This window comes from Ruegeria sp. R14_0 (assembly GCF_017743975.1).
Taxonomy (GTDB): domain Bacteria; phylum Pseudomonadota; class Alphaproteobacteria; order Rhodobacterales; family Rhodobacteraceae; genus Ruegeria.
This window is the reverse complement of record NZ_JAGHRC010000001.1, coordinates 1,137,614-1,195,284: the sequence shown is the minus strand read 5'-3', so window position 1 is coordinate 1,195,284 and position 57,671 is coordinate 1,137,614. Positions and strand designations below refer to the sequence as shown.

The 57,671-nt window shown below is 58.3% G+C and carries 49 protein-coding genes and 1 tRNA gene (1 of these 50 cut by a window edge); 21 read left to right on the top strand and 29 right to left on the bottom strand.

What is annotated here, in order from left to right; all coding sequences use genetic code 11:
• From J7416_RS05850 to metG, 3 genes are all read right to left on the bottom strand, one after another.
• Positions 1-106, bottom strand: partial view of a multidrug efflux RND transporter permease subunit gene (locus tag J7416_RS05850; RefSeq protein ID WP_209223773.1) — the beginning only. It extends 3,032 nt beyond the left edge of the window; the window shows 106 of its 3,138 coding nt (coding positions 1-106); its start codon is at positions 104-106; its stop codon lies beyond the left edge, outside the window.
• 3 nt (positions 107-109) lie between these two features.
• Positions 110-1,276: an efflux RND transporter periplasmic adaptor subunit gene (locus J7416_RS05845; protein ID WP_209223772.1), complete on the bottom strand. Its 1,167-nt coding sequence runs from the start codon at positions 1,274-1,276 to the stop codon at positions 110-112.
• Between the two features lie 276 nt (positions 1,277-1,552).
• Complete coding sequence (gene metG, locus J7416_RS05840; RefSeq protein WP_209223771.1) at positions 1,553-3,271, bottom strand: methionine--tRNA ligase; 1,719 nt, start codon at positions 3,269-3,271, stop codon at positions 1,553-1,555.
• Positions 3,272-3,528: 257 nt separating this feature from the next.
• Here metG and J7416_RS05835 point away from each other — a divergent pair, with 257 nt between their 5' ends.
• Together J7416_RS05835 and J7416_RS05830 are read left to right on the top strand one after the other, a co-directional pair.
• A complete protein-coding gene (locus tag J7416_RS05835) occupies positions 3,529-4,245 on the top strand; it encodes an OB-fold-containig protein (protein WP_209223770.1) in 717 nt (238 codons plus the stop codon).
• Between the two features lie 34 nt (positions 4,246-4,279).
• The gene (locus J7416_RS05830; protein WP_209223769.1) at positions 4,280-5,962 is read left to right on the top strand and encodes a flotillin domain-containing protein; all 1,683 of its coding nucleotides are present in this window, start codon (positions 4,280-4,282) and stop codon (positions 5,960-5,962) included.
• A gap of 31 nt (positions 5,963-5,993) precedes the next feature.
• Here the strand turns inward: J7416_RS05830 and J7416_RS05825 are convergent, their stop codons facing one another.
• From J7416_RS05825 to J7416_RS05800, 6 genes are all read right to left on the bottom strand, one after another.
• A complete protein-coding gene (locus J7416_RS05825) occupies positions 5,994-7,217 on the bottom strand; it encodes an MFS transporter (RefSeq protein ID WP_209223768.1) in 1,224 nt (407 codons plus the stop codon).
• 80 nt (positions 7,218-7,297) lie between these two features.
• Positions 7,298-7,894, bottom strand: a complete 597-nt coding sequence (locus J7416_RS05820) for a YceI family protein (protein WP_209223767.1) — start codon at positions 7,892-7,894, stop codon at positions 7,298-7,300.
• 62 nt (positions 7,895-7,956) lie between these two features.
• Complete coding sequence (locus J7416_RS05815; protein WP_209223766.1) at positions 7,957-8,577, bottom strand: hypothetical protein; 621 nt, start codon at positions 8,575-8,577, stop codon at positions 7,957-7,959.
• 58 nt (positions 8,578-8,635) lie between these two features.
• Positions 8,636-9,217, bottom strand: coding sequence for a TIGR02281 family clan AA aspartic protease (locus tag J7416_RS05810; protein WP_209223765.1), 582 nt, complete (start codon positions 9,215-9,217; stop codon positions 8,636-8,638).
• A gap of 41 nt (positions 9,218-9,258) precedes the next feature.
• On the bottom strand, positions 9,259-9,879 hold the full coding sequence (locus J7416_RS05805) for a MarC family protein (protein WP_209223764.1): 621 nt from the start codon (positions 9,877-9,879) through the stop codon (positions 9,259-9,261).
• Positions 9,876-11,729 (bottom strand): ABC-F family ATP-binding cassette domain-containing protein, encoded by a 1,854-nt coding sequence (locus J7416_RS05800; RefSeq protein WP_209223763.1) that lies wholly within the window; start codon positions 11,727-11,729, stop codon positions 9,876-9,878. Before J7416_RS05800 ends, J7416_RS05805 begins: the two co-directional genes overlap by 4 nt.
• 108 nt (positions 11,730-11,837) lie before the next feature.
• Between J7416_RS05800 and J7416_RS05795 the strand changes: the two genes are divergently transcribed.
• Both J7416_RS05795 and ndk read left to right on the top strand, forming a co-directional pair.
• Positions 11,838-13,040, top strand: a complete 1,203-nt coding sequence (locus J7416_RS05795) for a multidrug effflux MFS transporter (protein WP_209223762.1) — start codon at positions 11,838-11,840, stop codon at positions 13,038-13,040.
• A gap of 114 nt (positions 13,041-13,154) precedes the next feature.
• Positions 13,155-13,577, top strand: coding sequence for a nucleoside-diphosphate kinase (ndk, locus tag J7416_RS05790; protein WP_068334875.1), 423 nt, complete (start codon positions 13,155-13,157; stop codon positions 13,575-13,577).
• Between the two features lie 56 nt (positions 13,578-13,633).
• On the opposite strand, the gene J7416_RS05785 is transcribed toward ndk, so the two are convergent.
• The gene (locus J7416_RS05785) at positions 13,634-13,981 is read right to left on the bottom strand and encodes a TfoX/Sxy family protein (RefSeq protein WP_209223761.1); all 348 of its coding nucleotides are present in this window, start codon (positions 13,979-13,981) and stop codon (positions 13,634-13,636) included.
• A 148-nt stretch (positions 13,982-14,129) separates the two neighbouring features.
• On the opposite strand from J7416_RS05785, the gene J7416_RS05780 reads away from it, so the two are divergent.
• From J7416_RS05780 to J7416_RS05765, 4 genes are read left to right on the top strand one after another with little or no spacing between them, the layout of a single operon-like run.
• A complete protein-coding gene (locus J7416_RS05780; RefSeq protein WP_209223760.1) occupies positions 14,130-14,315 on the top strand; it encodes a hypothetical protein in 186 nt (61 codons plus the stop codon).
• Positions 14,315-15,829: a CHAD domain-containing protein gene (locus J7416_RS05775; protein ID WP_209223759.1), complete on the top strand. Its 1,515-nt coding sequence runs from the start codon at positions 14,315-14,317 to the stop codon at positions 15,827-15,829. Before J7416_RS05780 ends, J7416_RS05775 begins: the two co-directional genes overlap by 1 nt.
• A gap of 3 nt (positions 15,830-15,832) precedes the next feature.
• Positions 15,833-16,588, top strand: coding sequence for an AAA family ATPase (locus J7416_RS05770; protein ID WP_209223758.1), 756 nt, complete (start codon positions 15,833-15,835; stop codon positions 16,586-16,588).
• The gene (locus J7416_RS05765; RefSeq protein ID WP_209223757.1) at positions 16,585-17,052 is read left to right on the top strand and encodes a CYTH domain-containing protein; all 468 of its coding nucleotides are present in this window, start codon (positions 16,585-16,587) and stop codon (positions 17,050-17,052) included. The genes J7416_RS05770 and J7416_RS05765 overlap by 4 nt, the downstream gene beginning before the upstream one ends.
• On the opposite strand, the gene J7416_RS05760 is transcribed toward J7416_RS05765, so the two are convergent.
• The 9 genes from J7416_RS05760 to J7416_RS05720 form a co-directional block, all read right to left on the bottom strand.
• Entirely contained in the window at positions 17,049-18,419 is a 1,371-nt protein-coding gene (locus J7416_RS05760; protein ID WP_209223756.1) for a HAMP domain-containing sensor histidine kinase, read from the bottom strand. The two genes, J7416_RS05765 and J7416_RS05760, sit on opposite strands and share 4 nt — an antisense overlap.
• Positions 18,412-19,092 carry a response regulator transcription factor gene (locus J7416_RS05755; protein ID WP_209223755.1) on the bottom strand — a complete coding sequence of 227 codons (681 nt, stop codon included), beginning with the start codon at positions 19,090-19,092 and terminating at the stop codon, positions 18,412-18,414. Before J7416_RS05755 ends, J7416_RS05760 begins: the two co-directional genes overlap by 8 nt.
• A gap of 181 nt (positions 19,093-19,273) precedes the next feature.
• The gene (locus J7416_RS05750; RefSeq protein ID WP_209223754.1) at positions 19,274-20,710 is read right to left on the bottom strand and encodes a Do family serine endopeptidase; all 1,437 of its coding nucleotides are present in this window, start codon (positions 20,708-20,710) and stop codon (positions 19,274-19,276) included.
• 755 nt (positions 20,711-21,465) lie between these two features.
• Positions 21,466-22,065, bottom strand: a complete 600-nt coding sequence (locus tag J7416_RS05745) for a nucleotidyltransferase family protein (protein ID WP_209223753.1) — start codon at positions 22,063-22,065, stop codon at positions 21,466-21,468.
• 31 nt (positions 22,066-22,096) lie between these two features.
• The gene (locus tag J7416_RS05740) at positions 22,097-24,514 is read right to left on the bottom strand and encodes an FAD-dependent oxidoreductase (protein ID WP_209223752.1); all 2,418 of its coding nucleotides are present in this window, start codon (positions 24,512-24,514) and stop codon (positions 22,097-22,099) included.
• 169 nt (positions 24,515-24,683) lie between these two features.
• The gene (locus J7416_RS05735; protein WP_209223751.1) at positions 24,684-25,994 is read right to left on the bottom strand and encodes an HlyC/CorC family transporter; all 1,311 of its coding nucleotides are present in this window, start codon (positions 25,992-25,994) and stop codon (positions 24,684-24,686) included.
• 63 nt (positions 25,995-26,057) lie between these two features.
• A complete protein-coding gene (locus tag J7416_RS05730) occupies positions 26,058-27,011 on the bottom strand; it encodes a tyrosine recombinase (protein WP_209223750.1) in 954 nt (317 codons plus the stop codon).
• A 2-nt stretch (positions 27,012-27,013) separates the two neighbouring features.
• Entirely contained in the window at positions 27,014-28,537 is a 1,524-nt protein-coding gene (locus J7416_RS05725) for a hypothetical protein (protein ID WP_209223749.1), read from the bottom strand.
• Positions 28,527-28,676, bottom strand: a complete 150-nt coding sequence (locus J7416_RS05720; RefSeq protein ID WP_209223748.1) for a hypothetical protein — start codon at positions 28,674-28,676, stop codon at positions 28,527-28,529. The genes J7416_RS05725 and J7416_RS05720 overlap by 11 nt, the downstream gene beginning before the upstream one ends.
• A gap of 79 nt (positions 28,677-28,755) precedes the next feature.
• Here J7416_RS05720 and J7416_RS05715 point away from each other — a divergent pair, with 79 nt between their 5' ends.
• Positions 28,756-29,343 (top strand): shikimate kinase, encoded by a 588-nt coding sequence (locus J7416_RS05715; RefSeq protein WP_209223747.1) that lies wholly within the window; start codon positions 28,756-28,758, stop codon positions 29,341-29,343.
• The gene (gene aroB / locus J7416_RS05710; RefSeq protein WP_209223746.1) at positions 29,344-30,456 is read left to right on the top strand and encodes a 3-dehydroquinate synthase; all 1,113 of its coding nucleotides are present in this window, start codon (positions 29,344-29,346) and stop codon (positions 30,454-30,456) included. It abuts the gene before it with no gap.
• Here the strand turns inward: aroB and J7416_RS05705 are convergent, their stop codons facing one another.
• Both J7416_RS05705 and ssb read right to left on the bottom strand, forming a co-directional pair.
• On the bottom strand, positions 30,457-31,527 hold the full coding sequence (locus J7416_RS05705; protein ID WP_209223745.1) for a site-2 protease family protein: 1,071 nt from the start codon (positions 31,525-31,527) through the stop codon (positions 30,457-30,459).
• An 18-nt stretch (positions 31,528-31,545) separates the two neighbouring features.
• Positions 31,546-32,049 (bottom strand): single-stranded DNA-binding protein, encoded by a 504-nt coding sequence (gene ssb, locus J7416_RS05700; protein ID WP_209223744.1) that lies wholly within the window; start codon positions 32,047-32,049, stop codon positions 31,546-31,548.
• A gap of 208 nt (positions 32,050-32,257) precedes the next feature.
• On the opposite strand from ssb, the gene J7416_RS05695 reads away from it, so the two are divergent.
• Positions 32,258-32,836 carry a lytic transglycosylase domain-containing protein gene (locus J7416_RS05695; protein WP_209223743.1) on the top strand — a complete coding sequence of 193 codons (579 nt, stop codon included), beginning with the start codon at positions 32,258-32,260 and terminating at the stop codon, positions 32,834-32,836.
• 52 nt (positions 32,837-32,888) lie between these two features.
• On the opposite strand, the gene J7416_RS05690 is transcribed toward J7416_RS05695, so the two are convergent.
• From J7416_RS05690 to miaA, 5 genes are all read right to left on the bottom strand, one after another.
• The gene (locus J7416_RS05690; protein ID WP_209223742.1) at positions 32,889-34,976 is read right to left on the bottom strand and encodes an ABC transporter ATP-binding protein; all 2,088 of its coding nucleotides are present in this window, start codon (positions 34,974-34,976) and stop codon (positions 32,889-32,891) included.
• A gap of 91 nt (positions 34,977-35,067) precedes the next feature.
• Complete coding sequence (locus J7416_RS05685; protein ID WP_209223741.1) at positions 35,068-36,531, bottom strand: ABC transporter permease; 1,464 nt, start codon at positions 36,529-36,531, stop codon at positions 35,068-35,070.
• Positions 36,532-36,543: 12 nt separating this feature from the next.
• Positions 36,544-37,590, bottom strand: a complete 1,047-nt coding sequence (locus tag J7416_RS05680; protein ID WP_209223740.1) for an ABC transporter permease — start codon at positions 37,588-37,590, stop codon at positions 36,544-36,546.
• 135 nt (positions 37,591-37,725) lie between these two features.
• The gene (locus J7416_RS05675) at positions 37,726-39,396 is read right to left on the bottom strand and encodes an ABC transporter substrate-binding protein (RefSeq protein ID WP_209223739.1); all 1,671 of its coding nucleotides are present in this window, start codon (positions 39,394-39,396) and stop codon (positions 37,726-37,728) included.
• 320 nt (positions 39,397-39,716) lie between these two features.
• The gene (gene miaA, locus J7416_RS05670; RefSeq protein ID WP_209223738.1) at positions 39,717-40,607 is read right to left on the bottom strand and encodes a tRNA (adenosine(37)-N6)-dimethylallyltransferase MiaA; all 891 of its coding nucleotides are present in this window, start codon (positions 40,605-40,607) and stop codon (positions 39,717-39,719) included.
• Positions 40,608-40,703: 96 nt separating this feature from the next.
• Between miaA and pyrH the strand changes: the two genes are divergently transcribed.
• The 10 genes from pyrH (at position 40,704) to aspT (ending at position 52,898) form a co-directional block, all read left to right on the top strand.
• Complete coding sequence (gene pyrH, locus J7416_RS05665) at positions 40,704-41,456, top strand: UMP kinase (RefSeq protein WP_209223737.1); 753 nt, start codon at positions 40,704-40,706, stop codon at positions 41,454-41,456.
• Between the two features lie 221 nt (positions 41,457-41,677).
• Positions 41,678-42,904 carry an aminotransferase class V-fold PLP-dependent enzyme gene (locus J7416_RS05660; RefSeq protein ID WP_209223736.1) on the top strand — a complete coding sequence of 409 codons (1,227 nt, stop codon included), beginning with the start codon at positions 41,678-41,680 and terminating at the stop codon, positions 42,902-42,904.
• Positions 42,905-42,951: 47 nt separating this feature from the next.
• The gene (locus tag J7416_RS05655; RefSeq protein ID WP_209223735.1) at positions 42,952-44,376 is read left to right on the top strand and encodes a deoxyribodipyrimidine photo-lyase; all 1,425 of its coding nucleotides are present in this window, start codon (positions 42,952-42,954) and stop codon (positions 44,374-44,376) included.
• Between the two features lie 69 nt (positions 44,377-44,445).
• Positions 44,446-45,654, top strand: a complete 1,209-nt coding sequence (locus tag J7416_RS05650) for a cyclopropane-fatty-acyl-phospholipid synthase family protein (RefSeq protein ID WP_209223734.1) — start codon at positions 44,446-44,448, stop codon at positions 45,652-45,654.
• A gap of 17 nt (positions 45,655-45,671) precedes the next feature.
• On the top strand, positions 45,672-46,112 hold the full coding sequence (locus J7416_RS05645) for a TrgA family protein (RefSeq protein ID WP_209223733.1): 441 nt from the start codon (positions 45,672-45,674) through the stop codon (positions 46,110-46,112).
• 31 nt (positions 46,113-46,143) lie between these two features.
• Positions 46,144-47,259: an NUDIX domain-containing protein gene (locus J7416_RS05640; protein WP_209223732.1), complete on the top strand. Its 1,116-nt coding sequence runs from the start codon at positions 46,144-46,146 to the stop codon at positions 47,257-47,259.
• A gap of 69 nt (positions 47,260-47,328) precedes the next feature.
• Entirely contained in the window at positions 47,329-48,363 is a 1,035-nt protein-coding gene (locus J7416_RS05635; RefSeq protein WP_209223731.1) for a cysteine synthase A, read from the top strand.
• Positions 48,363-50,792, top strand: coding sequence for a DUF3772 domain-containing protein (locus J7416_RS05630; protein ID WP_209223730.1), 2,430 nt, complete (start codon positions 48,363-48,365; stop codon positions 50,790-50,792). Before J7416_RS05635 ends, J7416_RS05630 begins: the two co-directional genes overlap by 1 nt.
• 90 nt (positions 50,793-50,882) lie before the next feature.
• A tRNA-Ser gene (locus J7416_RS05625) sits at positions 50,883-50,972 on the top strand.
• A 225-nt stretch (positions 50,973-51,197) separates the two neighbouring features.
• The gene (aspT, locus tag J7416_RS05620) at positions 51,198-52,898 is read left to right on the top strand and encodes an aspartate-alanine antiporter (protein ID WP_209223729.1); all 1,701 of its coding nucleotides are present in this window, start codon (positions 51,198-51,200) and stop codon (positions 52,896-52,898) included.
• Positions 52,899-52,901: 3 nt separating this feature from the next.
• Here the strand turns inward: aspT and J7416_RS05615 are convergent, their stop codons facing one another.
• The 3 genes from J7416_RS05615 to J7416_RS05605 all read right to left on the bottom strand — a co-directional run bounded on the left by J7416_RS05615 (position 52,902) and on the right by J7416_RS05605 (position 57,423).
• Complete coding sequence (locus tag J7416_RS05615; RefSeq protein ID WP_209223728.1) at positions 52,902-54,575, bottom strand: TrkA C-terminal domain-containing protein; 1,674 nt, start codon at positions 54,573-54,575, stop codon at positions 52,902-52,904.
• A gap of 29 nt (positions 54,576-54,604) precedes the next feature.
• A complete protein-coding gene (locus tag J7416_RS05610; RefSeq protein ID WP_209223727.1) occupies positions 54,605-56,236 on the bottom strand; it encodes a bifunctional aspartate transaminase/aspartate 4-decarboxylase in 1,632 nt (543 codons plus the stop codon).
• A 152-nt stretch (positions 56,237-56,388) separates the two neighbouring features.
• Complete coding sequence (locus J7416_RS05605) at positions 56,389-57,423, bottom strand: AbrB family transcriptional regulator (RefSeq protein WP_209223726.1); 1,035 nt, start codon at positions 57,421-57,423, stop codon at positions 56,389-56,391.
• Positions 57,424-57,671: the final 248 nt, after the last annotated feature.

The following is a 57,671-nucleotide window of genomic DNA, read 5'->3' as shown; positions in this document are numbered from 1 at the left end:
ACTGGGCGACAGGCAGGACCAGATAGCCAATGCCGCCCATGATCGTAAGGACAAGCGAAATAACAAGCGCCAGCTTTGGCCGGCTGATGAACAGGGCTGAGAACATCCGTTATTCTCCCGGCTGCTCGGATGCGACGACGGCATCCACCGCAACACCGGGGCGAACCCGCTGCAGGCCTTCGACGATCACGCTTTCACCTTCGCGCAGCCCGTCTGTGACGATGATCGCCGTGCCCTCGACGTCGCCCGTCGTGATGTAGCGCTGTTCAACCATCTGCTTGTCGTTGACCACCAGCACGAATTCACCGCGTTGATCACGCTGTAGCGCGGCTTGCGGGATCAACACCTGAAGCGTGGGTTCCAGGGCCTCGATCTGCACGCTCAGGAACTGACCGTCGATGATCAGGCGGTCTGCGTTGGGAAATTCAGCACGCACCGTGATCGCGCCTGTCAAAGGGTCAATACGGTTATCGACAAAAACGATCTCACCGGTTTCGTCCAATGCGGTACCATTGGGCAGAGTCAGATGGACATTCGGGCTCTTGTTGCTTTCGGCAAGCGACGCGGCGCTTTCGCCATATTGTTCAAGAACCGAGGTGAACTGCTTTTCATTCAACGAAAAATTTACATAGATCGGGGCTTCGCTGACCAGATTGACCAGAGGCGGATTTGTTGGCCCGACCACATCGCCGACACTCGTCTCAACCCTGCCAATGCGGCCAGCGAAGGGCGCGTGAATCTCGGTGTAGCTGAGGTCCAGTTCGGCTTGCTGGATCGCTGCGTGGGCAGCTTTTACTTCGGCCTCGGCAACCAGCTCATTCGCCCGCGCAATGTCACGTTCGGATTCCGGGGTTGCGTCACGTCTGTACAGCTCTTCTTTTCGGGCAAGATCGACTTTGGCCAATTCCAGATTGGCTTCGGCCCGATCCAGATCGGCCTTGCGGGATTCAAGCGTCGCTTCGTAAAGATCCGGCTCAATGGTAAACAGAAGATCGTCTTTTTCGACCAGCGCGCCGTCTTCTACATCCTGGGTCTCCAGAAACCCGTTAACACGCGCAACGATGTCAACTTTGTCGATCGCTTCGGCGCGCCCGATGAACACGGCCTCATCGGTGATCTCTTCGGTGTAGGCGGCTGCAATCGACACTTTGGGCGGTGGCGCGTCGCCTTGGTCCTGCGCAAGCGCAGCATAACTGACGCCAAGGCTGGCGAGCGCTGCAACGGCCAGTGCCGGACCTCTGTGTCGGAAAAAGGAGTTTTTGGTTGCAAGGGACATGGCAGGCGCCTCATTAAACTCAAGGATTTTGCGCCGAGGCCACCGTAATGGCCTGACGAGTCGTTTTAATTCTCATGCAGGATGGCCGTTTTGGCGGTATAGCTCAAGCTTCTTGAATGCGTCCTGTTGTGGCGGCAGGCGGAAATTTTCCGTCTTGCAGCATAACTTACACCAATATCTGTCGGCGTTTTTGGTGCGGTTCCGGGCATTTCCACAGTTGCACAAAAAAACGGAGGCCGCATAGCCTCCGTCCTTCATCCAGGTTGGATCGGTTGATCAGTCGCGGGTTCCGGCAAACCGGGTCTGCCAGTCTTCGCGCTGATCGTCGGTAATCTTCGCGAACAACACATCCGGCACCGAGAATTCGTGACCTGCGGGCAGAGCCTCGAGCGCGGCTGAGACATCCTCGGGCCAGCTCGTGTCCAGTGTGTTCATTGCGCTCAGCATCTTGGCTGTAGTCTCTGGGATGAATGGCGCGCTGAGCACAGCATAAAGACGGATCAGGTTCAGGCCCAACCGCACTTGCGCGGCGGCTTGCTCGGGGTCTTCTTTGAAGATCGACCAAGGTGCCGCAGCCTGAAGGTACTCGTTGCCCGCAACCCAAATCGCCCGCAATTCCTGCGCGGATTTGCGCACGTCCATCGCGTCCATATGACCTTCATAGGCGCGGACGCGTTTGGTCAGTTCCTGGATCAGCGCTTGCTCACGCTCACCATAGGTGCCGCCTTCAGGGACGGCCTCGCCGAATTTCGAGCGGCAGAACTTGGTGATCCGGCTGACAAAGTTGCCCAGAACGTCGGCGAGGTCTTTGTTCACCGATTGCTGGAAGTTTTCCCAGGTAAACTCACTGTCGCTGCTTTCGGGCGCGTGGCTCAGCAGCCACCAGCGCCAGTAATCGGCAGGCAGGATTTCCAGTGCCTGATCCATGAACACGCCGCGGCCCTGGCTGGTCGAGAACTGACCTCCGTCATAGTTCAGATAGTTGAACGATTTCAGGTGGTCGACCATCTTCCACGGCTCGCCCGAGCCCAGAATGGTGGCCGGGAAGCTGAGCGTGTGGAAGGGCACGTTGTCCTTGCCCATAAACTGAACATAGCGTACGTCATCCGCGCCTTTGTCGGTGCGCCACCAGCGCTCCCAATCGGCATCTGTCTTGCCGTTGGCATCCGCCCATTCCTTGGCGCAGGCGATGTATTCGATCGGCGCGTCGAACCAGACATAGAAGACCTTGCCCTCCATCCCCGGCCAGTCCTGATCGCCTTTCTTGACGGGAACGCCCCAATCCAGATCACGGGTGATGCCGCGATCCTGCAGACCGTCACCGTCATGCAGCCACTTCTTGGCGATCGAGGTCGTCAGGATGGGCCAGTCGGTCTTGCTGTCGATCCAGGCGTCCAGCTGGTCCTTCATTGCGGATTGCCGCAGATACAGGTGCTTGGTTTCGCGCACTTCCAGATCGGTTGAGCCGGAGATGGCTGAACGTGGGTTGATCAGATCGGTCGGGTCCAGCTGCTTGGTACAGTTTTCGCATTGGTCACCGCGTGCACGTTCATACCCGCAATTGGGGCAGGTGCCTTCGATATAGCGATCAGGCAGAAAACGGCCGTCAGCGTTGGAATAGACCTGCTTTTCACTTACCTCGCGGATCAGGCCCGCGTCATCCAACTTGCCCGCAAAATGCTGGGTCAGACGCTTGTTCTGCTCGCTGGACGAGCGGCCAAAGTGATCGAAGCTGAGGCCAAAGCGCTTGGCGATATCGGCCTGAACCGCGTACATATCAGCGCAGTATTCGGCCACAGGCTTGCCTGCCTTCGCCGCCGCCAGTTCTGCCGGGGTGCCGTGTTCATCCGTGGCGCACAGGAACATGACCTCATTCCCCCGGCCACGCTGATAACGTGCGTACAGGTCGGCAGGCAATTGCGAGCCGATCAGGTTGCCGAGGTGCTTGATCCCGTTGATGTAGGGGATCGCCGAGGTGATGAGAATCCGAGCCATGTTCCGTTTCCGCGTGTCTGTCTGCGCGCCCGTCTACCTTATGTGACCGGCCAGCAAAACCCCGGCTTTCGTCAGGACGGCATTTTAGGCGCGGCAAAAGGAAGAAATCGCGCTTCCCGCTGATTTGGAATTGCAGGGCCAGAGGGCAACCACGATGCCCTTAGGTTGTATATAGGAATCACAACTACTTGAATTTTCGAAATGACTACCCATCTATTTAGTATACCAAAGTATACAATAACAGGGGCAACTGATTGATGTTTGACTTTCTCCTCGAGGGTGCATTTGCACCCTTTACCTTGGCACTTGCGTTGCTGTTCGGCCTGCTTGGGCTGGAACTGATCGCGCTGGTCCTTGGTGGAAGCCTGATGGCGGGCGAGGGCGACGTCGATCTGGATGTTGTTGACGCCCCGGACCTGGACCTTGCCGATTTCGATCTGGATATCGACGCAGATGTCGACCTGAGCGACTTTGACCTGGCCCAGGTCGAGGCGGACGCCCCGGGTGCAGAACCTGCTGGCCCTCTAGCCTGGTTGGGTATCGGCAAGGTGCCGTTCATGATCTGGCTGGTTGTTCTGCTGGCAGGCTTTGGTCTGTCAGGTATGGGCCTGCAACTGGCACTGCGCGATCTGTTGGGCTTTGACCTGCCAAGTTGGATCGCTGCACTGCCGGCTGGCGCCTTTGGCCTTTGGTTTGCCCGCGGCTTTGGTGGCGTCTTTGCTCGCCTGTTGCCCAAGACCGAGACCGAGGCGATGTCGGAACGTTTGCTCGCCCGTCGCCGCGGCGTGATCACCCAAGGCACAGCCACGCGCGGACGCCCCGCCGAGGTGCGCGTCATGGATCGGTTCGGCAACACCCACTACCTGCGCGCTGAGCCGTTGCAGGACAAGGACTCGCTGGAACAGGGCACCGATGTGCTGGTGCTGCGCGACCGACGACGCGACCGGTTCGTTCTGGTCGGTATGTCTGAATAACCAAAATTTCTAACCCCATCACGGAGGATATTGCATGGAACTTCCATTCCTGGCCGTCACAGTTGTGACCATTTTAGCGGTACTTTTGTTCATAGGCCTTGTGCTTGGCCGTCTATATAAACGCGCGACCCGAGAGGTCAGCCTGGTGAAGACCGGTGCGGGCGGAAAGAAAGTCATCATGGATGGCGGCGTCATCATCGTGCCGCTGCTGCATGAGGTGAGCCCCGTCAACATGAAGACCCTGCGCCTTGAGGTGCAGCGCAGCGGTGAGGCTGCCCTCATCACGAAGGACCGGATGCGTGTCGATGTGGGCGTCGAATTCTACGTCTCGGTCATGGCGACTGAAGAGGGCATTGCCCGTGCCGCGCAAACGCTGGGTGACCGGACCTTCGACGTCGAGCAATTGCGCGAGATGATCGAAGGCAAGCTGATCGATGGTCTGCGGGCTGTGGCTGCTCAGATGACCATGGACGGTCTGCACGAAAACCGCGCCGACTTTGTGCAAGAGGTGCAGAATGCGGTGTCCGAGGACCTGCTGAAAAACGGTCTGTCACTGGAATCTGTCTCGCTGACGGCGCTGGACCAGACCCCGTTTGAAGCTCTGGACGAAAACAACGCCTTTAACGCCGTTGGTATGCGTAAACTGGCTGAGGTAATTGCAGTGTCCAAAAAGGAACGCGCGCAGATCGATGCCGAGGCAGAGGTAGAAGTGCGCCGTGCCGCGATGGAAGCTGAACGTCAGAAGCTGCTGATCGAACAGGACGAGGCCAAGGCGCGGATTGAGCAGGCCGAGAAGGTCGAAACGATGAAAGTTGCGCAAGAGGCCGAGATCGCTGCCCGGACCGAAGACTCGGTACGCGAGACGCAGCGCGCTCGGATCGCGCGTGAAGAGGCCATTCGCGCCGCCGAGATCGAACGCGAGCGCAAGATCCGCGACGCCGAAATCGCCAAAGAGCGTGAGATCGAAGTGGCCGAACAGGAGCGTCAGATCATCATCGCGCAGAAATCCGAAGAGGAAAGCCGCGCCCGTGCGTCCGCCGATCTGGCCCGAGCCGAGGCGACCAAGGCGACTGAGGCCGTCGCAACCGCGCAGAAAGTGGCCGAGGCTGAGCGTATCAAGCAGATCGCCCTGATCGAAGCCACCCGTGAAGCGGAACGTCAGGCCACTGCAATCCGTTTGGCCGCACAGGCCGATAAAGAGGCCGCCGCCGACCGTGCCGAGGCACGTCGTGAAGAGGCGCAGGCCGAGGCTGACGCGCTCAATATCCGGGCCGAGGCCAAGAAAAACGACATGTTGGCCGAAGCGGAAGGTAAGCGTGCGATTGTCGAGGCAGACAATGCTCTGTCGGTGGAACAGATCCGCATGAAGGTTGATCTGGCACGGATCGAGACCATGCCGTCGATCATCTCGGAAATGGTGAAACCTGCCGAAAAGATCGACTCGATCAAGATCCATCAGGTTGGCGGTATCGGCGGTGCCAATGGCAGCACTGCGACCAACAGCGACAAACCGGTGGTCAATCAGGCGCTGGACTCGATCATGGGGATGGCCGTGCAGATGCCTGCGCTCAAGAAGCTGGGCGAAGAGCTTGGCCTGTCGATGGAGAATGGTGTCGGCGGTGTCGTTAACGGCGCATTGGATTCCACTTTGGAACCGACTGTCGGGGCACTGGAAGAGGCGGAGCTTGTCGAGGACGAGACGCCAAGTCAGCAATAAAGACATGGGCCGGGAATTTCCCGGCCCTTTTCTATTGCTCCTCGCGCGACCGCTTTAGCAAACGACCGATGGTGAACGACGTGCGCGGGGCGTAGACATAGTTTGTCCTCTCTTCGGGCGTGGGGCGTGACCGCATCCGGGCAAGGCCAAAGACGATCAGGAACACATGGCCTATTGCGACAAAGGCAAATAGAGCACCAGGGCCGAACTGCTGAATCAGGGTCGATGAAATGTAGGGCGAGGCAATCGCCCCGAGCGCGAACCAGAACATCAGTGCGGCAGACAATTCGACCCGTTCTTCGGTCGTGGCAAAGTCATTCGCATGGGCCGATGATACCGAGAAAATGGGGAAGGTCGTCAGGCCAAAGATCACGGCGGCAAGCATCACACCCAGAGTCCCGGTGCCGCTGGCGGCCATCGTCACGCCACAGCTGATCACCGCGGCGCCGGATAGCCAGATCAACACCCAGCGTCGGTCATATTTGTCAGCCAGCCATCCGACCGGGTATTGCGCCAACGCGCCGCCCAAAACGAACGAGGCCAGGAAGAAAGCGATTTGGTCGACGTCCAACCCGACTTCCTGACCGTAAACTGGCCCCACCATCCGGAATGATGCGGAACTCAGTGCCGCTACGATCACGCCAGCAACGGCGAGGGGTGAGCTGCGCCAGGCCAGCTTGGGTTTCAGGCGCGGGGCATCTGGCGTCTTGGGCTGGCTTGCCGTCGTCAGCGTCAGCGGCAACAAAGACGCGCAGCACAAGATTGCCAGCAAGTTGTACGACACGTAGGACGCAGGCGGCAGAACCGCGATAATCAGCTGTGCGCACAGCGAGGCACCCATATCAGCGATGCGGTAAGTGCCCATTGCGCGTCCGCGCGTTTCATTAGTGACTTTGGCGTTCAGCCAGGCCTCGATCACCGTGTAAGCGCCTGCGACGCACGTTCCGGATGCGACACGAAGTACGGCCCAGATATAGGGGTTTTCGGTCAGGGTGTGCCCGATCAGGCCCATCGCCCCCAGAGCGGTGCAGACCGCAAAGGCGCGCGAGTGACCGACGCTGCCCATCAGCCGGGGTGCCCACCAGCATCCTACGAAAAAGCCCACGAAATGCGCCGAGCCCAGCAGACCGATCTGTTCCGTGGTAAATTCGAGCGTGATGCCCGAAATAGCATCCAATGGACCAACGCCGCCCGTTGAGAGCTGCAGCAGAATAACGGAAAGAAAGAGGGCGGCAAAAGAAATGATCGTGCGCATAGTGGGGCCAGCATTACCCTATCCGCCAGCGCTGCGCGTGCTTATTCGACCTTTGCGCGTCGTTTTTTGCCCTCGGGCAGTCAGGTGTTGCGCATCAGTTCCGCGCGGATGTTCAACGAGACCGTATCTGCGACCAGATCGGGATAGCCGGAAGCGCCATATTCGTGCCTGTCCAGTGCGCCGGACAGAAGGATCGACAGAGTGCTCAGGTCATCCGCCTCTGTGCCGGGTTTGCGGTACAAGTTGGCCTGCAGCGTGACCGGGCGTGTGACCCCGCGCAAGGTCAGGTCTCCGGTAATGGTCGCGCCTTCCGAGATACGGCCGGTCGGGCCCAGCTGTATTCGGGTGGATTGAAAGGTGATGGCGGGGAACTGCTGCGCGTTCAGGACGCTTTCGCTCAGCATAGGGCCGCGGGCAAAGGGCAGCCGTGTGCGTGCAGCGGCCACGTTCATCGCGACAGAGACCTGGCTGTCTTGCAACTGCTCGGTGTCGATCTGGATGTTTGCGGATTGGATTGGCATCGTCCCGGATTGTGGGATTCCAGACAGCACAAAGGAAAAGCCAACTGAGGTTCCGGCCAGTGACAGGGTGTACGGAACCAGTGCGGCCCGGGCTTTGGGGGCCAGGGGCAGGGCAGCAAGCCCAGCGATCAAAGAGCGTCTTGTCAACGTGCGCATACCGAAACGCTAGGGCGCACCCTGTGCTTTGGCCAGTCACAACTGGTGTGAAGAGCGTATGATCACAAGGGTGTGTCCTCTGTAGTGATCTGCTGCAGGTGCAGGCCGGCGCGCGGTTTGGTCTGGGTGGCGTGCCAGCTGACCGGGGGCAGGGCACGGGCGCGGCGGCGGGTCAGGGTCCAGCGGCGGGCCTCTTCCCGGTGATCGGCGGCCATGTGCCAGCGCGTCTCGACCCCTTGCGCACCGCCGTCGCCGGGTGTGAGCAGCAACCCCAGCGGAGCCCGCCCCATCGCGCCGCCCTGTTCAGCGGCCAGATGCATCCGTCGTATCGGCGTCAGCCCCGGCGCGCCCGGCAGATCACCGATGATCAGCGGGATGGCCCCGCTGCGCAACGCCTCTTCGATGCACCACAGCAGGTCCTCGGACCGGGTCGGGCGCACAAAGATAAAGCGAGCGGGATCGGCAAAGGCCATCATCCCATCGGGGTTCAGCTGGCCGGGTTCCCACGCGGGCGAAATCCATAGCACCGGTCCCTGCGCCTGACCTGCCAGCCACATGGCAAAGCTGCGCCGGGCTGGCCCGCAGGCCTCGTGCACGCGGGCCAGTTGCAGTCGGATCTGCGGATGAAGGTCAATCCCCGGCACCTCACGCGCGGGTTTGCGGCCAATAAGATGTGTAGACATGCTTTCAAGGTAGCATGTTCTTATTTTGTTCTCAATTGTGAAAAGCAGTGCTGGCGCCTTAACGCGACAGCAGCAGGCGGCCATTGGCGAACTGGATATTCGAAAAACGGTGCAGGTAATCCATACCCAGCAGGGACTTGTTCAACTCACCCTCGTTCACCCAGGCCGAGATATTGCGGTCCGTGATCGGCCCTAGGCTCAGCGTATCCAGGCTCACCGGCGCGGTTCGAACCTGACCATTGGCCGTGTTGGCCCGGCCGAAATAGTTCAGCTGATCGGGGTCGATGCCTATACGCTCGGCGTCTTGCGAGCTGAGGACAATCTGGCTTGCGCCGGTGTCGACCAGAAAGGTGATCGGTTGGCCGTTTACCTCTATCGGCAGATAGTAATGCCCGTCATGCGCGCGCGGCACTTCGATGGTCTGGCCGGTCACCGTCATTTGCGGGGCAGGGGAGACGGTTGTACGAATGTCTTCCCACAGGCCCACCACGGCAATCACGCCGATAAAGATAAAGACCCACGCCATGGCCTGCTGCATCGTTTTGCCCAGCGATTGTCGGTTCTGCGAGATGAACCACGCGACGACCGCCGCGCCCAGCAGTCCCAAATACGCAATCCGTGCAATATTGTCGCCGTCCATGCCGTAACCCCAAACAGATTTCCTAAACTGTATATGGGGATTTACGACGCGAATCCAAAGGCCTTTAGGCCGTCCAAAATGAATTGCACCGACAGCGCCGCCAGCAGCATGCCCAGCAGTCGCGTCAGCACATTCAGTCCGGTTTTGCCCAGAATTCGCGCGATCATCCCGCCAGCCAGAAAGAAAACGAAGACGACGGCCATAACCGCCAGCATGACGGCGCAGGCGGCGGCGATGCCTTGAATGCCCGGATTTTGGCCCGCCAGCAGGATGATCGTTGCAATCGATCCCGGCCCCGCGATCAAAGGAATGGCCAATGGAAAGACCGAAGGGTCGGGATGCTCTTCTTCCTCAGCGCGATCCTCGCGGCGTTTGGTGCGACGGTCGAACAGCATGTCCAAGGCCGTCAGAAACAGCAGCGCCCCACCGGCTACGCGGAACGCCTCCATTGAAATGCCGACAAAGCCCAGAACAGCCTCACCAAAAGCGGCAAAGGCAACCAGAATGCACACCGCGGTCAGGCAACTGCGGATCGCGGTTTTCCGACGGGTCGCCGGATCCATATCTTGGGTCAGAGCGACGAAGATCGGCGTGGTGCCAAACGGATCGATCACGACGAACATCGTGGTAAACGCTGTTACGAAGAAAGCCAGTTCGATCATGCTGCTCTCTCGGCTTGTTCCAATCGTTCGGCGGCTGCGACCCATAGCGCCTCGGCTTTTTGCATCGCTTCGACCACCTCGGCAAACTTGCGGTTCCAGGCTTCCAGATCGTTGATCTTGTCATCCTCGTACAGTGCGGGATCGGCCAGTTTGGCAGACAGCTTGTCGTGCATGTCGGTCAGTTTCTCGATCCGGTCCTCGCATTTGCGCAAATCCGCACGCAGGGCCAGCATCGCCTCGCGCGAGGGGCGCTTGGGCTTGGCCGCCTGCGGTTTTTCTTTCACCGGCTTGTCGCGCGACAACAGCATGGCGCGATAGGATTCCAAGTCGCCCTCAAAAGGTTTCACGGTGCTATCCGAGACCAGCCATAGCCGGTCTGCCACCAGCGACAGCAAGTGCATGTCGTGGCTGACCAGAACCACTGCACCGGAATAGGCGGTCAGCGCTTCAACCAGCGCCTCGCGGCTTTCGATGTCCAGGTGGTTGGTCGGCTCATCAAGGATCAGCATATGCGGCGCGTCGATGGTGGCGATGAGCAGCGACAGGCGCGCTTTTTGTCCCCCAGACAAGCGACCGACCAGCGTTTCCGCCTGATCCGCGTTCAGCCCGAACCCGGCCAGACGCGCGCGCCATTTGCCCGGAGCCTCATCGGGGCGCAGGCGGCGCATATGGTCAAAGGGCGTTTCATCCACATAGAGCTCATCCACCTGATGCTGCGCAAAATAGCCGATCCGCAGCTTGTTGCTGCGCGTCATCTTGCCCGCCATCAAGGGCAGGCGGTCCGACAGCAGTTTGGACAGGGTCGATTTGCCCTGACCGTTCTTACCTAGCAGCGCGATCCGGTCATCCTGATCGATCCGCAGGTTGAGGCGACGCAGCACTTCGGTTTCACCGTAACCCGTGACGCCGCCTTCCAGATTGATGATCGGAGGAGATAGCTCTTCGGGTTCCGGGAAGCTGAAGGCGCGCAGGGCGGCTTCTTGCGGGGTCGAGACCAGTTGGATGCGCTCGATCATCTTGAGGCGAGATTGCGCCTGCACGGCTTTGGACGCTTTTGCACGAAACCGGTCCACAAAACTTTGCAGGTGGGCGATGCGGGCCTTGGCCTTGGCGTTTTCCGATTCCGCCTGCGCCAACCGTTCGGCACGGCGTTCTGCGAACTTGTCGTAAGGCACCGCGTAATAGGTCAGCTTGCGGTCTTCCAGATGCAGGATCGAGCCCACTGCGCGATTCAGCAGCCCTCTATCGTGGCTGATGATGATGACCGTATGCGGATATTTGGCCAGATAGCTCTCCAGCCACAGCGCACCTTCGAGATCCAGGTAGTTGGTCGGCTCATCCAGCAGCAACAGATCAGGCTGCGAAAACAGCACGGCGGCCAAAGCGACACGCATCCGCCAGCCGCCCGAGAAATCCGAGCAGGGGCGCAGCTGGTCGTCATCGTCAAATCCCAGCCCTTTGAGGATCGAGGCCGCGCGAGCCTCGGCCGACCAGGCGTCGATATCGGCCAGACGGGTCTGGATCTCGGCAATGCGGGCCGGATCGGTGGCGGTGTCCGCCTCGGCCATCAGCGCGCTGCGTTCGGTGTCCGCGGCCAGCACGGTGTTGATCAGCGAGACATCGGACGAGGGCACCTCTTGCGCCACCCCGCCAATACGGGCGCGTTTGGGGATCGATATGTTTCCCGATTCCAGCGCCAGTTCGCCCCGGATCAGTCGGAACAGAGTGGTTTTTCCCGTACCGTTCCTTCCCACAAGGCCGACCTTGTGACCATCGGGAATTGTCGCACTGGCCCCATCGAACAGCGGGCGGCCTTCAACGGCATAAGTTATGTCTTCGATCCGTAGCATGACGCGCTCTTAGCAGAGCCTTTATGCCGCCGCCAGCGGCTTGGCATGTTCAAACCGGGGGTGATGTGTTAGCGCTGTGTCGTTTGCTTTTGTGAAACGGTTTGCATCATGCGCGCGGCTCAGACGCCCCCTTCACTGGTCACATTGATCTTTGCCACGGCGCTATCCGTGCTGTCGCTGAATATGTTCCTGCCATCGCTGGCGCGTATGGCCGACGATTTTCAGGTGGATTATGGCCTGATCAACCTGTCTGTTGCGGGCTATCTGGCGATCTCTGCGGTGCTGCAACTGATCATGGGGCCGTTGTCTGATCGCTATGGTCGCAGACCAATCCTGTTGATCTGTATGGCGATTTTCGCGGTGGCCTCAGTGGGCTGTGTCCTGGCCGAGTCGATCTGGGTGTTTCTGGGCTTCCGCCTGTTGCAAGCCGCTGTCGTGGCCGGGCCTGTACTGTCCAGCGCCTCGATCAGGGATCTTTATGAGCCGAACGAGGCGGCCAGCAAGCTGGGCTATGTTGCGATGGCGATGGCGTTGGCTCCGATGCTTGGTCCGATGCTGGGCGGTGCGCTGGATGTGCTCTTCGGTTGGCGGGCCGGGTTCATTCTGTACTCGGTTCTGGGGGCAGGAATGCTGGTGCTGTTATGGGCCGATTTGGGCGAGACGAACACGAACCGATCCGCAACCTTTGCGGCCCAGCTAAAAGAGTACCCGCACCTGTTCCGCGCGCGCCGGTTCTGGGGCTATGCGCTCTGCGCTTCCTTCTCGATCGGAGCATTCTATAGCTTCATCACGGGCGCGCCGCTGGTCGCGGCTGCGTGGTTTGACCTGAGCCCGGCGATGCTGGGACTTGGGATTGGGATCATCACCGGCGGTTTCATGGTGGGCAATTTCATCACTGGCCGTATCGCCGCGCGCACAAAGCTGACCACGATGATCCTGATCGGGCGGCTGGTCGCCTCAATCGGACCGTTCTGTGGATTGGTTCTTTTTGCCGCGGGTCACGGCTCGGTTTGGGTGTTCTTTGGGTCTGCCATTTGTGTCGGATTCGGCAACGGCCTGACCAATGCCAATGCGTCAGCCGGGGTCATGTCTGTGCGCCCGAAACTAGCGGGCAGTGCGGCCGGGCTTTCCGGCGCTATGATCGTTGCTCTGGGTGCGGTTCTGACCACGCTGACGGGCGCTTTCGTCAGCCCTGAGAACGGGCCGTTTCTGGTTCTTGGCATGATGTTCGTCAGCAGCTTTATTGGTCTGCTCGCTGTGCTTTACGTCCGCCGTGTCGACGCAACGCAGCCCTTGCCGGACACAATCTGATCGTCAATCGCCTTAGGCGCAATCATTCCACTTTTCATGAGGCACATACCGTGTTAGGCGGCGCGCGATGGATTTCGGCGCGGCGCTCGCGCCACATTGTAAGGAGAGGCCGACATGGCACTGGAACGCACATTCTCGATCATCAAACCCGATGCAACCCGCCGCAACCTGACTGGCAAAATCAACGCCAAGTTCGAAGAGGCCGGCCTGCGCATCGTTGCGCAAAAGCGCATCCACATGACCAAGGAACAAGCCGGCAAGTTCTACGAAGTGCACGCCGAGCGTCCGTTCTATGACGAACTGTGCGAATTCATGTCGTCGGCTCCGGTCGTTGTTCAGGTTCTGGAAGGCGAAGGCGCCATTGCCAAGAACCGTGAAGTCATGGGCGCAACCAACCCCGCAGACGCCGCACCCGGCACCATCCGCGCCGAGTTCGCTGAATCGGTTGGCGAAAACTCGGTCCACGGTTCGGACGCACCGGAAACCGCAGCAGTTGAGATCGCCTACTTCTTCTCGGGCATCGAACTGGTCGGCTAATCGGTCGCCTGACAAGTCTAAGGGCCGCATCCAACCGGGTGCGGCCATTTTTGTTTTCAGATCTCTCTAAGGTCTTTCGGTGCCACCCGAACACCAATCGCATCCAGATCAGCGATCATCCGGCTTTCTGGTGCGGTGCTGACGTTGGACTTGATCGCATCAAACTTTTTGCGCAGCGCTTTCTTTTCCTCGCCTTTGCAATCGTTCCACGGACGCCCCTGCAACCCCATCACCAACACATAGTAACCAATGAAATGCGGCCGGGTGCCTGCCTGCAGCAATCGGGCATAGGCTTCATCGGCTCCCATTGCGCGCAACTCTTGCGCCGAGTGGATGCCTGCGCGGGCGCAAGACTCTTCGAAGGCCGGGCCCAGATTGCGGATCGACGAGACAGGATCAGACATGCCTCGTCTTAGCTGGGTGACCCAAAAGAGTCATCGGATAGTTTTGACGGCAGGCTGAAACACGACGTCAGGTTGGTACAGGCGAAATAGTCATTGATTTGCTTTCTGGAATATGACCTCATGACGTCATGCTGTCATGAGGTCGCCAATGCCCAAAAACAAGGACGCCACGGAAAAGCCCGACAAAGGCAAGAAGAACACGTCCCTGCGTTTAGACGGGAAAACGCTGAAAGCGCTGAAAATCAGGGCGATTGAAGAGGGGACAAGTGTTCAGAAAATCGTGGAGACCCTTGTGAACGACTACCTGGATTCGTCGCGAAAGGGTCAATCCTGATGCCCGGAAATAACAGTTTTTTCGTTATTCCGGGCGCATTGGACGAGGTGAAATTCTCCAAATCCTTCAAGGGTTTGACGCCAAAGATGAATGACGCCAAACCAGTGCAGCGCTTTGAGCTTTTGGATTGTCATGACCAATCGCTCAGGGCGTCGGGCAGAGTCCTGATCGAAGCGGGCGGATCGCTGCACCTGCTGAAAGATGGGGAAACGATTTCGCAAAGGTGCAAGGGAAAAGGAAAGTTTGCACAGAACCTGCCCGCCGGACCTGTACGGGACGCCCTTGCCGATTTTCCCGAACTACGCGCTCTGATGAGCGTTGGGGCAGGGCAGATCGAAAATCGTGCGTTTGCCGTTCTGGATGACCTGCAGAAAACGCAGGTGCGCGGGACGGTGATGACGCTGTATTCGGATCGCGGACAAGTGTCGCTTGTGGCAGCCCAACCTTTGCGTGGGTATGATCGAGCGTTCCAAACCGTGTGCGAGTACCTCGAAACAACCGCTTCGGGCGTCACCGGGGTCGAACCTTTGTTCAACGCCGTGTTCCCGGATCTGACGGTCTACAAGGCCAAGCCCGAAATCCGCATTGGCACCCAAGAGCCTTCGATTGAGGTCGCAACCGACATCATTCGCACCTACATCTCTGTCGCCCGACAGAACGAGGCCGGTGTGATTGCAGACATCGATACCGAGTTTTTGCACGATTACCGCGTCTCACTGCGTCGTGTGCGCTCGGTCATCAGTTTGTTCAAGGGAGTGTTTTCACCGGAACAGACCGCAGAGTTAAAACGCGCGTTCTCTGACTTGATGGCCCCAACCGGGCGTGTGCGTGACCTGGATGTTTATCTGCTGGAAAAAGAAGACTACTTTCGCCTGATCCCGCCGCAGCTTCATGACGGGGCGCGGGCCATGTTCAAGCAGTTCGAAAAGGAACGCACTCAGGCGCTTGTCCGTCTATCCCGTCGGTTTCGCTCGCAGGCTTACGACCAGCAGATGACCACACTGGCCAAACTGTTCGCAGATCCCGGCAACCTGCAACCCGGCCCAAATGCCGACCGAGCAGCTTATGAATACGCCTGTGCCCTGATCTGGAAGCGGTACCGCAAGACTTGCAAACTGGCGCGCAGCATCACCCCGGACACTCCGGATGAAGACGTCCACGAATTGCGGATCGACTGTAAGAAGCTGCGATACCTGATGGAGTTCTTTGCGCCACTCTTCGATGCAAGAGCTTTTAAAAGGATCATCAAGCCATTGAAAAAGCTGCAAGATAATCTTGGATTGTTCAACGACTTCTCGGTCCAGCAAGAAGCGCTGCACAGCTTTGTTCAGCAACACAGCAACACGCAGGGACGTGCCGATGCGCAACTGGCCCTGTCCATCGGTGGGCTGATTGCAGTGCTGGATCAGCGCCAAAAGGCCGAGCGAGATCGCGTGATCGCAAACTTCCAGCGTTTTGACAGCCCGGACATCCGGCACCTGTTTCGTAGCTTGTTTCACCATAAAGGAGACTGAGGAGTGAAGATCATTGCCTGTTACAGCAACAAGGGCGGTGTGGGAAAAACCGCGACCTCGGTCAATCTGGCGTATTCCTATGCCAAGGCGGGCTACACGGTGTTGCTGTGTGATTTGGACCCGCAAGGTGCCTCGGGGTTCTATTTGCGGGTCAAGCCGTCCAAAAAGCTGACCGATGCGCGGTTTTTTGAGGATGTGGCACGGTTTACAAAATCCATCCGCGCCAGCGATTTCGAGGGGCTGGACGTTCTGCCCGCAAATATGACCTTTCGGGATTTCGATGTGTTTCTGTCACGGATGCGGAACAAGCGGTCTCGGCTGAAAAAGGCGCTGGTCGCCGCCGGCAGTGATTATGACGTGATCATTCTGGATTGCCCGCCCAACTTTTCGACCCTGTCCGAAAACATCTTCAAAGCAGCCGACCAGATTGTGGTCCCGGTGATCCCGACGACCCTGTCGGAACGCACCTTCGACCAGTTGGTCAGCTTTTTCGACGCCAAGAAACTGCCCAAGAATAAGCTGAAGGCATTCTTTTCAATGGTGCAACGCCGCAAGACACTGCATCAGGATACGATGGACGTGATGAAAAAGCTCTATCGCAAGCGGTTTCTGAATAGCGCGATCCCGTTTGCAGCGGACATCGAACGCATGGGGCAGAACCGTGCGCCGGTCAGTGTTTATGCGCCTCGCAGCGCGGCCAGCGCGGCCTATCAGAGCCTGTATGATGAGATCGAAAACGGAGTGGTTTCAAACACATGAGCACCGAAATTGAACGCAAGTTCCTGGTTGCAGACCTACCCGATCTAGGCAGCGCTAAACGGGCCGTGGTGCGTCAGGGGTATCTGACTGCGCCGGACGACTCGACCGAGCTGCGGCTGAGGCAGAAGAACGAAACATACTATCTGACGCTCAAGGGGGCTGGTGCCCTGGTGCGTGTCGAGCGTGAGGCCGAGATTACGGCCGCGCAGTTTGAAACCTTCTGGCCGGAAACCGAAGGTCGTCGGGTCGAAAAAGAACGCTTTACCGGCGAACTTCCCGACGGGCGCGTGTTCGAGTTGGACGTTTTTTCCGGGGATCTGGCACCGCTGCGTTTGGTTGAGGTTGAGTTTACCTCAGAAGCCGAGGCGCAGGCTTACACGCCACCTGATTGGTTCGGTGCCGATGTGACAGCCGATAAACGGTACAAAAACAAGATGATGGCGATCAATGGCGTGCCAGACTAAAGCTTGCGCGCCAGCTTGATCGTCGCTTCGAGACCCGGATCGCAATTGCGGGCCTCGAAAGCGCCCTGATGCATATGCGATATGGCTGCCACCAGTGCGAGGCCCAGCCCTGCATTGCGCTCGGTCCGTGCGGGATCAAGGGTGACAAAGGGCACCTGCAGACGTGGCAGTTCTTCCTCGGGCACGCCGGGACCACGGTCTCGTACACTCAGGCTGGCAAAGGGGCTATCTTCCGACAAAGTGATGGTGATGGCCGTTCCGTCTGGCGCGTAACGCATTGCATTTTCTAACAGGTTCGACAGAGCTTGCGACAGCAAAGGACGGTGCCCCTGTACGGCTTGCGCACTGCCGTGAACCTCAAGCGAGACGCCCTGATCTGCGGCGACGGGCTCATAGAGCTCAACAACATCGCCGACCAGTTGCTGCAGGTCCACCGGCTCGAACTGTTCCCGCCCGACACCGGCTTCGGCGCGTGAGATTTCGGTCAGTTGCCCCAGAACGCGCAGCACGTGGTCGATCTCGGCCGTCGCTCGGGCCACGTCGACCTCTCGGTCCAGATCGCTTTTGGTTGGGTCAGATAGCGCCTCGACCCGCTGACGCAGGCGGGACAGGGGAGAGCGCAGGTCGTGGGCAATGGAATTCGAGGTCGTGCGCAGGTTGCTGATCAATTCCTCGATCCGGTCCAGCATGGTGTTCAGCGTGCCCGCGACCTGGTCGAACTCATCGCCTGTGCCGCGCAATTGCATCCGGCGCGACAGGTCGCCCGAAACGATGTTTTCCGCCGTGCTGGCGATGTCCGAAAGCCGAGAAAACACCAGCCGCGTGAACATCCAGCCGGTCAAAAAGCTGAGCGCCAGTGCAATCGCGAGGGCCAGTCCGACGGCGCGCAGCAATGCACGGTCAAACTGTTGCCGGGCCAGTGCATCGCGCCCCACCAGCAGCCGCTCTCCACCGGGTAGACGGATTGAAGCGGCTGAGATTGGCACCAGTTGATCATTGTCCGCGCGCCGTAGTTCCAGATCGACCCAACCGCTGCCGGCGGTCACGTCTGACGGCCACTGTTTCAGGTTGCCCGCCAGTTTAACCCCAAACCGGTCAGTCAACAGATACAACGCGTCGCGTTCTGATGCAGATGGAAGACGCCTCTCGATCGCCTGCAGAAGGCCAAACAGACCACGTCGTTCGTATTCATCCGCCAGACCGGTGAGTTCGGCGGACACGACCGAGCGTGTCTCGCCTTCGATGCTGCGATTGGCGGTGAAATAGACAAGACCCAGCACAATTGCCGTCAGCAAAGTGCTGAGAACCATGCTGGCCAGAACGAGGCGGGTGCGAGAATTGTTGAACGAAAGTCGCAGGTTATCCATCGGATATCATGTAACCTGCACCCCGAACCGTTTCAATCAATGGCGGTCTGCCACCTTCATCCAGCTGGCGTCGCAGTTTCGAGATATGGACGTCCACAACATTGGTATTGGGATCGAAATGGTAATCCCACACGCCTTCCAGCAACATGGTCCGCGACACCACGCGGTTCTTGCGACGCAGGAAGAACTCCAGGATCTGAAACTCGCGCGGGGTTAGGGAAATCTCTTGCCCGTCGCGGGTGACCTTGCGGGTCAGCAGATCCATCTCGAGATCGCGACAGGTCAGCGTCACGCTTTCATCAGACTCCTGAGGACGTCGCAGCAGGGCCTCGATCCGGGCATGCAGTTCCTGAAAGGAAAACGGTTTGACCAGATAATCATCAGCACCCGAGCGCAGGCCTTTGACCCGCTCGTCCACAGCGCTCATGGCGGTCAGCATCAGAGTAGGGGTTTTGACCCCCGCAGCCCGAAGGGATCGGATCATCGAAAGACCATCAAGGCCAGGCAGCATCCGGTCCAGAACAATCGCGTCAAACCCGCCATCCGTCGCGTGGTACAGACCCTCGCGCCCGTCTGCAGCCTGCTCGACCACATAGCCTTCCTCGCCAAAGCCCTTGGCAATGAATTCACGAGTGTCTTCGTCATCTTCGACGATCAGCAGGCGACGGCTCATAGTCTGCATTCCTTTCTGTGGGGAGTTAAACATAAAACTCGGGTAAGTCACATGATTTGCTGAAATTACGTGCCGGGTGCGTTGCAGCGCACCCGGCAGTCCCGGCGGAGAGCGGACAATTCAATCCGCCGGGGAGGCGCACGCCAGAAATCCCCATCAAATGGCGTGCGCGGACTTCGGATCAGGCGATTTCGACCGCCACGAAGATCTGGTTTCCACCGCGATTGATCAAAACCAATGCGGGGTCCGTCTTTTCGCTGTCCAGCGCAGCCTTCAGCGCGTCCGGGGTGACGGTTTCTTGGCTGCCCAGTTTGACGATCACGTCGCCGCGTTGCAGACCGGCCTTGGCGGCGGGGCTGTCCGGCATCAGGTCGGTCACGACCACGCCGTCAACGTTTTCCCCTACGCCTGTCTGCGCGCGGTTGCTGTCGGTCAACGGTGCAACGGTCACACCCAGAGCAGTGCCCGAGATGCCTTCGTCGACGGATTTGTCGATCTCGGCAGAGGCGCTTTGGTGCTGGCCGATTGTCAGTTCAACGGTTTCTTCCTTGCCGTCGCGCAGAACCGTGAGGGTGCTGTCGGAACCCACTTTGGTCGTACCCACAAGGATCGGCAGGTCGCTGCTGGACTCGACGACTTCATCATTGAAGGTCAGGATCACGTCGCCCTGTTCCAGATTGCCCTCGGCCGGGCTGCCTGCGACGACGTCCGATACCAGCGCGCCGGTCGAGGCGTCTATCCCCATCGCAGCCGCGATTTCGGGGCTGACATTCTGGATCGATACACCCAGCCATCCACGGCTGACCTGGCCGTCATCGCGCAGGTCCGAAGCGATATGCTCGACGATGTTCGAGGTCACGGCAAAGCCAAGGCCAACTGAACCGCCGGTGGGCGAGTAGATGGCCGAGTTCACGCCGATCACTTCACCTTCCATGTTGAACAGCGGACCGCCCGAGTTGCCTTTGTTGATGGCAGCGTCGGTCTGGATGAACTCAGCGTATGGTCCGGCCGAGATGTTGCGGCCTTTTGCCGAAACGATGCCCGTGGTCACAGTGGAATGAAGGCCAAACGGGTTGCCGATGGCCACAACGTCTTCGCCCACACGGATGACGTCGCTATCGCCCAGTTCAACGGCTTGCAGCGGTTCGTCCGCGTCGATTTTCAGAACCGCGATATCGGTCAGCGGGTCGGTGCCAATGATTTCGGCGTCATAGCTGCGGTCGTCGCTCAGACGAACGGTGACGGTTGACGCGTTGTCGACGACATGGTGGTTGGTGATGATGTATCCCGCTTCGTCGAGGACAAAGCCCGAACCCAGCCCCTGGGCCGGTCCACGCTGAGGCGCCTGAAAGCCTTCGGGCGCGCCAAAGCGCTTGAAGAACTCACCGAACGGGTGGCCTTCGAAGTCAAAGTCCTGTCCCTGCGCCTGTGCTGACACGACGTCCTGTTCGGCGATGATGGTCACCACCGAGGGGGACACGCTCTCAACCAGATCGGCCAAGGCCTCATCCGCCAACGAGGGCAGGGCAGTGGTGGCCAGCAGTGCTGCGCTCAGCGCGGACGCGCCAACCAGGCCAGTGGCACGTGGCAAAAGCAGAGAGGATTTACGGATGCTCATTATTGGTCTCCTGTTTATGTCGCGCGGTTGCGGCCGCGCGTTGAAATAGGAGATGAAGCATCTGTCTGAGAGTTTCCTGAGCCAAGGATTAAGAAATCTTAATTTCGCCACAAACTGGTCGTTCTATCCCGTGGGGCACTACGAATTCGAATCAGGTTGGCCGATTCGGCCAATTGTTGACGAATTGAAAGTCAAACTCTGAAATTTCCGGAATTGATTCAGTTTTGGTAACAAATGATCCCTTGGAAAACCTGGCAATCAACCGCTCGTCTTTTGGTTGTGGGGTTCAATTTTGGCCTGTACATAGTTTAAACATATATGGGCAATAAAAATATTCTATGTGCCTTAAAGTTTGCGCATAACCTGTCATCGTCCCTATCTGCCGGTTTTGGGGCTCACCTTAGGGTAGAGCTGACTTAGGCGGGATGTTGCGCAAATGCCAACGTGATACGTCAAAAATTAACCGTTATCTCCAATTTTACGTTGTTTGGACTCACTGGATAGGTGACGATGATCTTGCCCAAGCGAGGGGGAGCCAGAGACACTAGGGGGTGTCGACGGCTTGTCACAGTCACTGGAAACGCTGAGCGGCATGTTAACGAGGGGGTCTTGTTTAGGTTCGGCGGCGGAATAGCCAGAGTGCCTTAAGGTATTTTTGGCCGCGTTTTCAGGATTGGTGAAAAGTGGTAGTCCTGTTTTGGGCAAGCGACCTGGTCGGAAACGATCGGGTCGCTTCTTATTTGGGGGGACGGTCCTCAGACGGACCTGTCTGCTTGCCACTTTGCCCAGTCTTCGGGCGTATCCAAATCCAGCAAGGCATTCCGACCGGGCAAGGGCTGAAGATAAACCTTATCCTGATGGGCGCGTACAACCGATTGCGCGCCGGTATCTCCGGTCAGGCGGCTGAGGGTCCCGAACAGGTATTGGTCGAAGACAACCGGGTGGCCGGGCTTGCCCGTTTCGGTCGCACCGCGCCAGATCAGGTGGTCGGGATGTTCGTCGACCGCCGCAATAACGCGGTTCAAGTCTTCCGCTGTGATCTCGGGCAAATCCGCCAGCAAGACCATAACGGCCCGCGAGTCGGAGGGCAGATGCGCCAAGGCGCCGCTTAGGCTGGCGTTCATCCCTTCCTCTGCATTCGGGATACGCGCGGAGACCACGTCCAATCCTTCCACGGCTGCATCACGCGGATGCGGTTCGGGTGGCAGCGCCACAATGACAGGTCCGGCCCGCATCGCCGTCAGCGCAGAGCGACGCAACAGAGGCACGCCGTCCACGATCTGCATCAATTTGTCGGACCCGCCCATGCGGCGCGATTGCCCGGCGGCCAGAAGGATAATCGGTATGTCGCTCATACCGTCACTTAGCCACCGAGGCGGTCCTTTGTCATCCCCGCATGCGCGCGCCATCAACGTCAAACAGAGGGGTTGAGATCACGCGAGCTTTGCGCATATGGCCCAAAATCTCAATTTCAACCTCCAGCCCGTCACGCGCGCGGTCCACTGGTAAGAACCCCATGGCCACCGACTTTTCGGCAAAGTGCGAATACCCGCCCGAAGTACAGAACCCGACAACCTCACCGTCCAGCCAGATCGGTTCATAGGCGTTGACGTCAGCATCCTCGGCTTCGACCTCGAACGCGACCAGCGTGCGTGTCGTGCCCTCGGCCCGCTCCAGTTCGGCGGAGGCGCGTCCGATGAAGTCCACGTTCTTGGAATAGGAAACAAAGCGGTCCAGACCGGTTTCGGCAGCGGTGTAGTCCGGTGAAAATTCGCGCATCCACGAGCCAAAGAACTTGTCCAGACGCAGGCTCATCATTGCCCGCATGCCAAATGGCACCATGCCGTGAGGTTGACCGGCCTGCCACAGGGTCCACCACAACTGTCGCTGGGCCATGGGGGCACAGTAGATCTCATACCCCAGATCACCGGTATAGCTGACCCGTTGAACGATGCAGTCTGTCATCCCGATGGTCATGCGCCGCACGTCCAGGAATTTGAGGTCCGAGATATCGGCACGTGTACAGGCTGCCAGCACTTCGGCCGCCTTGGGCCCAGCGATCTGGAAACCGTTCAAGCGGTCGGAGATGTTTTCGATCCCGACGCCGTCGTCCTGATTATGCAGAAACCAACGCATGTGGAACGCTTGGCTGCCGTATGAGGCGGTCAGCTGGAACTCGGTCTCACTCAGGCAGGATACGGTGAAGTCTCCGATCAGCTTGCCTTTGGGTGACAGCATGGGTGTCAGAGACAACCGCCCCGGTTTTGGAATGCGCCCAGCCATGATCCGATCCAGCCAATCGCGCGCGCCGGGGCCGGTGATGCGGTACTTGCCGAAATTGTGGACCTCGTTGATGCCAACGCCGTTGCGCACGGCGCGGACCTCGCGACCGGTGGCGTCAAACGCGTCCGAGCGGCGGAACGACGGCGTCTCGTATCCCGGCTCGTCCTCTTGGGCAAAATAGTTCGGCACCTCAAGCCCGTATTGCTGCCCCCAAACTGCGCCGAGATCGCTGAAGATGTCGTACATCGGGGTGGTCCGGTTTGGGCGCGCGGCGGGCAGTTCTTCGTTGGGGTAGGCGACGCTGAACCGTTTCTGATAATTCTCGATCACCTTCGGGCGCGTGTATCCGGGGCTGATCCAGTCTCCAAACCGAGCAACATCCATGGCAAAGACGTCGCGCTCGGGTTCACCTTCGATCATCCACTGCGCCAGTGTCAGGCCCACGCCGCCGCCCTGGCTGAACCCGGCCATCACACCGCAGGCCGACCAATAGTTGCGCATGCCCGGAACCGGCCCGACCAGAGGGTTGCCGTCGGGCGCAAAAGTGAACGGCCCGTGGATCACCGATTTAACGCCAGCCTCTGCCAGAACGGGGAAGCGTTTGTAGGCGAATTCGATACTATCGGTGATCTTGTCATAGTCATCAGGCAGCAGTTCATGACCGAACTCCCATGGGGTGCCGTCAACCGCCCAGGGTTTGCAAGGCTGTTCGTAGAACCCAATGCACAGCCCGCGCCCTTCCTGCCGCAAATAGCTTTCGCCGGCGGGGTCCATCACATGTGGGTGCTCACCGCCCGCGTCGATGATGGCCTCGATCTGAGGGATCGAGTCCGTGACCAGATACTGGTGCTCCATCGGGTGGAGAGGGAAGTAGACACCGGCCATTGCGCCTACTTCACGCGCCCACAGGCCGCCTGCGTTGACTATATGCTCTGCATGGATGGTGCCCTTATCGGTCACGACATCCCAGGTGCCGTCGCTACGCTGAATTGTTTCGCGCACCATGCAATGGGTTTCGATGGTTGCACCGCCCATCCGGGCCGCCTTGGCATAGGCATGGGTTGTTCCCGAAGGATCAAGATGCCCATCCAGCGGATCGTAAAGAGCGCCAATGATGCCGTCTGTGTTGGTGATGGGCGCGATTTTTCTGATCTCTTCCGGCCCGACGATCTCGGTCTCAAGCCCCATGAACCGATGCTTGGCGCGTTCCGCCAGCAGCATGTCAAACCGGTCCTGATTGTCGGCCAAGGTCACACCGCCCACATGGTGCAGGCCGCAGGACATGCCGGTGATCTCTTCCAGCTCTTTATACAGGCGGATCGTATAGCCCTGTAGCGCCGCCATGTTGGTGTCACCGTTCAGCGTGTGAAACCCGCCCGCCGCATGCCAGGTCGAGCCGCTGGTCAGTTCGGACCGCTCCAGCAGCATCACATCCGACCAACCCAGTTTGGTCAGGTGATAGAGAACCGAACATCCAACGACTCCGCCGCCGATGACTGCAACTTGGGTGGTGAGTTTCATGAACGACTCCTGATAGTTTCGACGCCAGTCTCAACAGCGGGTCGGTCATTGCAATACCAGCAGCGACAGAAAGTGTCGCACAGGGCGATCCGCGTGCAGAGCAGATCCAAAGATGTAGAAACCGGCGCTTACGCTAAAGCACCGGTTTATTTACTGTTTTTCGCCTAGGTCAAAGCGGGCGGATTTTGAGTTCCGTAATCCGGTTGCCTTCGCGTTTCGTCACCTCAAAGCGGAAGCCATGGAACGAGAAGACCTGACCGACAATGGGGATCATCTGCGCTTCGTGAATGACCAGACCGGCAACGGTGTTGGCCTCTTCGTCGGGCAGGGACCAGTCCATCGCACGGTTCGCGTCGCGGATCGTCGTGGCGCCTTCGACCAGGAACTGCCCGTCTTCGGTACGGGTCACCGAGACCTCTTCATCAATGTCGAACTCATCCGCGATTTCGCCGACGATTTCTTCGAGGATATCTTCGAGCGTGATCAGACCGCGCAGCGATCCGTATTCATCCACGACCAGCGCAAAGTGGCTGTGCATCCGCAGGAATTCCCGCATCTGATCGTCCAAAGTGGTCGTCTCGGGCACGAAATACGGGTCGTTGGCGACCTTGAGGATGTCGAACTCTTTCAATCGGCTGTCAGCGCCTTCATTACCGCCAGCGTGCGCATACATCGCGCGGAAGAGGTCTTTGGCGTGAACGACACCAACGATGTTTTCCTGCTCATCCCTGAATACAGGCAGTCGGGTGTGACTGCTTTTCAGGCATTGCTGAAGAATAGCCTCGGGCGGGGCATCCGCATCGATCATCTCGATGTTCGAGCGGTGCAGCATGATCTCTTCAACCGCGCGATCGCCCAAATCCAGCGCGCCCAGAATACGGTCGCGGTCTTCCTTTTCGACCACGCCCTCGGAATGGCCCAGTTGCAGCGCACCCGCAATCTCTTCCCGCACGGCCAGAATGTTGCTGTCCGGGTCGATCCGAACGCCAAACAAACGCAAAACGCCGCGCACCAGCACCCGCACGGCGGCCACGATGGGCGAGAATACGGTCACAACGATGCGGATGATCGGAGCAACGGCCGAGGCCGCCTTTTCGGAATTGGTGATTGCATAGGTTTTGGGCAGAACTTCGGCAAAGATCAGAACCAGCAAGGTCATGACCAGCGTGGCAAGCGCCACGCCGCTTTCGCCGAACAGGCGCGTGAACAGGGCCGTTGCCAGCGATGCGGCAAGGATGTTGACCAGGTTGTTGCCTAACAGGACCGAGCCGATCAGCCGTTCATTGTCATCGGTGATATCCAGCGCGATCTGCGCCCCGCGCGAGCCCTTATCGGCCTGCGCCCGCAGTTTCCCGCGCGATGATGCGGTCAAAGCCGTTTCAGAACCCGAAAAAAAGCCCGACAGGACAAGCAAAAACAGAATGGCGCCTGAGGTAAACCAGAATGCGCCGTCGATCAGAGAAGCAGAAGAGGGTTCCATCGGTCCTTGGTTGTTCGTGTTACTGCAACCGTTATGGGGTCGCGTATGCAGCGGATCAAGGGGTTAGCCCTTGTTGTCGTCGTCTTTCGCCAGCGGGTGATGCTGCAACACAAGCTCTGACAGGCGTTCGTCCAAAACATGGGTGTAGATTTCGGTGGTTGCGACATCTGCGTGTCCCAACAGCGTCTGAATCGACCTCAGATCAGCACCGTTGGCCAGCAGATGCGTGGCAAAGGCGTGGCGCAGGGTATGGGGCGTTACTTTTTCAGGTGAAACGCCGCCTTCGACAGCCAGTTCCTTGACCAGCAGAAAAAACCTGTGTCGAGTCAGGTGCCCGGATTTACCGCGAGACGGAAACAGAAATCTGGAGCGTTGACCACCATCTGCTACCAGCTTGTCTTCGGCCTCATCCCTGACATGCAACCATGCCGCCAAGGCATCGCGTGCGGGTGGCGACAGGGGCACCATCCGTTCTTTGCCGCCCTTTCCCAGAACCAACAGCATCCGGGGATCACCACGGGCCGAGGAGACTGGCAGCGATACCAGTTCGGTCACACGCATGCCGGTGGCGTAGAGAACCTCCATCAGGCAGGTGTTGCGCACGCGGTCCGATTTTTTGCGGCCAATGCGGCGCGCGGCGTCCAGCAGGCGGTCCACCTCGAAAACGTCCAGCGTTTTGGGCAGGCGTTTTTGTCGGCCCGGTCCTTTAATCTGAATGGCGGGGTTGGTTTCCAGCCAGCCTTCTTCGAAGGCGAACCGATAGAGTTGCTTGATCGCGGACAACCGGCGCGCGCGGGTTGAGCGGGACAAACCCTGTGCGTCGCAGTCGATCAGATATTGTTCGATCTGGTCGCGTTGGACGTCGGAGAACCTTGACTTGCGACGATCCAGCCAGTCCGAAAACTCTTTCAGATCGCGCCCATAAGCCAGCTGCGTATTGGTCGCTGCGCCCAGTTCTGCGGCCTGCGCCTGCAAAAAGGTCGAAATCCACAGCTCTTGGGTTGCGGGGGCTATCATTGCTATTTGTCCTGCAGAATCAGAACATTCAACGCAGCGCGGCGGGCTGTATCCTCAAGGCCCACCCGGCGCAACGTTGCGATCGCTGCAGTCAGATCAACAAGGTTTCCCCGTGATCCGTGGGCAAACCGCTCCATCGTTTCCAATATCGCCTCGCCCAACTGGTCATTGTCCAGCATAACCTCAATGTTCGACGGGATCGGGGCGGCCCAGGCAAACCCCTGAGCGACCGCATCCGCCAAAGGCGAGGGCGAGCGTGCGCGACCCGGATCGCCCTGTGCAAGGGCGGCGAGGAATTGGCTTTCATCCGATTCATCCGGAACCGAGAGGGCCGCGGTTTCGTAAAGCTCGGACAGCAAAAGGATACGCCAGCGCAGCTTCTCAGCTGTGAGATCCGTTAGTTCAACCTGAGACAAACGTTCTGCGAACAGTTCGGCAAACGGGACTTCCAATCCGACCGAACGCATTTGCGACCAGACCGAAGTGAGCGCCTTAGCGATTTTTTGGGGGTCACGGGACTCCAGCGCGGCCTCAAACCGTTGAACCGCCGAAACTCTGTCCCACACCGCGCCGGACGCCGCCGGAGAGCGCTCGGTATACAGCCCCAGCAATTGGTTGGGCGTCAATGCTCCAATCCTGGTCAGGCGCTCCGCAGCTTCGATTTGCGCTTTCCAGCCTGCCACATCCCGCAGGTCGGCATTTGCAAAGGCGCGGGGCAGAGGGGCCGATGGCAGGCGTTCTCCGATAGCCTCGAACAGACGAAAGGTCAGAGGGCTGGGATCGTCAGGTTGCGGTAGGTATTCTGCATCTTCGAACAGCTCGGGGCTTAGGAAGCGGTCCAGCAGATCCAGCTCGTCCGGCGGCAGAATTTGCAGCGCATGCGCGGCCTCGAGCGTCAGCGCCGCCGAGGCCCAGTCGCCGCGCCGTGCCTTGCAGAAAATCTGCGCGGCGTAGTCCTGAGACAGGTGCGGCTTTGCGATCAGCGAGGTGCAACTGCGGTCCTCATCCCCTGTCAACAGGGTGGCGTCAAACCAGCGCTTGAACCGCTCACGCGAATTCGTTGGGCCAGCCAATTGAACCAAGGACTGCGCCGGGTCCGCTGCGCCCAGCTGCATCAAACGGTCCAGGCGAGCAAGCAAAAGGGTCTCTTCGGCGTCCGACCCTGCAGGCGCGCGCGCTTCGGACAGGATCAGAGTGAACAGCAGACGCTGCATCGCGGGATTGTACCGCACGGGCACATGCGCGATCAGCTCTGCCAACCGATCCGCGTCGCTGTTTTGCCAAAGGTTCACCGGTAGCCCTGTGACCGACGATGACACCAGCCCCAGCGGTTGCGACAGGGCTTCGAGCGGTGTGACCTCAATATCCGGCTGAACGCCCGTTTGCGTCACCGGCGGTTCAAGCAGCACAGTACCCGGCAGATTCTTGGGCGGATCCGCGAGCCAGTCGATCACGGACAAAGGGCTCTGTTGCGCGTGCGCCGAACCGGCCAGCAACAGTGCAGCCAGGGCGGCTTTATTCCACATTCAGGATAACCGGCTCTCGAATCTCGTCTTGCGGGGCCGAAAAATCCACCCCGAAAATCGGGCCCAGATAGGCATAGCCCACCAGCCCCAGAAAACACAGGCAAACAACATATACCAGGAACTTGATCAGACGGCCCATTGCTCAACGCTGCCCCAATTTTGTCTTTTGCCATAGTTATAGCTGGCATTTTTCTTAAGATCACGTCATTCACAGTGAAATGAGCGAAATTAAGCATAACACCCACACCGAGGGCGCGGATGCGGTCTTTGAACTGCACAAAACGGTCGTTTTGGTTGGGATGATGGGGGCTGGAAAGACGGCTGTGGGCCGTGCTTTGGCCGCTCGGCTGGGGGTTCCTTTTCTGGACAGCGATGCCGAGATCGAATCGGCGGCCAATATGACCATCCCCGAGATTTTCGAACGGGATGGCGAGCCGTTTTTCCGCAGCAAGGAAAGCCAGGTCATCGGACGTCTTCTGGACGAGGAAAAAGGCATCCTGTCCACAGGCGGAGGTGCGTTTTTGGCCGAGCAGAACCGCCAGATGATCACCGAGCGCGGGGTCTCGGTCTGGCTGCGCGCGGACCTGAACGTTCTGTGGAACAGGGTTAAGCACAAAGACACGCGGCCGCTGCTGCGCACCGCCGATCCCTATGCGACTTTGCGCGCCTTGTACGAAGACCGCGTCCCGGTTTACGCCCAAGCGGACCTAACGGCTGAGTCCGACGGCGAAACCTCGATCGATAATATGGTGGACCGGGTTGTTGCGGCATTGCTGACGCGACCCGACGTATTGGAACGGAAGTAGATGCACCAAACCGTACATGTAGAGCTGGGCGACCGCTCGTATGATGTTGAAATCGGGCCGGATCTGCTGGCCCAGTCCGGCACGTTGATTGCGCCCCTGCTGCACCGGCCCAAGGTTGCGGTTCTGACGGATGAAAACGTGGGCGCCTTGCATCTGGAGGCACTACGCGATGGGCTTGCCGCGTCGGGTATCGAGATGACCGCGCTGGCCTTGCCCGCGGGCGAGGCCACCAAAAGCTGGCCGCATTTCGAACGCGCGGTCGAATGGCTGCTGGCCGAAAAGGTCGAACGCCGCGACGTGGTGATCGCCTTGGGCGGCGGCGTCATTGGTGACCTGGCCGGGTTTGCAGCGGCCGTCCTGCGACGCGGTGTACGGTTCGTCCAAATACCAACGTCGTTGCTGGCGCAAGTCGACAGCTCGGTCGGCGGCAAAACCGGCATCAACGCACCGCAGGGCAAGAACCTGATCGGGGCGTTCCACCAACCCTCACTCGTTTTGGCGGATACAGCGGTTCTGGGTACGATGACCCAACGGGATTTTCTGTCCGGCTACGGTGAGGTGGTCAAATACGGCCTGCTGGGCGACGCCGAATTCTTTGAGTGGCTTGAAGCCAACGGTCCGGACGTTTCGGGCGGGGATATGGCGGCGCGGGTGCGCGCGGTGACGCGTTCGGTCCAGATGAAGGCTGATATCGTGGCGCGGGACGAGACCGAGCAGGGCGACCGAGCGCTTTTGAATCTGGGTCATACGTTCTGCCACGCGCTTGAGGCTGCCACCGGGTATTCGGACCGGCTGCTGCACGGTGAGGGCGTTGCCATTGGTTGTGCGTTGGCGTTCGAGCTGTCTTCGCGTCTGGGGCTGTGTTCGCAGGAAGATCCAAGCCGCGTGAGGGCGCATTTGCGTGCGATGGGAATGAAGACCGATCTGGCCGACATCCCGGGCGATCTGCCAGGGGCTGGGGCTCTGGTCGACTTGATGGCCCAGGATAAGAAAGTCATCGACGGGCAATTGCGGTTCATCCTGGCGCGAGGCATCGGGCAAGCCTTTGTCACCTCGGACGTCCCGCGTGAGGCCGTGCTGTCGGTTCTTGAGGATGCGTTAGCGACCGTCTGATCAGCGTCCTCTGATCACCATCAACTCACCGATGTTCTCACGGGTGATGTAGCCCACCATATGCCCGGCTTGGGTGCAGACAGCGACGGCGGGTGCGCCCTTGTGCAACTGTTCCAGTACCATCTCAAGGCCGCTGGTCAGTTCGACGCGCGGTATGTCGGTCTCCATGATCGTGGTTGCCAGATCAGATCGCGGGGTCTCTTGCGCCAGAGCGTTGAACAGCCTGCCGCGCGCCACAAAGCCCAGAAGCGTGCCATCCGCGCCCAACACAGGGAATTCATGCTGCGTGGTGTGGATCACGGCCTGCGCCGCAGTGGCCAGCGTGTCGGTCGGGGACAGGGCGTGGAACTCGGTAATCATCGCATCGCGCGCCAGTACGCGCCGCGCAACCGAGCGCATGGCCACGTCCTGACTTTCGGCATTGGCTGCGACGAAAACGAAAACGGCGATCAGTACCAGTAAGGGGTTTCCAGTGCTAAGACCAAGGAAACCGAACGCGACCGCCACCATCTGACCCGCCAGAGCGGCCACGCGTGTGGCTTTGACCCGGTCCATGCGCAGGCACAGCAATGCCCGGAACACCCTGCCACCATCCATCGGGAAGGCCGGGATCATGTTGAACGCCGCAAGCAGAAGGTTCACGTAGGCCAACCGGTTCAGCAACCCGGCGCTGGTCAAGTCGATCCGGGCCATATCGGCCAGTGGCATCCCAGCACCCAAAACCATCAGAATGATGAAGATCACCACGTTGACCGCAGGGCCAGCCAAAGCCACCCAAACCTCTTGCATGGGCTTTTCGGGCATCCGCTCCAACCTGGCGAGGCCGCCGATCGGGAGAAGGGTTATATCGGGGGTTTTGATGCCGTATCGCCGCGCCGCCAGTGCGTGGCCGAACTCATGCGCAACGACGCAGGCAAACAGCGCCAGCACAAAGATCAGATTCTCGATCGCGGCAGGCATTCCGCCGTTGGAATAGGCGGCAAAGCCAACCCAGGCCAACAGCAGGAAAAAGGTGACATGGACCCTCAGTTCCGACCCGAGCAGGCGGCCGAGTGAGAAGGACCATGTCATCTCGTGTCTCCGTTTTGCTTAGAACGGTATCTCGTCGTCGTCGATTCCGCCGGATGCAGGGGCAGGGGCGCTGGACTGTCCGCCATAAGGGTCGCCATAGCCGCCGCCCGCCTGACCTCCGCCATAACCACCGGACTGGCCACCACCATAACCGCCACCGCCGCCTTCGCCGCGGCTGTCCAGCAGGGTCAGTTCACCACGATAGGGGCGAAGAACGACCTCGGTGCTATAGCGGTCCTGACCGGACTGGTCCTGCCATTTGCGGGTTTCCAGTTGACCTTCAATGTAAACTTTACTGCCTTTACGCAGGTATTGTTCAGCAATCCGCGCCAATGGCTCCGAGAAGATCGCGACCGAGTGCCACTCGGTCCGTTCACGACGCTCACCGGTGTTGCGGTCTTTCCAGTTCTCGGATGTGGCGATGCGCAGATTGCAAACCTTGCCACCGTTCTGGAACGACCGAACCTCGGGATCGCGGCCGAGATTTCCGACCAGAATGACCTTGTTAACTGAACCTGCCATGTATTTCCCCGTTCTTGTCTGACTGGCGTGCGCCCGAATCTGGCGCCCTTGTATCTTTGCGACCCTATACGGCCTGCGTCATGGTTAAAACACAGTTGATGAGTGCAACACCGGGCAAGAATTCGCGCGGGTTTTGTTCACCAAGCTTTCATTTTTTCCTGAAATATCTATAATCAGTCGGGTTCGAGAACGAGCGGGATTGTCTTTAATGCGTTTTCTGGTTGGTTGTTTTTCTGTTCTGAGTCTTTCGTTGGTCTCAATTCCGGCAGCGGCTGACACCTTGTCTACCAAAAGCCGCAAGGACATCTTTCTCAAGCAATCCAAGATCCTGGACACGCGCGCAGCGACCCAATACCGCGATTCCTCGCGCCTAAAGCCCAAAACCGCACAGCCGCAGTTCAGTAAGCGCTATACGGGAAAATACCGTGGCCAGTACCTAAACCTCGCGCGTGAGGCAGCCCGGAAACACAAAGTGCCCGAAGAGCTTTTTCTGAGACTGGTTCAACAGGAAAGCGGTTGGAATCCTCGTGCGGTCTCGCACAAGGGCGCCTTGGGTCTGGCACAGTTGATGCCCGGCACCGCGCGTCTGCTGGGCGTGAACCCGCATGACCCCAAGCAAAACCTTGAAGGCGGGGCGCGGTATCTGTCCTGGCAGTACCGCAAGTTCAAATCCTGGCGTCTTGCGCTGGCAGCTTACAACGCGGGTCCGAAAGCTGTTGAAAAGCACGGCGGTGTGCCGCCGTACAAGGAAACCCAGAACTACGTGAAGGTGATCTGGGGCGGATGACCCGCTCAGCACCACCGAAAAAAAACCGGCCCAGAGGCCGGTTTTTTCAGTTTTACTCTGCTGCGATCTTAATGACCGGCTCCATGCGGGCCAGGATCTCTTCGGACAGATGGCATTTGACCTGATGCCCATCCGCAAGCGTTTTGACCGGCGGCACGTCTTTCTCACACAGCCCACCCGGAACTTCGGATTTCCAGCGGCAGCGTGTCTGGAACGGGCAACCCGAAGGGGGGTTCATAGCCGACGGAATATCGCCTTCGAGAACGATGTGTTCCTTTTCGATCGATGTATCCGCAATGGGGACCGCACTCAGCAACGCCTCGGTATAAGGGTGATAGGGCGGCGCAAAGACCTGATCGGTGGTGCCAAGCTCGACCACATGGCCCAGATACATCACCATCACCCGGTCGCTGAGATAGCGTACAATCGACAGGTCGTGGCTGATGAACAGAAGGGTTGTTTTGTGTTCGCGCTGAATCTCCATCAGAAGGTCGGTCACGGCCGCCTGAACGGACACATCCAGCGCCGAGACCGGTTCGTCTGCAACCACGATTCGGGCATCCCCGGCAAAGGCGCGGGCAATGCCGACACGCTGTTTCTGTCCACCAGACAGCTGGCGCGGCATTCGGTCCGCAAAGGCACGCGGCAGTTTCACCAGATCCAGCAACTCCAGCATCCGCTGTTTGCGCTCGGCCTCAGAATTGCCGACGCCAAAGATCTCAAGCGCCCGGATGATCTGCCGACCAACGGTCATTGAAGGGTTCAGCGTGTCGAACGGGTTCTGGAAGACCATCTGAACTTCGCCCACAGTCTTGGCATCGCGTTCCTCGATCGGCACTGCCTCGATATTGCGGTTATCCAGCAGAATCTGCCCGTCTGTGGCCGTCTCCAGCCCCATCAGGACCTTGGCAAAGGTGGACTTGCCACAACCGGATTCGCCAACGATTGCCAGCGTTTCGGACTCATGCGCCTCGAAACTCAGCGTTTCGTTGGCCTTCACCACTTTCTTCTCACCGCCTCCGAACAAGGCATTGGCCGCGACCTCATAGTATTTCTTGAGGTTGTCCATCTTCAGAACAGTGCGGCCGATCTCGGCTTTTTCCTTTTGCTCGCCGACCGTAATCGGCGCGTTCCAGTCGATCTCTTTGAACTTCAGACAGCGCGTATGGTGCCGGTCATTGCCCGGCACAGGCTCCATCAGAATGTTTTGCGCGTCACAGCGGCCTTCCTCGAAGTAATCGCAGCGCGGTCCGAAATTACATCCCGGAGGGCGTTCATGAGGCAGCGGAAAGTTCCCCGGAATGGCCACCAAGGGCCGCGCGTTCTTGTCCGCACCCGGCAACGGGATCGAGCGGAACAGCGCCTGTGTATATGGATGCTGCATTTCGTCGAACACGTCGTGGATCGAGCCGCGCTCGACCGCCTCGCCGGAATACATCACGCAGAGCCGGTCGCAGGTCTCAAGCACCAGACCAAGGTTGTGCGAGATAAACAGCATCGAGGTGCCGTATTTCTTGCCAAGATCCTTGACCAGCTCGACCACAGCGGCCTCAACCGTCACGTCCAGCGCCGTAGTAGGCTCGTCCAGGATCAGCAAAGCGGGTTTCGACATCAGCGCCATCGCGATCACGATGCGCTGCTGCTGACCACCCGACAGCTGATGCGGGAAGGAATTCAACATCCGTTCTGGGTCGGGCAGGCGCACATCCGTAACCACCTCCAGCGCGCGGGCATACGCCTCTTCGGCGCCAACGCCTTCGTGGATCATCGGGACTTCCATCAGCTGTTTGCCGATTTTCATCGCTGGGTTCAGCGACGCCATCGGCTCCTGATAGATCATCGCGATCTCATTGCCGCGAATGTCACGCAGTTCATCCGAGCTCATCTCGGACAGATCGCGTCCCTTAAACTTGATCGTTCCACCAACGATGCGCCCATTTTTACCGAGGTCTTGCATGACCCCCAGCGCCACAGTCGACTTGCCGCATCCGGATTCGCCAACCAGACCAACAGCCTCACCGGGCTGAACGCTGACCGAAAAATCCATAACGGCTGGAATTTCCCGAAGGCGGGTGAAGAATGAAATCGACAGCTTGTCGATCTCCAGGATCGGGCCGTCATAGTCCGCCATTTTATTCATCTTGTATCTCCTCACCAGATCGCAGGGATCCCCTTCATCTGGCTAAAAATATCCTGGGGGTCCGGGGGCAAAGCCCCCGGCCTCGGTCACATCAATCCTTCAGACTTTCTTCGCGCAGACCGTCCGCCAGCAGGTTCAGACCAAGAACCAGCGACAACAAGGCAAAGGCAGGAGGAAGGGCAGGGTGCAGATAGATCGACAGAAGCTTGCGCCCCTCGTTGATCGTCGAGCCCCAGTCCGGGCTTTCCGGCGGCAAGCCCAAGCCAAAGAAACCCAAGGTTCCCAGAAGGATGGTGGTGTAGCCAATCCGCAGACAGAAATCGACGATCAGCGGGCCACGAGCGTTGGGCAGGATTTCCCACAGCATGATGTACCACGGACCCTCGCCGCGCGTCTGGGCCGCAGCCACATAGTCCCGTGTTTTGATGTCCAGCGCGAGGCCGCGCACGATGCGGAACACCGTGGGCGAGTTCACGAAGACCACCGAAACAAACACCACCAGAATCCCTCCGGGGATATCGAACAGGTCCAAAAAGGTTGGCAGTCCCCAGATGCTGTAGTCGTCAGTATTGATGACGTAACCACCCGTCGAGATCAGCGACAAATACAGCCACAACGCCAGACCAAGCACACCGATCAGCAGCGGAGTGCGGAAATTCGGGCGCGTGTAGTAGCGCGAGTTTAACAGAACGCCGATGAACAGGATCGGGAAGATGAACAACACGGCCGCCATATAGTTTGGCACTCCGGTCGCGACGATCTCTGGTGTTACCAGCAGGTAGAACAGCAGGATAACCGGGAAGGCCAGGATTAGGTTTGCCAGGAAGGACAGGAACGTATCCAGACGCCCACCGTAGTAACCGGCGGGCAGACCCAGAGTGATCCCGACCATAAAGGCAAACATCGTTGCCAGAGGTGCAATCTGAACCACGATCCATGCGCCCTTGACCATGCGGCTAAAGACGTCGCGGGCCAGGTTGTCGCCGCCAAGAAGATACCAGGCGTATTCGCCCTCTTCAGGGCTGGGCAGGGGTGTTCCGGGCACTTTGTTTTTCATGCCTGAGACCTGCACCAGCGGGTCGTGCGTTACGATCAGGTCCAGCGCGCCGAAGATGCCGGTAAAGACCCAGAACATCACAAGGCCAAAGCCGATCATGCCGATGGGGCTGTCGAACAGTTTGCCGTAAAGTCCTAGGCGACGTTTAAAGGCGATGGACATTGCAAACAGGATGATCAGCGATAACCACACAGGTAGAAACTGTTGTGAAATCGCTCCGATAATCCCGGCGCTGGTGCCCATCAGGATACCAAGCACGATGTAGGCAAGCGCGAGAACGACGCAGGCGATAAAGCTGTATCGCAGGGCCTTTTGTGTCAGACCACGCAGCCCGTTGCCCGCGCTTATGGTGCCGTCGATATTCACGCTCACCGGTGTTTCGGGCAGAACGATGCTGCCGATGATCCAGATTACGATCGATACAATCAACGCAGCCAGCGCAATCATCAGGATAGGGTTCAGAATGGCGATAGAGCCGGTCCAGCTAAGAGGTTCCATGATCTATCTCCCTTACGAAATGCGGATGCGCGGGTTGAGGTAGACATAGCCGATGTCCGAGATCAGCTGCGTGAACAGCACCACAAAGACCGACACGACCGAAATCGCCAGCAACAGCTGAATGTCGTTATTGCCCGCCGCCTGCACCAGCGCCCAGCCAAAGCCCTTGTAGTTGAACAGGGTCTCGACAATCACCACGCCGTTCAGCAGCCACGGGAACTGCAGCATGATGACGGTAAAAGGCGCGATCAGCGCATTGCGCAGCGCGTGTTTCATGACGATGTTGCCAAACGAAACACCCTTGAGACGCGCAGTGCGGATGTATTGCGCAGTCATCACCTCGGTCATCGACGCCCGGGTCATCCGAGCGATATAGCCCATCCCGTATAGCGAGATGGTCAGTACCGGCAGGAAGAAGTTCTCGAAGGTTGGGTTGTCCATCGCTGACGTCGCCGTGCCCTTGAACCATTTCAGGCCGACGGTCGAAGAGGTAAAGATCGCGATGAAGATCACGCCCGACACATATTCCGGCGTCGCCGTTGTAATGATCGAGAATGTGGACAGCGACCGGTCCAATGCTGATCCTTCACGCATCCCGGCCAACACGCCCACCAGCAGCGCAGACGGTACCATCAGAACCAGAACCCAGAACATCAGATAGCCGGTATTGCCGAGACGCGTTCCGACGATTTTGCCGACTTCGTCCTTGAAAACGGTTGAATAACCCCAGTCGCCCTGCAAAACGCCGCAATATCTGGGGGTCGTTTCCTCGGTCGATCCCGGCCGGGTGCAGGTGCCAAGGAACGTGCCGTCGTCCAGCGTCTTGGAAAAACCGGGGAGAACGCCCAGCCACTGACCGTACTTGACCAGCGTGGGTTGCAGATAGCCGCGGTTCTCAAGCCAGGTCTCAACCTGTTCGTCGGACATCCGCTGGTTGCCCTGCGTTTTCGCAAGCTTTTCTAGGTTTGGGTAAAGGTTGGTCAGAAAAAAGACCACGAAGGTTAGGCACAATGCCGTCAGTAGCATGACGCCGAACCGTCGGAGGATGAATAGTCCCATGATGGCCCCTGTTGTTCGGGTGTTCCGCAGATCATTGGACCATTGTCTGGCCTCGGACATCCGACCCCGTGTCGGCCTGTCTGCGGCTGGAAAGGGGCGCCCCGATCAGGCGCCCCCGTTTAAATCAGGCAGAGCTTAGGCCGCCCAGCCCCACTTATAGTGGTGGTGCTCAAAGGATACGTGCATGTCTGTGCCGACAAGCCCGTCCTTCATGTGGCGGTAAAGCGAGCGCCAGTAAGGCTGAATGGTCACGCCTTCTTCCTGGATCATCGCTTCGCCCTTGGCGACCACTTCGCGGCGCTTGTCCGCATCAGCGATGGCAAGCGCTTCGGTCAGCAGTGCGTCGAACTCGGGGTTCGCCCAGCCAAACTCGTTCCAGGCCTCGCCCGAACGATAGGCCAGTGCCCAGATTTGCACGCCCAGCGGACGGTGGTTCCAGTTGGTCGAGCTGTAGGGATACTTCGCCCAGTCGTTCCAGAACGTGTTGCCCGGCAGAACGGTCCGCTTGACCTTGATGCCTGCGTCACGCAGCTGTGCGGCAACCGCGTCGGTGGTGTTCCGGCGCCAGTCATCGTCGATCGAGATCAGTTCGTGCTCGAAATCAGCCATTCCGGCTTCTTCCATCAGTGCGCGCGCACCTTCGGGATCAACCTTTTGTGGCGGCAGCTCGAAATAATCCGGGTGGATCGGACCAACGTGGTGGTTTTCCGCAGGCGAACCACGGCCACCAAAGCCCAGTTCCAAGCAGACAGCGTTGTCCACGGCCATTTGCAGAGCCTGACGCACACGCTTGTCTTCGTAGACGCGCTTGCCGTCGACTTCGGCCAGCTGGTTCGGACGGATGACGATGGTGTTCATGGTCACCACTTCCGACTTCACATAGCCAAGGCCGTCCATCACGTCGATGAATTCACCAACCGATTCATACAGCATGTCGACTTCATCGGATTCCAGCGCGGCCAGCCATGCAGACGGGTCAGTGCCGTAGTCGATGTAGACGATGCTATCCAGAGCAGGGCGGCCAAAGACCTCTTCACCCCACCAGGTGTGGTTCTCGTTGCGCACCAGGGTGGCCTTCACGCCGACTTCCAGATCCTGAACCAGGTACGGGCCGGTGCCAACATTGTTCAGCAGGTCGTTTTCGCTGAACGAGCTGTGGACGATCGCTGCAGGGTAGTCGGCCATACCCGCGATCAGCGAGATATCAGAGGCCGGCAGGTTCAGTTTGACGGTCTGCGGATCGACAACTTCGATGCCACCTTCGATCGCCTGACCGGTGTTTTCGTCGACGAGTGTCGCGAAGCGGCCCGCCATCGAGTTGGTTTCCGAGCTCTTGTCGCACCAGCGCGCAATGTTGCGGGCCACGTCATCTGCGGTGAAGTCGTCGCCGTTGTTCCATTTGACGCCAGGACGTACTTTCAGAGTGTACACAGTTGCGTCTTCGTTGACTTCCCAGCCTTCCAGCAGCATGCCGCGGAAGGTACCGTCCGAGTTATACTCGACCAAGTTTTCAAGGGTGCCACGGGTGACGTTTGCGATCTGCGACCAGTCATAAGTGCGCGGATCTTTCAGTGCGCGGACTTCCATCTGAACGCGAAGGGTACCGCCCTCTTTCTTGGCGTCTTCACCTTCTGCATGAGCCGGTGCCGGCAGGCCAATCAGGCCATAGGCTGCTGCCGCTGTAACGCCCAAGCCGGTGGTGCGGGTCAGGAATTCGCGTCGGTTCAGCTTACCGTCCCGGTATTCCTGAGCGTGCATTTCTGCTGCCCAGTGAACCGGTGCTCCGGTCGTTGTTTTGTTTGTCATCAACATTACTCCCTGTGAAATGGTATTTTTTGGGATGCCTTAGATTAACCGCGCAGGCCGGTGCGATCCGGTTGGCGGTTTCTATCGTTGTTCTGGTTTCGCACGCTGCACATCCCCATGCACGACATTCCGCACCAGAAAAGGGGTGAGGTCAATGTTCGAAATCGTCATTAAAGGTAAAAAAACGACATTGACGGCCAGAGTTTACCCGGCGGCGCAGTGCTATAACACCCTAAGCGGCTTACGAAACGGCCAATCCAGCTGAACAGATTCGCGACCTGAGAGCGTGGTAAGACTTGCTTGAATTTTATTTGGTATCACTATGATAAATCGATTGTATTCCACGCCTTCATGCGCGCGCGAAACCAGGTGCGCTGTCGTTTGGCGAATTGGCGGGTGGAAATGGTCGCTCGGTTCCGCGCCTCATCCAGCGTCAGACTGCCATCGAGATAGGCCATCAGTTCGGGGACACCGATGGCTTTGAACGCGGGAAGCGACGGGTCGTAGAGATCGCGCATTTGCTCAACTTCTGTCAGAGCACCTGTGTCCAGCATTTGATCGAACCGTCGAGTGATGCGGTCCAAAAGCCATTCCTTGTTAACGTTGAACACAATCGGCACAGCGTCGTTCAGGTCCAGAACTGGTGGCGGTGTTTCGTCCTGCCAGGCGCTGAGGTTTTTGCCGGTGGCTTGCTGTACCTCCCACGCGCGCTGAACCCGTGCGCGGTTCTGTGTGTCAATGCGTTCGCGTGTGCGATCGTCGACCCCATCAAGTAAGGCCTGCAAGCCCAGCTTATCTGCCTGTTCCCGGATTTCAGGTGGCGTCGCCGGGATATCCGCCATGCCTTCGGTCAGTGCCGAAAAATACAGCCCTGTACCCCCCACGATGATCGGCCGAGCCTCGCCACGGAGCAACGGTTTGACCTCGCGCAGCCAGTGGCCTGTGGAATAGGGCTGATCGTAGGCGATATGGCCGTACAGCAAATGCCGCGCGCGGGCTTCATCCTCGGCTGAAGGGCGGGCCGAGATAACGCGCCAGCAGTCGTAAACCTGACTTGCGTCAGCATTCACGATGACGCCTCCGAACTGTTCGGCAATCTGCAAGGCCAACTCGGATTTACCCGATGCGGTAGGGCCTGCAATCAGCACGGGTTTATCGTCAGGGATCGGGGGCAAAAGGTCCAAAATCTGCGATGTAGGGGCTTTGGTCATTTCGGGCCGCCTCATTCCTAACCAACCGCATTGAACCTGCGGAGTTTTTGCTTCATTTTGCGCCGGAAATAAACCCGTGCCAGCCCGGAGCGCAACATGAGCCTTTCCCCGAATACCGAAACCGCCGAAACCCCAAAACCAAAGTATGATCGAGTGATGCTGAAAATCTCGGGCGAGGCGCTTATGGGCGATCAGGGTTTTGGCCTGCATCCGCCCACCGTTCAGCGCATCGCGCAAGAGGTCAAATCAGTGCATGATCTGGGCGTTGAGATTTGCATGGTCATCGGCGGGGGCAACATTTTCCGTGGGCTCAGCGGCTCGGCCCAGGGGATGGAACGGACCACCGCGGACTATATGGGCATGCTGGCCACCGTGATGAACGCGCTGGGGATGCAATCGGCGCTGGAAGAGATTGGTGTGTTCACACGTGTGATCTCAGCCATTCGCATGGATGAGGTTTGCGAGCCCTACATCCGTCGCCGTGCTGTGCGCCACCTCGAGAAAAAGCGGGTTTGCATCTTTGCCGCCGGGACTGGCAACCCGTATTTCACGACTGACACCGCCGCGACCCTGCGCGCGAACGAAATGGCCTGTCAGGCGATCTTTATGGGTAAGAACGGTGTTGATGGCATCTATGACAAAGACCCCAAAGAACATGCGGACGCCGTGCGCTATGACTCGGTCAGCTATGACGATGTTCTGGCCAAGCGCCTGCGGGTTATGGATGCCTCGGCGATTGCCCTTGCACGCGACAACAACCTGCCGCTGATCGTGTTCGGTCTGGATGAGCCCGGCGGATTCCGCGGCATTCTGGCGGGCGAGGGCACGTATACCAAAGTTCAGGGCTAAACGACGCGACAGCTTTTTGCATGTGCAAGCAGCGCAGCGTGCTTGACGAAGCTCTGCCTCCTCGGCAGTTTGGCCCTGTTCCCGCGGATTTACGCGCCGGGGGCTGTCTGCACGCGATGGGCGGCAGACTGGGCTGGAAGACCTGCCATGATTTCCGAGGTATCCGAAATCATGCTCGGGCACCTCTTGGTTGAACGTGCATGAGCAAGGAGAGACGTGCGATGAGCGCTCTGGATATCAACTTTGTCCGGTCACAGTTTCCGGCCTTTTCAGAACCCAGTCTGAAGGGACAGGCCTTCTTTGAAAATGCTGGCGGGTCATACACTTGCAAACCGGTCCTCGACCGGCTGACGCGGTACTACACGCAGCGTAAAGTGCAGCCCTATGCACCGTATGACGCCAGCCGTCTGGCCGGTGAGGAAATGGATGAGGCGCGCGCGCGGATGGCGGCCATTTTGGGTGTCGACACGGACGAGTTGAGCTTTGGCCCGTCCACGACGCAGAACACCTATGTGCTGGCGCAGGCTTTTCGGCAGTGGATGCAACCCGGCGAAGCGATTGTCGTCACCAATCAGGATCACGAGGCGAACTCGGGACCATGGCGGCGGTTGGCGGACGAGGGGATCGAGATCCGCGAGTGGCAAATTGATCCGGAAACCGGCTCGCTGAACCCGATGGACCTGGAAAACCTGCTGGACGAAAAGGTCCGGCTTGTGTGTTTTCCCCATTGCTCGAACGTGATTGGTGAGATCAACCCGGTCACTGAAATCACCGCGATTGCCCATGCTGCAGGCGCGTTTGTCTGCGTGGATGGCGTGTCTTATGCCCCGCACGGGTTCCCGAATGTGGGTGATCTGGGGCCAGATATCTATCTGTTTTCGGCCTATAAAACCTACGGCCCGCATCAGGGTTGCATGGTGATCCGGCGCACCATCGGGGAAATGCTGCCCAATCAGGCGCATTTCTTCAACGGTGACGTTCTGTATAAACGCTTTACTCCGGCTGGACCGGATCACGCCCAGATCGCCGCAAGCGCGGGCATGGCGGACTATGTGGATGTGCTCTGTGGCCATCACGGCGAAGCGGCAAGGGACGCCGCACAGCGTGGTGCTTCTGTTCACGACCTGATGCGCGATCACGAAATCGAATTGCTGCAGCCAGTGCTGGACGCGGTCAAGGATCGCAATGCGGTCCGTTTGATTGGGACGTCCGACGCGTCGCGCCGCGCGCCGACCGTGTCCCTCGCGTTGAACCGCAATGCCGAAGCCGTCGCGGCTGAACTGGCTGGACACGGAGTTATGGCCGGCGGCGGGGATTTTTACGCCGTACGCCCCTTGCAGGCGATGGGGGTGGACTTGGATCAGGGTGTTCTGCGAGTCAGCTTCACGCACTACACCTCGAAACAGGAAATTGATCAGCTTTTAAATGCACTTGACGACGTTTTGTGATCCATTGTCCGCTCTGCTTCGTAACGGAAGAAAACATCAGGGCGGATATGGAAAACGAGCGGTCACCGATCATTATGTGGTTCCGGCGGGACTTGCGCCTGTCGGATCACCCAGCACTGCGCGCGGCGGCTGAAACCGGGCGTCCGGTCATTCCCGTATATATTTGCGACGACAGTGTCGATGCGCTTGGTGCAGCGCCAAAATGGCGACTGGGCTTGGGCCTGAAAGCCTTTTCCGACGCGCTCCGGGACGCGGGCAGCCCGTTGATCCTGCGGCGTGGCGATGCTTTGACCGTACTTCAGGACCTGATCACAGAGACCGGGGCGCAATGCGTTTTTTGGTCTCGCGCTTATGATCCGCAAGCCATCGCAAGGGATACCAAGATCAAGGCGGCGCTAACGGATCAGAACATCTTGGCCAAGTCCTTTTCAGGCCATCTTTTGTTCGAACCTTGGACCGTCGCGACCAAAACCGGGAAACCGTTCCGTGTTTTCACGCCGATGTGGCGCGCGGTGCAAAACCGGGATGTTCCGGACTCTACCGACGCTGTAACGCATCTACCGCCGCCTGACACGTGGCCCATATCCGACGACCTTGAGGATTGGCATCTGGGCGCGCAAATGCAACGCGGAACAGCCGTTGTGGCACCGTTCGTTCGCCCGGGCGAAACCGCCGCCTTTCAAGCGCTGCATCAGTTTCTGGACCGTGTAACCGACTATTCCGAGCATCGGGACCGCCTGGACATCGACGGGACATCGAACCTTTCCGAATATCTGTCTTTGGGCGAAATCGGCCCGCGTAGCGTATGGCACAGGATCCAGCAGGCGGGCATTACAGGTGTGCAGGGGGGCGAACCCTATTTGCGCCAGCTCGTCTGGCGCGAATTTGCCTATCACCTGATGTATCACACGCCAACATTGCTGAGCGGCAATTGGAAACCCGAATGGGACAGTTTTCCTTGGAACACCGATCCTGACAGCCCCGAAGTAGTTGCATGGAAACAGGCCAAAACCGGTGTCCCGGGCGTCGATGCCGGGTTGCGGCAGATGTACGTGACCGGGCGGATGCACAATCGCGCCAGGATGATCGTGGCCAGTTACCTAACCAAGCACCTGATGACCCATTGGAAGATCGGCATGGATTGGTTTGCAGACTGCCTTGTTGACTGGGACCCGGCCGCGAACGCGATGGGTTGGCAATGGGTTGCGGGATCCGGGCCGGATGCTTCGCCGTTTTTTCGCATTTTCAACCCGCAGACGCAGCAGGAAAAGTTCGATCCGCAATCGCGATATGTCCGGCAATGGATCGCCGAGGGGCAGGCCAACCCACCCGAAACGGCATTGGCCTATTTCGACGCGGTTCCGAGGTCCTGGGGCCTCAGCCCAACCGATCCATACCCGCAGCCGGTTGTTGACTTGGCGGCTGGCAGGGCGCGCGCTTTGGCCGCTTACGAAGGTCGAAAGAACCAGTAAGGAATTGAAAACTTGCCAGAAACACAAACTCGGCCTAGCCTGTCGGAAAGGCCGCACAGGGGAGAGCGGATGATTTTGACGACCACAGACGGGCAGAAGGACCTGCCCAGATACTTTGCTCAGGTCTTTAAGATGCTGAACCGGATGCAATCCGGGCGGCTGGACATTGCCTTGCCGGACGGACGTATTTTCCGAACCGAAGGTGCGAAGGCCGGGCCAGTGGCACGTGTCGACATCCACAACCCGGACATCTTCGCCCGCCTGATCCGCGAGGGCGAATTGGGGTTTTCGGACGGGTATCTGGAAGGCGATTGGAGCACGCCGGATCTGCGATCCTTCATGGATCTTGTGCATTTGGGTAATGAAACTGTCTATGACGGCTTTACAGGCAAAGCGCTGGTCCAAATGTATGAACGCCTGCGGTTCTGGCTACACCGGAACAACCGGGCGCAGGCTAAAAAGAACATTTCGTATCATTACGACTTGGGCAATGAATTCTACGGCCTTTGGCTGGATGACACGATGACCTATTCCAGCGCTTTGTTCGAAACAGGGCAGGAAAGCTTGGAAAAGGCGCAAACCGCAAAATACGCAAGCCTTGTCGATGAAATGGGTGCCAAGCCCGGCGATCATATCCTTGAAATTGGCTGCGGCTGGGGCGGGTTCGCCGAATACGCAGCGAAAGAGCGTGGCCTGCGGGTCACAGGTCTGACAATCAGCCAAGAGCAGTTGAAGTTTGCGCAGCAACGTATGGAAAATGCTGGGCTTTCTGACATGGTTGAGCTCAAGCTGCAGGATTACCGCGATGAGCGCGGCCAATATGATGGCATCGCTTCGATTGAGATGTTCGAAGCGGTCGGCCAGAGATATTGGCCGGTCTATTTTGAAACTGTCCGGGACCGCCTGAAGCCGGGCGCGCAAGCCACGTTACAGATCATCACGGTCGCCGATCATAGGTGGGATGTTTACCGTAACGGTGTTGATTTTATTCAAAAATACATCTTTCCGGGCGGTATGCTCCCGGCCCCGACTGTGCTGAAGGAACAAATAACCAACGCTGGTTTGAACGTGGTCAAGTCGAAGGAATTTGGCAAAAGTTATGATCTGACGCTACGCCGCTGGTACGACACGTTTAATGACAAGTGGGACGAAATCTCGGAAATGGGCTTTGATGAGCGTTTCCGCCGCATGTGGAATTATTATTTGACCGCGTGCGGTGCGGCCTTTGACACCGGTAATTGCGATGTGACACAGATCACTATAGCGAAACCGAGTTGAGGAATGGACCTTAAGTAATGCCTACTGCCGCGCGTCTTACTGCTGCACTCTGTCTTTTGGTCGTTGCATTTCTGGTTTCCGGTATGATCATAGCAAATGGCGACGAAGGCAAAGACTACGGCATTTTTACCCAGGTCAACATGTTCATAGGCGTGGTTTGTGGTTGGTGGATCATGGGCAAGCGCGCAGGGCGCGGTTGGACGGCCGGGATCAACAATGGGTTAACCGGTATCGCAGCACTTGTATTCTGGGGCCTGTTTGTTCAGGGCGTTTACGAGATGTTCCGTCTGGCCATGCGGCATAGGTTTGATGGCCCGTTCGAAGCGTTGATCGCGATCTTTGAGATCGGCGTCGAGTACGGCCGCCAACTGATTGTTCCCGAGATATTGTGGACTTTGGCCATCGGGGCGTTGGTGGCCGGTTTGGCCACCGAAGAAGCACAGCGCCGCTGGCGCTGAGCCGGGCGCAGATTTACGAAAGAAAACAACAGTGTCCGATCTGTTCTTTTACGGAACGCTCCGGCATTTGCCATTGCTGGAGCTAGTTTTGGGGCGACCAGCCTCACAGCTGGAATTTTCTCAGGCTTCGCTGAAAGATCACGCCGTATACGCGGTGCAGGATCAGCCATTCCCGATGATCTTGCAGCAAGACGGTAGCGTCGCCCACGGTTTGTTGGTGCGGGGTTTGACCGGGGAAGACCGCAAGCGGCTGGTATTTTACGAGGGTGGCTTCGACTATGACCTAAGCCCTCAGACGGTCCATCCGGATGACGGGACGAGCGTTGAAGCACGGGTGTTTTACCCAGAGCCGGGGCTTTGGTCACCTGGACAGCCGTGGTCACTGCAGGCCTGGGTCCAGGAATGGGGAGAGATGACAGTTCTGGCCGCGCAAGAGGTCATGGCCCATTTTGGTCGTGTTGATGCAGCGCAGATCGCGCGCAGTTTCCCAGCGATCCGTACACGGGCTTGGGCCAGACTGGCAGCGCGCCAACGCGTGACTGGTGACACCAGACAAACCGAGACCGATGTCATCGTGCATGACCGAAAGCAGCCATATATCAACTACTTCGCAATGGATGAAGTCGCGGTGCAATACCGTCAATACGACGGTTCGATGGGGCCGGTTCTGAACCGCAGCGGCCTGATGCAGGGCAGCGCTGTGATCGTGCTGCCGTATGATCCGGTACGCGATACCGTGTTGTTGGTCGAACAATTCAGAACGCCGGTCTATCTGATCGATGACCCCGAACCCTGGATGTGGGAACCGGTCGCCGGAATGATCGACCCCGGCGAAAAACCCGAACAAGCAGCCCGGCGTGAGGCAGAAGAAGAGGCCCAGATCACGCTGAACAGTCTGCATTATGCGGGTGGGGCGTATTCTTCCAGCGGTTCATCGACGGAATACTTGCATCTGTATGTCGGGCTGGCCGATCTGACGAAAACCATCGACGATGGCGGGCTGGGAACAGAGGGCGAGGATATCAGAACGCAAATCTTGTCGTTTGAACACTTCATGGACCATGTGGACAGTCACGGGTTCAAGGATTTACCGCTTTTGGCGCTGGCCCATTGGCTTGCACGTCATCGTGACCGTTTGCGTGGATGACTTTCGCCGCTTGTGGTCGTCGCCCGCCGCGGGTAAATCTGCGTTGATCCGAAAAGAAATGAGGGCGCCATGCGCATTGCACGAGACCTTGCCGACGCAGTCGGAAAAACCCCGCTGATCCGCCTGCGTCGCATCAGCGAAGAGACCGGGTGCGAGATTCTCGGCAAGGCCGAGTTCATGAATCCGGGCCAGTCGGTCAAGGATCGCGCAGCGCTGTACATTATCAAGGATGCCATCGCGCGCGGCGACCTGAAACCGGGTGGCACCATTGTCGAAGGTACGGCAGGTAACACAGGTATTGGTCTTGCTCTTGTGGGCGCTTCGATGGGGTTCAAAACCGTCATCGTCATTCCGGAAACCCAATCTGAAGAAAAGAAGGATATGCTGCGCCTTGCCGGTGCCCAGCTCGTCCAGGTTCCGGCCGCGCCGTATCGCAACCCGAACAATTTCGTGCACTACTCGCGCCGCCTGGCGGAAGAGCTGGCGCAGACCGAACCGAATGGCGCGATCTGGGCCAACCAGTTCGACAATGTGGCCAACCGTCAGGCGCATGTGGAAACCACCGGTCCCGAGATCTGGGAACAGACCGACAGCAAGGTTGACGGGTTTGTCTGTGCCGTAGGCTCGGGCGGTACGTTGGCTGGTGTCGCTGAAGCGCTGCAGCCCAAGGGCGTCAAAATCGGTCTGGTCGATCCGATGGGGGCGGGGCTGTATTCGTACTACACCACCGGCGAGATCGCGATGGAGGGTGGCTCGATCGCGGAAGGCATCGGTCAAGTGCGCATTACCAAGAACCTTGAAGGGTTCAAACCGGATTTTGCATATCAAATGTCGGACAACGAGGCGCTGCCCTATATCTTTGACCTGCTGCGCGAAGAAGGTTTGGTCATGGGCGGTTCGACCGCGATCAACATGGCAGGCGCGGTGCGTCTGGCCAAGGATCTTGGCCCGGGCCACACCATCGTCACCATCCTTTGTGACTATGGCACCCGCTATCAATCCAAGCTGTTCAACCCCGAGTTTCTGCGTGAAAAGGAACTGCCGGTACCGGATTGGATGACCGAAGCACCGCGCAGCATCCCCGGCGTGTTCGAGGACGTATGATGCTGCGGCAGGTCCGCCTGTTCCTGACCCTTTTCGCGGTTTGCTTCGCGCTGCTGGGCGGCCCTGCTGCGGCGCAGTTGAACGATCGCCAAAGCGAGTATTATCAGGGGTGGGTCAAAACGGCGGACCGGGCCGAAACGGTTATTGAGGCCAATCGGGCCTCAAACGCCTCGCTCGAAAACCTGCGGGCAGAGATCAACGACTATCGGGATGATTTCAACCGGGCGCGCGGAGCAAACACCGAGCGCATTCAGACGCTTGAAAACCAGATCAAGGCGCTGGGTCCAGCACCCGAAGGGGACGCGTCCGAACCCGAAGACATCGCGACCCTTCGAAAGCACTTGAACGAACAGCTCAACAGTTTGCGCGTTCCCCAGATCATCTCGGAAGAGGCATTCAGCCGTGCCAATGGTTTGATCTCTGAAATAGATAAGCTGCTGCGCGATCGTCAGACCAAAGAGCTGTTAGAGCGTGGCCCGTCCCCTTTGAATCCTGCCCATTGGGGACCGGCCTGGGTCGATGTGAATGAAGCAGCGCAAGCGTTGTTCAATGAAGCCCGGCGCAACTTGAACACCGACATCGTTCACGAACGACTGCGTACCCGAGGTTTGGGTATTCTGGCCTTGGTGGTCGTTGCCGGGATTCTGCTGTTTTATGGTAAACGCTGGTCCGAGGCTGCTGGTGAGCGCCTACGTTCTTTCGGAGGGCAGGGCAGCGGCGTCTGGGCGTTCCTGACTTCGCTGCTGCGGATAATCCTTCCCTGGGCCGGAGTTTGGCTGTTGGTTCAGGCCGTTGTGCTGACCGGTGTGTTGGGGCTGCGTGGCACTTTGCTGATAGAGAACGTGCCGTATTGGGCCGCGATCATTCTGTACTATGACTGGATCGGTCGGCAGGTTTATGTGCTGCAAGAGGCGCAGGGTTTCCAAAAGCTATCACGTCAAAAAGTAACCGAACTGCGCGTCTACCTGGACATGCTGGCGGCATTTTTGATCCTGCATGAATTGGTGAACCTGTTCGAGCAGATCGAGAATATCTCGGACGCAACACGCGCCGTTGTCGCCTTTCCGGTCATCATCGCCACGGCGTTGGTGTTGTTGCGTGTCCGCCGGGTCCGAACTGTCGACGTGCCGGTCGATGATGACGAGCCTTCGGCTACGGCGCGCGCCGCCGGGTTCAGCCAGTTGGTCGAGTTCATTCGGCGGGCGCTGTTCCTGCTGGGGATTGCCAGTCCGATTCTGGCCGTTCTTGGGTACACCAACGCCGCAGAAGCCATTGTTTTCCCCGCAGTACGTTCGCTGGTTCTGATTGCAGCACTGGTTATCGTTCAGCGGTTCCTGACGTCTGTTTACGGATGGATCAGTGGGCAAGGCGACAAAGCAAAAGACTCGCTATTTGCAGTGCTGATCGGGTTTGCAATGGCCATTTTGGCCATGCCGGTCCTTGCGCTCTATTGGGGCGCGCGCGAAACCGACCTGCTCGAAGTTTGGTCGCGCTTGCTGCAAGGGTTCGATATTGGTGGGGTCACGATCTCCCCCAGCAACTTCTTCACCTTCCTGGTCATCTTTGCCGTTGGCTACGGCCTGACGCGCATGTTGCAGAGCGGGTTGCGCAATTCACTGCTGCCTAAAACCAGCATTGATCCGGGTGGGCAGAACGCGATTGTGTCAGGCACCGGCTATGTCGGCATTTTCCTGGCCGCCCTGATCGCGATCACCATCGCCGGGTTCAACTTGTCTTCGCTCGCGATTGTCGCTGGTGCCCTGTCAGTCGGGATCGGCTTCGGTTTGCAGACGATCGTGTCGAACTTTGTGTCGGGCATCATCCTTCTGGTCGAGCGCCCGATTTCGAAAGGTGACTGGATCGATGTGAACGGGATGATGGGTTATGTGCGCGACATTTCCGTTCGATCCACTCGGATTGAGACGTTTGACCGAACCGATGTGATTGTTCCGAACTCGGACCTGATCAGCGGTGTGGTCACGAACTATACGCGGGGCAATACGATCGGCCGTGTGATCGTTCCGGTGGGTGTCGCCTACGGGACTGACACGCGGAAGGTCGAAAAGATCCTGGGCGAGATTGCGAATACGCACCCGATGGTTCTGGCGATTCCCGCACCCAGCGTGGTTTTTCAGGGCTTTGGCGCAGACTCGCTCGATTTTGAAATTCGCGCGATTCTACGGGATGTGAACTGGGTGCTGTCGGTCAAATCTGACATGAACCATGAGATCAACCGCCGGTTTGTCGAAGAAGGAATCGAGATTCCGTTTGCTCAGCGCGATGTCTGGTTGCGCAATCCCGAGACCCTGCAACAAGGCAGCGGGCAACAGGCCAACGCCCCGACAGAACCGTCAGAGGCGCAACCGTCAACCAAACCCGTCGAGATGACCGAAGGCGATCTGTCCGACGGCGATGGTGACGAGGTTTAGCAGCCCTGGCAGGGCTTTCGATCAGAGGTGAATTTTTACTCTAATCGAGCCTTGCAAATCCCACGGCGATAGTCCAAATATCCCGCTCACGGAGAGGTGGCCGAGTGGTCGAAGGCGCACGCCTGGAAAGTGTGTAGGCGGGAAACCGTCTCCAGGGTTCGAATCCCTGTCTCTCCGCCACACCACCCTTGTTGCCGTTTGTACTGTCGTATTCCCGATGCCAATCTGGGTGAGTACATCACCACGGATTCAATCATTGCGCATGTCCAAGATTGACTAAATCAAAAATCTGATTGTTTACTTGTTGTTGAAATGCTGAGACATGCCCCGGCTGTTCCTGTCGGGTTCTGATTTTTTCTCTTTGGTCGTGTTACTTACACGGCGCGCAGGCAAGGGATTTGAAATATGGAAATTATCGCTGATCAATTGCGGACCTATCCGATCATGGCGTTGTTTTTGTGTTTGGGCCTCGGGTATGGGGTTGGCAAATTCAAGGTCGGTAAATTCGAGCTTGGAGGCATCGCCGGGACGCTGCTTGTGGCCGTGTTCGTGGGGCAGATCGGCGGGATCAACCTCAGCACAGACGTTCAGAATGTATTCTTCTCGCTGTTCATTTTCATGGTCGGTTACAACGGGGGGCCACAGTTTTTTGCAGCCCTGAACCGAACGGCCCTGACGAAACTGCTTGCAGCCTTCATGATGACCTTGTGGGGGCTGTTTTTCGTGATTGTCGTCGCCAGGTGGGCGGGGCTGGACAAGGGGCTGGCGGCCGGACTTGCGGCCGGCGGGCTAACCCAGTCGGCCATCATCGGAACTGCCGGCAACGCCATCGATCTGCTTGGCCTTGCAGCGGACGAGGCCGAAAAGCTGAAGACCAACATCGCTGTCGGTTATTCGGTGACTTATATCTTTGGCTCAATTGGCCCAATTCTGGCGGTCAGTGTCATCCCAATCATAATGAAATGGAACCTGCGGGAAGAAGCGCTGAAGCTGGCCCAAAAGCTCAGCGGTGGCGGACGTACGCTGGAAGAGGGTGAATTCCTGCCGATGAACCGCTTTGACGCAAGGGCCTACCGCGTTCAGGACGGTGCCCGGATTGCCGGACAGTCGGTCAAAGAGATCGAAGCGGGATTTGACGAAGACATACTGGTCGAACGTTTGCTGCGCGACGGTGTGGCCGTGGACGCGGCCCCCGATACAACGGTCAATGCGGGTGATCTGGTTGTCGTCTCTGGCTTGGTTTCCGGGCTGGCGAAGTTCGAAAGCTCGGCCGGAAGCGAGATTGGGGAAGTACCGCCCGAAATGGTCATCGTCGAGGAACGGCGCAATGTGGTGATCACCAACCCCAAGCTGGCAGGCAAAACCCTTATTCAACTGCGCGAGGCGATCTCGGCTGATCAGCGCCGCGGTGTCTACATCTCAAAGATCACGCGCATGGGGCACGATGTTCCGGTGCTACACAACACGGAAATTCATGCCGGCGATGAGGTCAGTATTGTTGGTCACAAAGACGACTTGAGCCGGGCCGCCAAGTTTGCCGGATATGTACCGCCTTCGGCCTCGGTTACAAATTTCATTGCCTTGGGGATTGGTGTTGCCGTTGGGTATCTGGTCGGCGAAATCAGTTTTGTCATTGCAGGAACCAAGGTGGCCCTTGGGTCGGGGCTTGGCTGTCTGGTGACGGGCTTGATCATCGGTTACCTGCGTACGCGCCGTCCCAAGATCGGGGGCATCAACCGTGGTGCGGCCAACTTCTTGCAGAGCTTTGGTTTGGCGGTCTTTGTCGGCGTGGTCGGCTTGAACGCCGGGCAGCCTGCACTGCAAGCTATTCAGGAATATGGCATCACCTTGCTGCTGCTTGGCGTCGTTGTGACGTTGATGCCCATGATCGTCCAGTTTCCGATCAATTACATCGCGTTGCGTATTCGCAATCCCATTGAGGCCTGCGCCGTCGTGACCGGTTCGCGGTCCGGCAACCCCGGCTTTGCGACACTGTTGGAAAAGGCGGGTAACTCGACACCAACGCCTGCGTTCACGATGACCTACGCGGTCGCAAACATATTCCTGACGCTTTGGGGGCCGCTGGTTGTGGCTTTTGTCCCGTAAGAGTCAGATCAACAGAATGACGATGACGGACCCCCATAGGGCCAATAGCACGTTGCCGACTGCGTAGCCTAACCCATAGCCAAGCGTGGGGACCTGGCTTTGCGCGGCTTCCTGAACGGCTGCGAGGGCAGGGGCAGAGGTGCCCGCGCCGCAACAGGTTCCCGCCAGGACGCCCTCGTTGATGTTAAAGACTTTGCGGCCGACAAAAATCGCCGAGCCATGGGCCAGTATGACGATGGCCAAGGATCCGATAATCAGTGACGGTCCGCTTTCCAGAACTCCGGCGACGAAGCTTGTCCCGGACGTGATCCCGACGCAGGCCACAAAAACGCACAAGCCGACCGAGTCGAATATCCATAATGTCGCCTCGGGCACAAAACCGAATGTCCTGCGCACTGAACTCAGCCAGCCTGCAACCAGACCGCCCAACAGAACACCAACCGATGTTCCAAGACCAAGTTCGATCGCCCCGTATTTCAGGGCAGGGATGCCGATCAGTCCGCCGAGCAAAATGAAGAACGCAACAAAGACCATGTCGGTCTTACTTGTTTCCCGGTCCAGGTAGCCCAGCGCAGCGGCGGCGTCCACAATATGGCGTCGGGTGCCAGAGACGGTTACCACGTCGCCTTTGTGCAAAGTGACACCGCGAAAGATCGGTAGCCGCTCGCCGCTGCGCATGATCCCGCGCAGAAAGACCGTGCGGGCCTCGGGCCGGGTCGATAATTCGCCCAGTGTTTGATTAACGACGGCGTTGTTCGTGACTACGATATCGTCGGTTTCAACCGGCAGATCCAGCAGCTCGGGGTCTTCGACCTCGTCCCCGATTTGGTCAGAGTGGTCGATCAAAAACGAGCGCATTCCAGCTATGGCGGCTATATCCCCGTCTTTCAGAACCATATCCCGAGAGGTCGGCAGGATTTTGTCGTCACGCCGAACGCGGTCGATGTAGGCCCGGACATGCTTGGGAACCTGGGCTTCGATTTCGGCAACGGTATGACCCGCGAATTCATGAGCAATGCGATATGCCCGTGCTTCAAAATCGCGGTGCTTCGGCACCATTGGCGCCGAGTCATCTTCCAGTTCGGCCTCGTGCTCCGCGCAGGCCTCTTTCAATGACCGGCCATAAAATCGCGGTGCCAGTTGCGTATGAAAGAAGATCGTCGCGATGACACCGACGAAATAGGCAACTGCAAATCCGGTCGCGATTTCGGCGTCGAATATCTGCTGGGCCGCTTCATCGGCCCCGGTTTTGGCGAAGGAATCGATCGCAACGCCAAGCGTGGCGCTTTCCGTCGCACCACCAGCCAAAAGCCCGGCAGCTATTCCAACCGAAAGGCCCATCAAAGGTGCCAGCAGAACAGCAACCACCAAAGCCACGACGCAAAGCAGCGCGGTGATGGCGATCTGCGGAAGGGCGCTCAGGTTCAACGACCGGAAAAACTGCGGTCCGGTTCTGTACCCAATCGAAAAGAGGAACAGTAAGAAGAACGCTTGTTTGAGGTCATCCGAGACGACGACACCTGTCTGGCCGACAAGGACGCCGGCCAGAAGACAGCCCGCCACCGATCCGACGGTGAACGAACCTATGGTGATTTTTCCAATCGAATAGCCAAGGGCAAGGCTGCAAAACAGCGCCAGTTCCGGGTGATCGATAAAGATCGAGCCGATCAATTCCATAAAGCTGCGCCCTTTGCCTGCAATCGTTCTTAGCCGTGCAAAGGCAGCCCCTTAGAGGCGCGATAGGCTTGCACATAGCCCGTTGCAACAGCCCGAACTGCGCGACCGATCTGTCGATAGGCGCTGTCATCCAGATTGGCGAAGGACACCCGCGCAGACCAGTTCGGCGCATCGAACCCCGATCCGTTCAACAGCACGATCCCGTGGTCCTGCGCCAGTTTGAACGAGATATCCAGTGGATGGACGTTTTCCTTGATCCATTCCACCACATCTTCGCCGACGTATTTCCGCAGCCAGAATTCAAAATCGATGATGCCATAGTACTTGTCGAACAGGGGGTTGTCGGGCACTTCGATCCCGAGACCTTCGACAAGTTCGTCAAAGCGATGTTTGAGGATGCCCCAGCAGAACGCCTGATAGTGTTTCTCTTCATCCATCAATTCGACCAGCGAGAACAGCGTCATCATCACCTGTTGCGGGACCGAAAGACCCGCAGTGTGGTTCAGCGCAACATCGCGGCTGTCGGCCACGATCCGATCGATGAACTTGAATGAGGACGGGTCAGGTGTCAGCGTCTCGTACCGGGCATTCACGACGGCTTTGACGTCCTCGGGGGCCTCGGCGATCATCTTGTCGAAGATGTTGTTCTGCGACACCAGAATCGCGCCAAGGCGCCAGCCTGTACAGCCAAAATACTTGGAGTACGAATAAACCCCGATGGTGTTTTCGGGCAGGTGACCCATAACAGACTCGAAGTTTGGCACAAAAGTTCCGTAGACGTCATCCGTCAGGATGATCAGATCTGGTCGGCGTGTTTTTACGAATTCCACCAGCCGCACCATGACCTCGGGGCTGATTGCGACCGAAGACGGGTTACCCGGATTGACCAGAAACAAGGCTTTGACTTTTGGGTCGGCAAGTTGTTCCAGATCGTCATCGGTAAGCTGGAAGTGGTCTTCTTCTTCGGACGAAACATCCACCACGTTCAGCCCGTAATCTTCAAGCACGGGCATTTCGAGGTAAGGGGTGAAAATCGGGGTTCCAAGGGCGATCGTATCGCCGGCATTAAGCAGTCGCTGATTTTTGAGCGCTTTGAAGATATAGCACATCGCAGCAGTTCCGCCTTCAACCGCGTAGATGTCGAACTTGGCGTCAGGCCTGTGCCCGGAACACATCGCCCACATCACGTATTCATGGACGATTGCCTCGTTATGCTGCAGGCAGCGGTCCGGCATCGGATAGTGATCGCCAATGATACCGTCAGTCAGTTCCAGTACGAAATCGTCAGGAGTGAAGCCGAACTTTTCAATTGCGAAATCGACGACGGCGGCCAGTGTATCCGCCCCCGGAGGGCCGTTCTTGTCTTGCGATGCCTGACAATAGGCTTTGAGGCGGTCATAACAGCCGGGCCCCTGCGGCATTCCCGCCAGGCCGACCTCAGCTTCATTACGATGCCGCTGCGCCTCGGTCATGGCGAACTGTCCCAGCAGAAAAAACGCCTCACGCGCCTTGGTGGCGATCCAGTTGGGGTTGCCGCGCCCTGCGTTCAGATAGGGCAGGGCCATCTGGCGCGACTCTTTTTGCGCCAGTTTGATGAGTTCGTCTTTGATTTGAAATGGGCTGAGGTTTTCGAACTTGTGGAGATCAAGTGTGTCAGACATCGCGTCACATCCATGATTTAAACATAGGAATAAAGTGATTTGATACTAAGGACCTGCGCCTTCGCCTGTAAACAGAAAGGATTGATCGGTTCGCCGGGTCTTCAACTGGAAAGAGTGAAGGTCCGTCAGTCGGAAACACGGCAACCCGATGGCTATTTCCCAGATTTGGACCAGCGCACAAGAAGGCTGGCCGCAATTGGCGCGCCAATGATCACCACGACGATACGCGTCAGGTGGTGCGTGACCACATACCCCAAATCCGCACCCGACACGATGGCCAAAACCGTCATTTCAGCCTGACCGCCGGGCGCAAAGGCCAGGAAAGCTTCGACCGGTTGGCCCAGTCCGATTGCTGTGACCAGGATTGTGAAAGCTGCGGCCAGCACGGCCAGCAGGATAACATACGTGAACCCTGCGGCCACAACGCGCCGGAGCTCTGACCAGGTAACGCCAACAAATTTGACGCCAATTCCACACCCGATGAAGAACTGCGCGAACAAAATCGCCTCACGCGGAGGACGTGTATGAACAAAATCCCCGAGTGACAGTGCCGCAGTCAGGATCAATGGTCCGAGGATAGAGGCACCGAACAAACCAATCTTCTCTCCGCCCTTCCAGCCGATAAAGGCTGCGATGACCATGAGAGCCAGTTCGTGGGGAGGCAGGGCCGAGGCCGGTTCGCCGAGGGGATTGGTCAACTCGGCCCCATAAAACACGGTCAGAAAGATGGGGGCCAACGTGACAATGATCAGAACACGTGTTCCGTGCACCAAGGACAGCACGCGCGGATTGGCCCCGGCCTCGGCGCCAAAGATGACCATGTCCTGAAAGCCGCCGGGCATTGCTGCATAAAAAGCGGTTGTGTCATCAAACCCCCAGAATTTGCGGAAGAATGGAACGCCAACCAACGCAATGAGCAGGATAAAGACGGGGACCAGCAAAAGCGACGTTGCCATCTTGGGCAGTTCAGCAAACAGGCTGGGGGTTATGGATGCGCCGACTGCGACACCAAGAATCGTTCTGGCGGCAACCGAGACCTGACCGAAATCCCGAATGGGTGCATGTGCCAGTGCCGCGATGAGACAGGCCGACATTGGGCCAAACAGAAAAGGCAGCGGCAGGTTCAAAAACCAGAACACTGCAGTGCCCAATCCGGCAATCAGAAGCGTGTTCAGTCTTTGAAACATTGCTGAAGAGTGCGGACGTGCGGAGGCCAAAGACGGGGTCCATCTGGGTTGAGTCTAAGATGTATGCAGTTGTATACAATATTGAAGTGATTGCAATGACCCGGCCCAAAATATCTCAATATGACACTGCGGATTTTTGCCTATTGAATGTGACTTAAGTCCCAATGACTGTTTTCGCGCACAAGCGTGCGAAGTGACATGTAGTTTCCGTAGCGTATAGGGCGGATGCGGAATTCCTGTTAGGACGG

Excerpts from the sequence above, each read along its gene's own strand:
- J7416_RS05845 (WP_209223772.1), bottom strand. The coding sequence starts at position 1,276 with ATGTCCCTTGCAACCAAAAACTCCTTTTTCCGACACAGAGGTCCGGCA.
- metG (WP_209223771.1), bottom strand. The coding sequence starts at position 3,271 with ATGGCTCGGATTCTCATCACCTCGGCGATCCCCTACATCAACGGGATC.
- J7416_RS05835 (WP_209223770.1), top strand. The coding sequence starts at position 3,529 with ATGTTTGACTTTCTCCTCGAGGGTGCATTTGCACCCTTTACCTTGGCA.
- J7416_RS05830 (WP_209223769.1), top strand. The coding sequence starts at position 4,280 with ATGGAACTTCCATTCCTGGCCGTCACAGTTGTGACCATTTTAGCGGTA.
- J7416_RS05825 (WP_209223768.1), bottom strand. The coding sequence starts at position 7,217 with ATGCGCACGATCATTTCTTTTGCCGCCCTCTTTCTTTCCGTTATTCTG.
- J7416_RS05820 (WP_209223767.1), bottom strand. The coding sequence starts at position 7,894 with ATGCGCACGTTGACAAGACGCTCTTTGATCGCTGGGCTTGCTGCCCTG.
- J7416_RS05815 (WP_209223766.1), bottom strand. The coding sequence starts at position 8,577 with ATGTCTACACATCTTATTGGCCGCAAACCCGCGCGTGAGGTGCCGGGG.
- J7416_RS05810 (WP_209223765.1), bottom strand. The coding sequence starts at position 9,217 with ATGGACGGCGACAATATTGCACGGATTGCGTATTTGGGACTGCTGGGC.
- J7416_RS05805 (WP_209223764.1), bottom strand. The coding sequence starts at position 9,879 with ATGATCGAACTGGCTTTCTTCGTAACAGCGTTTACCACGATGTTCGTC.
- J7416_RS05800 (WP_209223763.1), bottom strand. The coding sequence starts at position 11,729 with ATGCTACGGATCGAAGACATAACTTATGCCGTTGAAGGCCGCCCGCTG.
- J7416_RS05795 (WP_209223762.1), top strand. The coding sequence starts at position 11,838 with ATGCGCGCGGCTCAGACGCCCCCTTCACTGGTCACATTGATCTTTGCC.
- ndk (WP_068334875.1), top strand. The coding sequence starts at position 13,155 with ATGGCACTGGAACGCACATTCTCGATCATCAAACCCGATGCAACCCGC.
- J7416_RS05785 (WP_209223761.1), bottom strand. The coding sequence starts at position 13,981 with ATGTCTGATCCTGTCTCGTCGATCCGCAATCTGGGCCCGGCCTTCGAA.
- J7416_RS05780 (WP_209223760.1), top strand. The coding sequence starts at position 14,130 with ATGCCCAAAAACAAGGACGCCACGGAAAAGCCCGACAAAGGCAAGAAG.
- J7416_RS05775 (WP_209223759.1), top strand. The coding sequence starts at position 14,315 with ATGCCCGGAAATAACAGTTTTTTCGTTATTCCGGGCGCATTGGACGAG.
- J7416_RS05765 (WP_209223757.1), top strand. The coding sequence starts at position 16,585 with ATGAGCACCGAAATTGAACGCAAGTTCCTGGTTGCAGACCTACCCGAT.
- J7416_RS05760 (WP_209223756.1), bottom strand. The coding sequence starts at position 18,419 with ATGGATAACCTGCGACTTTCGTTCAACAATTCTCGCACCCGCCTCGTT.
- J7416_RS05755 (WP_209223755.1), bottom strand. The coding sequence starts at position 19,092 with ATGAGCCGTCGCCTGCTGATCGTCGAAGATGACGAAGACACTCGTGAA.
- J7416_RS05750 (WP_209223754.1), bottom strand. The coding sequence starts at position 20,710 with ATGAGCATCCGTAAATCCTCTCTGCTTTTGCCACGTGCCACTGGCCTG.
- J7416_RS05745 (WP_209223753.1), bottom strand. The coding sequence starts at position 22,065 with ATGAGCGACATACCGATTATCCTTCTGGCCGCCGGGCAATCGCGCCGC.
- J7416_RS05740 (WP_209223752.1), bottom strand. The coding sequence starts at position 24,514 with ATGAAACTCACCACCCAAGTTGCAGTCATCGGCGGCGGAGTCGTTGGA.
- J7416_RS05735 (WP_209223751.1), bottom strand. The coding sequence starts at position 25,994 with ATGGAACCCTCTTCTGCTTCTCTGATCGACGGCGCATTCTGGTTTACC.
- J7416_RS05730 (WP_209223750.1), bottom strand. The coding sequence starts at position 27,011 with ATGATAGCCCCCGCAACCCAAGAGCTGTGGATTTCGACCTTTTTGCAG.
- J7416_RS05725 (WP_209223749.1), bottom strand. The coding sequence starts at position 28,537 with ATGTGGAATAAAGCCGCCCTGGCTGCACTGTTGCTGGCCGGTTCGGCG.
- J7416_RS05720 (WP_209223748.1), bottom strand. The coding sequence starts at position 28,676 with ATGGGCCGTCTGATCAAGTTCCTGGTATATGTTGTTTGCCTGTGTTTT.
- J7416_RS05715 (WP_209223747.1), top strand. The coding sequence starts at position 28,756 with ATGAGCGAAATTAAGCATAACACCCACACCGAGGGCGCGGATGCGGTC.
- aroB (WP_209223746.1), top strand. The coding sequence starts at position 29,344 with ATGCACCAAACCGTACATGTAGAGCTGGGCGACCGCTCGTATGATGTT.
- J7416_RS05705 (WP_209223745.1), bottom strand. The coding sequence starts at position 31,527 with ATGACATGGTCCTTCTCACTCGGCCGCCTGCTCGGGTCGGAACTGAGG.
- ssb (WP_209223744.1), bottom strand. The coding sequence starts at position 32,049 with ATGGCAGGTTCAGTTAACAAGGTCATTCTGGTCGGAAATCTCGGCCGC.
- J7416_RS05695 (WP_209223743.1), top strand. The coding sequence starts at position 32,258 with ATGCGTTTTCTGGTTGGTTGTTTTTCTGTTCTGAGTCTTTCGTTGGTC.
- J7416_RS05690 (WP_209223742.1), bottom strand. The coding sequence starts at position 34,976 with ATGAATAAAATGGCGGACTATGACGGCCCGATCCTGGAGATCGACAAG.
- J7416_RS05685 (WP_209223741.1), bottom strand. The coding sequence starts at position 36,531 with ATGGAACCTCTTAGCTGGACCGGCTCTATCGCCATTCTGAACCCTATC.
- J7416_RS05680 (WP_209223740.1), bottom strand. The coding sequence starts at position 37,590 with ATGGGACTATTCATCCTCCGACGGTTCGGCGTCATGCTACTGACGGCA.
- J7416_RS05675 (WP_209223739.1), bottom strand. The coding sequence starts at position 39,396 with ATGACAAACAAAACAACGACCGGAGCACCGGTTCACTGGGCAGCAGAA.
- miaA (WP_209223738.1), bottom strand. The coding sequence starts at position 40,607 with ATGACCAAAGCCCCTACATCGCAGATTTTGGACCTTTTGCCCCCGATC.
- pyrH (WP_209223737.1), top strand. The coding sequence starts at position 40,704 with ATGAGCCTTTCCCCGAATACCGAAACCGCCGAAACCCCAAAACCAAAG.
- J7416_RS05660 (WP_209223736.1), top strand. The coding sequence starts at position 41,678 with ATGAGCGCTCTGGATATCAACTTTGTCCGGTCACAGTTTCCGGCCTTT.
- J7416_RS05655 (WP_209223735.1), top strand. The coding sequence starts at position 42,952 with ATGGAAAACGAGCGGTCACCGATCATTATGTGGTTCCGGCGGGACTTG.
- J7416_RS05650 (WP_209223734.1), top strand. The coding sequence starts at position 44,446 with ATGATTTTGACGACCACAGACGGGCAGAAGGACCTGCCCAGATACTTT.
- J7416_RS05645 (WP_209223733.1), top strand. The coding sequence starts at position 45,672 with ATGCCTACTGCCGCGCGTCTTACTGCTGCACTCTGTCTTTTGGTCGTT.
- J7416_RS05635 (WP_209223731.1), top strand. The coding sequence starts at position 47,329 with ATGCGCATTGCACGAGACCTTGCCGACGCAGTCGGAAAAACCCCGCTG.
- J7416_RS05630 (WP_209223730.1), top strand. The coding sequence starts at position 48,363 with ATGCTGCGGCAGGTCCGCCTGTTCCTGACCCTTTTCGCGGTTTGCTTC.
- aspT (WP_209223729.1), top strand. The coding sequence starts at position 51,198 with ATGGAAATTATCGCTGATCAATTGCGGACCTATCCGATCATGGCGTTG.
- J7416_RS05615 (WP_209223728.1), bottom strand. The coding sequence starts at position 54,575 with ATGGAATTGATCGGCTCGATCTTTATCGATCACCCGGAACTGGCGCTG.
- J7416_RS05610 (WP_209223727.1), bottom strand. The coding sequence starts at position 56,236 with ATGTCTGACACACTTGATCTCCACAAGTTCGAAAACCTCAGCCCATTT.
- J7416_RS05605 (WP_209223726.1), bottom strand. The coding sequence starts at position 57,423 with ATGTTTCAAAGACTGAACACGCTTCTGATTGCCGGATTGGGCACTGCA.